The organism is Metabacillus arenae (genome assembly GCF_014773385.1).
GTDB classification, from domain to species: Bacteria; Bacillota; Bacilli; order Bacillales; family Bacillaceae; genus Metabacillus_D; species Metabacillus_D arenae.
Genome location: NZ_JACXAI010000033.1, coordinates 1 through 57,671, shown reverse-complemented (window position 1 = coordinate 57,671; position 57,671 = coordinate 1). Strand labels below are relative to the sequence as shown.

52 protein-coding genes, 1 pseudogene and 1 other annotated feature (1 of these 54 running past the window's edge) are annotated in these 57,671 nt (G+C 37.3%); of the genes and pseudogenes, 37 read left to right on the top strand and 16 right to left on the bottom strand.

What is annotated here, in order from left to right; all coding sequences use genetic code 11:
- Window positions 1-417, top strand: partial view of a superoxide dismutase family protein gene (locus tag IC621_RS20475; RefSeq protein WP_191160916.1) — the 3' portion only. Its footprint begins 156 nt before the window's first position; 417 of the gene's 573 nt are visible here — the last part of the coding sequence; its start codon lies beyond the left edge, outside the window; the stop codon is at window positions 415-417.
- A gap of 207 nt (window positions 418-624) precedes the next feature.
- Here IC621_RS20475 and IC621_RS20470 read toward each other — a convergent pair whose 3' ends face one another.
- Window positions 625-942, bottom strand: a complete 318-nt coding sequence (locus IC621_RS20470; protein WP_191160914.1) for a hypothetical protein — start codon at window positions 940-942, stop codon at window positions 625-627.
- A 648-nt stretch (window positions 943-1,590) separates the two neighbouring features.
- Window positions 1,591-2,760 (bottom strand): MalY/PatB family protein, encoded by a 1,170-nt coding sequence (locus IC621_RS20465; protein WP_191160912.1) that lies wholly within the window; start codon window positions 2,758-2,760, stop codon window positions 1,591-1,593.
- Between the two features lie 77 nt (window positions 2,761-2,837).
- Between IC621_RS20465 and IC621_RS20460 the strand changes: the two genes are divergently transcribed.
- Window positions 2,838-3,098, top strand: coding sequence for a DUF1871 family protein (locus tag IC621_RS20460; protein ID WP_191160910.1), 261 nt, complete (start codon window positions 2,838-2,840; stop codon window positions 3,096-3,098).
- A 116-nt stretch (window positions 3,099-3,214) separates the two neighbouring features.
- Here the strand turns inward: IC621_RS20460 and IC621_RS20455 are convergent, their stop codons facing one another.
- On the bottom strand, window positions 3,215-4,039 hold the full coding sequence (locus IC621_RS20455; protein WP_191160908.1) for an alpha/beta fold hydrolase: 825 nt from the start codon (window positions 4,037-4,039) through the stop codon (window positions 3,215-3,217).
- Window positions 4,040-4,281: 242 nt separating this feature from the next.
- Here IC621_RS20455 and IC621_RS20450 point away from each other — a divergent pair, with 242 nt between their 5' ends.
- The 3 genes from IC621_RS20450 to yugI all read left to right on the top strand — a co-directional run bounded on the left by IC621_RS20450 (window position 4,282) and on the right by yugI (window position 6,607).
- A complete protein-coding gene (locus tag IC621_RS20450) occupies window positions 4,282-4,782 on the top strand; it encodes an Lrp/AsnC family transcriptional regulator (RefSeq protein WP_191160906.1) in 501 nt (166 codons plus the stop codon).
- Complete coding sequence (locus IC621_RS20445; RefSeq protein ID WP_191160904.1) at window positions 4,779-5,942, top strand: aminotransferase; 1,164 nt, start codon at window positions 4,779-4,781, stop codon at window positions 5,940-5,942. Before IC621_RS20450 ends, IC621_RS20445 begins: the two co-directional genes overlap by 4 nt.
- Before the next feature lie 281 nt (window positions 5,943-6,223).
- Entirely contained in the window at window positions 6,224-6,607 is a 384-nt protein-coding gene (yugI, locus tag IC621_RS20440; RefSeq protein WP_191160902.1) for a S1 domain-containing post-transcriptional regulator GSP13, read from the top strand.
- A 238-nt stretch (window positions 6,608-6,845) separates the two neighbouring features.
- On the opposite strand, the gene IC621_RS20435 is transcribed toward yugI, so the two are convergent.
- Window positions 6,846-7,079: a DUF378 domain-containing protein gene (locus IC621_RS20435; protein ID WP_191160900.1), complete on the bottom strand. Its 234-nt coding sequence runs from the start codon at window positions 7,077-7,079 to the stop codon at window positions 6,846-6,848.
- 161 nt (window positions 7,080-7,240) lie between these two features.
- Here IC621_RS20435 and IC621_RS20430 point away from each other — a divergent pair, with 161 nt between their 5' ends.
- A complete protein-coding gene (locus IC621_RS20430; protein ID WP_191160898.1) occupies window positions 7,241-8,404 on the top strand; it encodes an iron-containing alcohol dehydrogenase in 1,164 nt (387 codons plus the stop codon).
- Window positions 8,405-8,718: 314 nt separating this feature from the next.
- On the opposite strand, the gene IC621_RS20425 is transcribed toward IC621_RS20430, so the two are convergent.
- The gene (locus tag IC621_RS20425; RefSeq protein WP_191160896.1) at window positions 8,719-10,287 is read right to left on the bottom strand and encodes a 2-isopropylmalate synthase; all 1,569 of its coding nucleotides are present in this window, start codon (window positions 10,285-10,287) and stop codon (window positions 8,719-8,721) included.
- Between the two features lie 57 nt (window positions 10,288-10,344).
- Window positions 10,345-10,589, bottom strand: a binding site (T-box leader).
- 430 nt (window positions 10,590-11,019) lie between these two features.
- On the opposite strand from IC621_RS20425, the gene IC621_RS20420 reads away from it, so the two are divergent.
- Window positions 11,020-12,372 carry a glucose-6-phosphate isomerase gene (locus IC621_RS20420; RefSeq protein WP_191160894.1) on the top strand — a complete coding sequence of 451 codons (1,353 nt, stop codon included), beginning with the start codon at window positions 11,020-11,022 and terminating at the stop codon, window positions 12,370-12,372.
- A 223-nt stretch (window positions 12,373-12,595) separates the two neighbouring features.
- On the opposite strand, the gene IC621_RS20415 is transcribed toward IC621_RS20420, so the two are convergent.
- Together IC621_RS20415 and IC621_RS20410 are read right to left on the bottom strand one after the other, a co-directional pair.
- Window positions 12,596-13,519, bottom strand: a complete 924-nt coding sequence (locus IC621_RS20415) for a S66 peptidase family protein (RefSeq protein ID WP_191160892.1) — start codon at window positions 13,517-13,519, stop codon at window positions 12,596-12,598.
- Between the two features lie 310 nt (window positions 13,520-13,829).
- On the bottom strand, window positions 13,830-14,015 hold the full coding sequence (locus IC621_RS20410; RefSeq protein WP_191160891.1) for a hypothetical protein: 186 nt from the start codon (window positions 14,013-14,015) through the stop codon (window positions 13,830-13,832).
- Window positions 14,016-14,176: 161 nt separating this feature from the next.
- Here IC621_RS20410 and IC621_RS20405 point away from each other — a divergent pair, with 161 nt between their 5' ends.
- Window positions 14,177-14,581 (top strand): YugN-like family protein, encoded by a 405-nt coding sequence (locus IC621_RS20405; protein ID WP_191160888.1) that lies wholly within the window; start codon window positions 14,177-14,179, stop codon window positions 14,579-14,581.
- A 142-nt stretch (window positions 14,582-14,723) separates the two neighbouring features.
- On the opposite strand, the gene IC621_RS20400 is transcribed toward IC621_RS20405, so the two are convergent.
- Window positions 14,724-15,716, bottom strand: a complete 993-nt coding sequence (locus IC621_RS20400) for a potassium channel family protein (protein ID WP_191160886.1) — start codon at window positions 15,714-15,716, stop codon at window positions 14,724-14,726.
- Window positions 15,713-15,973: an atypical membrane-integrating protein (Mistic protein) gene (locus IC621_RS20395; RefSeq protein WP_191160884.1), complete on the bottom strand. Its 261-nt coding sequence runs from the start codon at window positions 15,971-15,973 to the stop codon at window positions 15,713-15,715. Before IC621_RS20395 ends, IC621_RS20400 begins: the two co-directional genes overlap by 4 nt.
- 413 nt (window positions 15,974-16,386) lie before the next feature.
- On the opposite strand from IC621_RS20395, the gene IC621_RS20390 reads away from it, so the two are divergent.
- The 4 genes from IC621_RS20390 to IC621_RS20375 all read left to right on the top strand — a co-directional run bounded on the left by IC621_RS20390 (window position 16,387) and on the right by IC621_RS20375 (window position 19,609).
- Window positions 16,387-16,611 (top strand): hypothetical protein, encoded by a 225-nt coding sequence (locus tag IC621_RS20390; protein WP_191160882.1) that lies wholly within the window; start codon window positions 16,387-16,389, stop codon window positions 16,609-16,611.
- A 142-nt stretch (window positions 16,612-16,753) separates the two neighbouring features.
- Window positions 16,754-17,095: a CHY zinc finger protein gene (locus tag IC621_RS20385; protein WP_191160881.1), complete on the top strand. Its 342-nt coding sequence runs from the start codon at window positions 16,754-16,756 to the stop codon at window positions 17,093-17,095.
- 115 nt (window positions 17,096-17,210) lie between these two features.
- Window positions 17,211-18,872 carry a glycoside hydrolase family 13 protein gene (locus IC621_RS20380; RefSeq protein WP_191160879.1) on the top strand — a complete coding sequence of 554 codons (1,662 nt, stop codon included), beginning with the start codon at window positions 17,211-17,213 and terminating at the stop codon, window positions 18,870-18,872.
- A 335-nt stretch (window positions 18,873-19,207) separates the two neighbouring features.
- A complete protein-coding gene (locus IC621_RS20375) occupies window positions 19,208-19,609 on the top strand; it encodes a secondary thiamine-phosphate synthase enzyme YjbQ (RefSeq protein ID WP_191160877.1) in 402 nt (133 codons plus the stop codon).
- Window positions 19,610-19,910: 301 nt separating this feature from the next.
- Here the strand turns inward: IC621_RS20375 and IC621_RS20370 are convergent, their stop codons facing one another.
- Window positions 19,911-20,732, bottom strand: a complete 822-nt coding sequence (locus IC621_RS20370; RefSeq protein ID WP_191160875.1) for a protein-glutamine gamma-glutamyltransferase — start codon at window positions 20,730-20,732, stop codon at window positions 19,911-19,913.
- A 424-nt stretch (window positions 20,733-21,156) separates the two neighbouring features.
- On the opposite strand from IC621_RS20370, the gene IC621_RS20365 reads away from it, so the two are divergent.
- The 3 genes from IC621_RS20365 (at window position 21,157) to mgrA (ending at window position 24,076) form a co-directional block, all read left to right on the top strand.
- Complete coding sequence (locus tag IC621_RS20365) at window positions 21,157-21,669, top strand: hypothetical protein (protein WP_191160873.1); 513 nt, start codon at window positions 21,157-21,159, stop codon at window positions 21,667-21,669.
- Window positions 21,670-22,027: 358 nt separating this feature from the next.
- Window positions 22,028-23,035, top strand: coding sequence for a nuclease-related domain-containing protein (locus IC621_RS20360; RefSeq protein ID WP_191160871.1), 1,008 nt, complete (start codon window positions 22,028-22,030; stop codon window positions 23,033-23,035).
- Window positions 23,036-23,080: 45 nt separating this feature from the next.
- Window positions 23,081-24,076 carry an L-glyceraldehyde 3-phosphate reductase gene (gene mgrA / locus IC621_RS20355; RefSeq protein WP_191160869.1) on the top strand — a complete coding sequence of 332 codons (996 nt, stop codon included), beginning with the start codon at window positions 23,081-23,083 and terminating at the stop codon, window positions 24,074-24,076.
- Window positions 24,077-24,566: 490 nt separating this feature from the next.
- On the opposite strand, the gene IC621_RS20350 is transcribed toward mgrA, so the two are convergent.
- Window positions 24,567-25,223 carry an MOSC domain-containing protein gene (locus IC621_RS20350; RefSeq protein WP_191160867.1) on the bottom strand — a complete coding sequence of 219 codons (657 nt, stop codon included), beginning with the start codon at window positions 25,221-25,223 and terminating at the stop codon, window positions 24,567-24,569.
- A gap of 315 nt (window positions 25,224-25,538) precedes the next feature.
- Between IC621_RS20350 and IC621_RS20345 the strand changes: the two genes are divergently transcribed.
- From IC621_RS20345 to IC621_RS27255, 4 genes and pseudogenes are all read left to right on the top strand, one after another.
- Window positions 25,539-26,165, top strand: a complete 627-nt coding sequence (locus IC621_RS20345; protein ID WP_191160865.1) for a LysE family transporter — start codon at window positions 25,539-25,541, stop codon at window positions 26,163-26,165.
- 77 nt (window positions 26,166-26,242) lie between these two features.
- Entirely contained in the window at window positions 26,243-27,001 is a 759-nt protein-coding gene (locus IC621_RS20340) for a YqcI/YcgG family protein (protein ID WP_191160863.1), read from the top strand.
- 100 nt (window positions 27,002-27,101) lie between these two features.
- Window positions 27,102-27,296, top strand: a complete 195-nt coding sequence (locus tag IC621_RS27090) for a DUF2935 domain-containing protein (protein ID WP_318153099.1) — start codon at window positions 27,102-27,104, stop codon at window positions 27,294-27,296.
- Window positions 27,289-27,888, top strand: a pseudogene (locus tag IC621_RS27255) (DUF2935 domain-containing protein). Before IC621_RS27090 ends, IC621_RS27255 begins: the two are co-directional and overlap by 8 nt.
- Before the next feature lie 44 nt (window positions 27,889-27,932).
- Here IC621_RS27255 and IC621_RS20330 read toward each other — a convergent pair.
- Window positions 27,933-28,253 carry a heavy-metal-associated domain-containing protein gene (locus IC621_RS20330; protein WP_224752686.1) on the bottom strand — a complete coding sequence of 107 codons (321 nt, stop codon included), beginning with the start codon at window positions 28,251-28,253 and terminating at the stop codon, window positions 27,933-27,935.
- Between the two features lie 358 nt (window positions 28,254-28,611).
- Here IC621_RS20330 and IC621_RS20325 point away from each other — a divergent pair, with 358 nt between their 5' ends.
- Entirely contained in the window at window positions 28,612-29,043 is a 432-nt protein-coding gene (locus IC621_RS20325) for a DUF2512 family protein (protein WP_191160862.1), read from the top strand.
- 20 nt (window positions 29,044-29,063) lie between these two features.
- Here IC621_RS20325 and IC621_RS20320 read toward each other — a convergent pair whose 3' ends face one another.
- Entirely contained in the window at window positions 29,064-30,413 is a 1,350-nt protein-coding gene (locus tag IC621_RS20320) for a hypothetical protein (protein ID WP_191160860.1), read from the bottom strand.
- Between the two features lie 295 nt (window positions 30,414-30,708).
- Window positions 30,709-31,707 carry a LacI family DNA-binding transcriptional regulator gene (locus IC621_RS20315; protein WP_191160857.1) on the bottom strand — a complete coding sequence of 333 codons (999 nt, stop codon included), beginning with the start codon at window positions 31,705-31,707 and terminating at the stop codon, window positions 30,709-30,711.
- Between the two features lie 316 nt (window positions 31,708-32,023).
- On the opposite strand from IC621_RS20315, the gene allD reads away from it, so the two are divergent.
- The 7 genes from allD (at window position 32,024) to uxaC (IC621_RS20280) (ending at window position 40,563) form a co-directional block, all read left to right on the top strand.
- Window positions 32,024-33,034, top strand: a complete 1,011-nt coding sequence (allD, locus tag IC621_RS20310; protein ID WP_191160855.1) for an ureidoglycolate dehydrogenase — start codon at window positions 32,024-32,026, stop codon at window positions 33,032-33,034.
- A gap of 23 nt (window positions 33,035-33,057) precedes the next feature.
- The gene (locus IC621_RS20305) at window positions 33,058-33,819 is read left to right on the top strand and encodes an SDR family oxidoreductase (RefSeq protein WP_191160853.1); all 762 of its coding nucleotides are present in this window, start codon (window positions 33,058-33,060) and stop codon (window positions 33,817-33,819) included.
- Between the two features lie 73 nt (window positions 33,820-33,892).
- Window positions 33,893-34,918 carry a TRAP transporter substrate-binding protein gene (locus tag IC621_RS20300; RefSeq protein WP_191160851.1) on the top strand — a complete coding sequence of 342 codons (1,026 nt, stop codon included), beginning with the start codon at window positions 33,893-33,895 and terminating at the stop codon, window positions 34,916-34,918.
- Window positions 34,919-34,930: 12 nt separating this feature from the next.
- Window positions 34,931-35,446 (top strand): TRAP transporter small permease, encoded by a 516-nt coding sequence (locus tag IC621_RS20295; protein ID WP_191160849.1) that lies wholly within the window; start codon window positions 34,931-34,933, stop codon window positions 35,444-35,446.
- A gap of 19 nt (window positions 35,447-35,465) precedes the next feature.
- Window positions 35,466-36,764, top strand: coding sequence for a TRAP transporter large permease (locus IC621_RS20290; RefSeq protein WP_191160847.1), 1,299 nt, complete (start codon window positions 35,466-35,468; stop codon window positions 36,762-36,764).
- A gap of 15 nt (window positions 36,765-36,779) precedes the next feature.
- Entirely contained in the window at window positions 36,780-39,137 is a 2,358-nt protein-coding gene (locus IC621_RS20285; protein ID WP_191160845.1) for a glycoside hydrolase family 31 protein, read from the top strand.
- A 10-nt stretch (window positions 39,138-39,147) separates the two neighbouring features.
- The gene (uxaC, locus tag IC621_RS20280; protein WP_191160843.1) at window positions 39,148-40,563 is read left to right on the top strand and encodes a glucuronate isomerase; all 1,416 of its coding nucleotides are present in this window, start codon (window positions 39,148-39,150) and stop codon (window positions 40,561-40,563) included.
- Between the two features lie 255 nt (window positions 40,564-40,818).
- Here the strand turns inward: uxaC (IC621_RS20280) and IC621_RS20275 are convergent, their stop codons facing one another.
- The gene (locus tag IC621_RS20275) at window positions 40,819-42,795 is read right to left on the bottom strand and encodes an LTA synthase family protein (protein WP_191160841.1); all 1,977 of its coding nucleotides are present in this window, start codon (window positions 42,793-42,795) and stop codon (window positions 40,819-40,821) included.
- A 168-nt stretch (window positions 42,796-42,963) separates the two neighbouring features.
- On the opposite strand from IC621_RS20275, the gene IC621_RS20270 reads away from it, so the two are divergent.
- From IC621_RS20270 to IC621_RS20225, 10 genes are all read left to right on the top strand, one after another.
- Window positions 42,964-43,740, top strand: a complete 777-nt coding sequence (locus IC621_RS20270) for a DeoR/GlpR family DNA-binding transcription regulator (protein ID WP_191160839.1) — start codon at window positions 42,964-42,966, stop codon at window positions 43,738-43,740.
- A gap of 100 nt (window positions 43,741-43,840) precedes the next feature.
- The gene (gene kduD / locus IC621_RS20265; protein WP_191160837.1) at window positions 43,841-44,596 is read left to right on the top strand and encodes a 2-dehydro-3-deoxy-D-gluconate 5-dehydrogenase KduD; all 756 of its coding nucleotides are present in this window, start codon (window positions 43,841-43,843) and stop codon (window positions 44,594-44,596) included.
- A 293-nt stretch (window positions 44,597-44,889) separates the two neighbouring features.
- A complete protein-coding gene (kduI, locus tag IC621_RS20260; protein ID WP_191160835.1) occupies window positions 44,890-45,723 on the top strand; it encodes a 5-dehydro-4-deoxy-D-glucuronate isomerase in 834 nt (277 codons plus the stop codon).
- A 647-nt stretch (window positions 45,724-46,370) separates the two neighbouring features.
- Window positions 46,371-47,582: a Gfo/Idh/MocA family protein gene (locus IC621_RS20255; RefSeq protein WP_224752685.1), complete on the top strand. Its 1,212-nt coding sequence runs from the start codon at window positions 46,371-46,373 to the stop codon at window positions 47,580-47,582.
- A 530-nt stretch (window positions 47,583-48,112) separates the two neighbouring features.
- Complete coding sequence (gene uxaC / locus IC621_RS20250) at window positions 48,113-49,537, top strand: glucuronate isomerase (protein WP_191160945.1); 1,425 nt, start codon at window positions 48,113-48,115, stop codon at window positions 49,535-49,537.
- A 313-nt stretch (window positions 49,538-49,850) separates the two neighbouring features.
- Window positions 49,851-50,858 carry a LacI family DNA-binding transcriptional regulator gene (locus IC621_RS20245; RefSeq protein WP_191160832.1) on the top strand — a complete coding sequence of 336 codons (1,008 nt, stop codon included), beginning with the start codon at window positions 49,851-49,853 and terminating at the stop codon, window positions 50,856-50,858.
- 59 nt (window positions 50,859-50,917) lie between these two features.
- Window positions 50,918-52,390 carry a tagaturonate reductase gene (locus IC621_RS20240; protein WP_191160830.1) on the top strand — a complete coding sequence of 491 codons (1,473 nt, stop codon included), beginning with the start codon at window positions 50,918-50,920 and terminating at the stop codon, window positions 52,388-52,390.
- Window positions 52,387-53,877: a UxaA family hydrolase gene (locus IC621_RS20235; RefSeq protein ID WP_191160828.1), complete on the top strand. Its 1,491-nt coding sequence runs from the start codon at window positions 52,387-52,389 to the stop codon at window positions 53,875-53,877. The genes IC621_RS20240 and IC621_RS20235 overlap by 4 nt, the downstream gene beginning before the upstream one ends.
- Window positions 53,878-54,238: 361 nt before the next feature.
- Window positions 54,239-55,579: a multi antimicrobial extrusion protein MatE gene (locus tag IC621_RS20230; RefSeq protein ID WP_191160826.1), complete on the top strand. Its 1,341-nt coding sequence runs from the start codon at window positions 54,239-54,241 to the stop codon at window positions 55,577-55,579.
- A gap of 131 nt (window positions 55,580-55,710) precedes the next feature.
- The gene (locus IC621_RS20225) at window positions 55,711-56,478 is read left to right on the top strand and encodes an NAD-dependent epimerase/dehydratase family protein (protein ID WP_191160824.1); all 768 of its coding nucleotides are present in this window, start codon (window positions 55,711-55,713) and stop codon (window positions 56,476-56,478) included.
- 218 nt (window positions 56,479-56,696) lie between these two features.
- On the opposite strand, the gene hisC is transcribed toward IC621_RS20225, so the two are convergent.
- On the bottom strand, window positions 56,697-57,671 hold a 975-nt coding region (gene hisC, locus IC621_RS20220), incomplete at its 5' end, for a histidinol-phosphate transaminase (RefSeq protein WP_191160822.1).

Below are 57,671 nucleotides of genomic sequence, written 5' to 3'. Positions count from 1 at the left end.
GAAATCGTTTTAGAAGGGATACCTTCTGGAGAACATGCCATTCATATTCATGAAAATCCAACCTGTAATGGTCCTGACTTTAAAACGGCAGGAAATCATTTTAACCCCGACAATAAGCAGCATGGGCTCATGCATCCAGAGGGAGCACATGCTGGGGACATCCCGAATATCGTTACTGATCCAGAAGGAAAAACTGAAGCAGAGCTCGTTGCCTCGCAAGTTACACTGAAAAAGGGTGCAAAAAACTCATTGTTGTTTAAAGAAGGCACGTCTATTGTAATTACCGAAAATAAAGATGATGGGATGACACAACCATCTGGTGATTCAGGTGAAAGAATTGCATGTGGAGAAATCACGGAAAAAGAAGCAATGAAAAAAGAGAAAAAAGAAGTAAAGAAAAAAGAGGAAGAAAAATAATCAGGACCATAACACCAATCATGCAAAAAATCGTCGGGAAATTATTCACCCGACGTTCTCTGTATCAATTCAAAATGTTTAAACTATTTATAGTACTATAGGGTGTAGTGTATTTTTATATAAAAAGAATTCAGCTTTCATCGATAAATTTTTTTAGTCATTGTTAAGCTTTTAGGGACGGAGTTATTACGATCTGTACATCTTCTCTTATATTTCAGCAATCTGATCACAATTTGCTTTAACCTTTTTAAAAGGAATCCCAAAAAACGTATAAAATTGAACGGTTGTTTCGTAACAAGATTCTGTTTTTTTGTTAACACTCAGCACTTTCTGGTTGAGCGACAGCACTCTTTGCACGGAGTTAAAATGCAAGGAATTGATCGTCTCAACTGCATTCCAAGCTTCAAATTCTAGTGCTTCATTGTTAAGTCTGTTTACTCCATTATTGAATTGTTTAGGAATGGATATACCGGCTGTAAATACAATTAAAATACAAATTAGTATGGACATAAAACGATTTTTCAAAGCATCACCTCTTTACTTAGGCTGTTTTTCGCAAAACCTGCTGCTAATAAAACAAAGTCTATCAATTCAAGAATTTAAATATTTCATTAAGGGAAAGATAGGAAGCCAACAGTGAAACTTAATGATTTCCTATCTTTAAAGTTTCTTGTTTGATTAATAGCAACAATCTTTTAGAAAAGAGCTTTTTACAGTCGGAGTAAATAGGCTTTATTAAAGCTATATTAACTTATACCCGTATTGATATTGTTGAAATCTTCCGCGATGATGGATTAAAACGTAAGGTAAACACTCATTTCTAACATGTGTGACTATTATACCATTCTATTTGTTCTTTATAAAATATTTTGAAAATTTTGTTGAGAAAAGATATGTATAAGCTATTCTAATATAAAAAAGCCTGCTATTTGGCAGGCTTTTTTAAGTGGTTTCAAAGTTAAAAAGATTAAAGTATTAACGTATTAAAGTTAGTTATAATTGTCCAGCGCATGCGGACAAGACGTCCTGGTATCGGCATGCATAAGGACGTGACGTCTTTGCCGGCAAGTCGCCATCGGCTCGAGGTCACAAGCCTCTTCTCCCAAAAATGGCAATAAGATGGTGTGCCCTTGGTACTTGTCATATGCTGTTTAAGGTGGATAAAACATTTCCTCAAGATGCTAACGCTTTTTTTAGGCGAAGGAGCCCTTCTTCCAACGTATCTTTAGGACATGCTAGGTTGATGCGGAGAAAACCTTCTCCACCTTCTCCATATTTGTTTCCAGGCTCTAAGGCGATTTTTCCATAAAGTAATAACTTTCGCTTTAGTTCTTGATCAGATAATCCCATTGCTCTGCAATCAAGCCAAACTAAATAAGTTGATTCTGGTTCGATGATTTTTATATTTGGAATTTCTTGATTAATAAATTCTTTCAATCTTATCACATTCTCTTCTAGATAAGCCAGCAGCTCTGTTAACCATGGTTCCCCGTATGTATACGCTGCTTCCATCGCAACAAAGCCAAAGGTGTTCAGTGTAAAAAAACCTTGTCTGTGCTGCTGTTCATTGAACTTCCGTCTGAGCGAATCATTTGGGATGATAATCGCTGATGCTTGAAGACCGGCCAAATTAAATGTTTTACTTGGAGCAATACATGTGATCGAATTGTTTTTAAATTCTTCAGAAAGGGAAGCAAATGGAATATGTTTATGACCAAACAAGATAAGATCAGAGTGAATTTCGTCAGATACAACAACAACGTTGTATTTTAAACATAACTCACCTAATTTTATCAGCTCTTCTCTCGTCCAAACTCTGCCGACTGGGTTATGAGGGTTACATAAAAGTAAGAGCTTTACCTTATCTTCCTTTAAAATGTTTTCTAGACCTTCAAAGTCCATTTCATATTGATGATTGGTTAAGATCAACTGATTGTTCTCTACAATGCGGTCGTTTTCTTTTGCCATCTGAAAAAAAGGAGTGTAAACAGGAGATTGAACAATAACTTTATCTCCTGGCTCTGTATATGCTTGGACGGCCATACTAAGAGCAGTCACAACGCCAGAACTGTAGGTAATATCTTCTTCACTTATTTCCCATCCATGCCTTGTTTTTAGCCACTTGCATATAGACTCTTTTGTTTCAATGGTAGTTGATGTATATCCAAAAATTCCATGATCCAACCTATTTTTCAACGCATCTAAAACTTCTTGCGGGGCTGGAAAATCCATATCCGCTACCCACATTGGCAGTAAATCATCTGTACCAAATATTTCTTTTGTTAAATCCCATTTGACAGAAGCTGTTTGTTTTCGATTAATAACCGTATTAAAATGACTCATTATTTCACCTCGTCGATATTTTCTCTTTGATTTAAACATGGTACACTATTATCGTAACTTATTTGTGGGTGATATTCATGGAAAAGAAACTGGCGAATGAAAAAATAATTGAAATATTAACTCGATGGGATCCCCTTAATTATGGTGAGGGGTTTTATGAAACGGAAGTCATAGACGTCCTTCAGGCCGTACATGTAATGGATAATTCAAAAGGGCTTGCACGGAAAATCCAGGCTATTTACGAGTTCACATCAGAACAAATTATTCCTTTAAATGAATGTGAAAAAATGGCTTTGCGATTACTGCAGGTTAAAAATGAATCCTCCTGTGAAATTTAAAAATGCTTGGCTCTCAAGGATAAGAGAGCCAGTATTTTTTTTATATCCAGGTTCAGTCCATAATCTTCATTATTATCGATGGGACAATCAGGAACCTTTTTCAGTTTTAGGGTTTCCTAAATATGACAAAAATCGAACATTTTCTCAGAAACATACTCAGGACGTTCCTCAGGGATCAAATGGCCTGTCTTTTTAAAGGAGACAAAGCTTGAATTTCTTAAGTCTTTATGAAGCTTTTCTCCAATGTGGACTGGAATAACCTTATCCTCCTCACCCCATATTATTAGGCTGGGGACCTCAATACTATTTAAGTCCTCAGGGGAAAGATCGCCTTCTCTATCCCTGATCATTCGGGTTAAGGCTAAAAAAATCTTATCATCATAAAAAGGCTGAACATAGCCATCCATCATTTCCTGGTCAATTAATGTCCTGTCATGAACAACATTTGAGAGGTTTCGAAGAACTCCGCCCTGTCTGGCTAACCAATGTTTAATGAACAGGTAGAAATAAGGGATGTACGAGCTGAATACTAAGGATGAATGTGCACGTTTCATATAACCCGAGCTGCAAAGCAGAATTACCTTTTTAAATAAGTCGGGCCTGGCTTTTATGGCATACAAAGAAATTTGTCCTCCCATTGAATGTCCCGCTAAATAAGCATTTTTTATGTGAAGCCTATCAACCATTTTAATAACTAAATTTGCCATATTACGATAGGAATACACAAAGGATGTTGATTTTTCTGACTTCCCGAATGGCGGCAGATCAATTGCAATAATTTCAAATTCATCCTTTAGAAGGGGAATGAGCTTGCGATAACAAAAAGTGGATGATAAAAAACCATGAACTAACACAAGTGGAGGTTTACTTGGGTTATAATATCGTTCATAATACACATTGATGCCTTGCACATTCATTGTGAAATGAGAACTGTTATTCATACCTAATCACTCCATCAATGATATTCTGTTTTATCATGTTTGTTAGACTAACATCAATTTTTTTTGTTTATAATTGTTCTATACCCAGATTTATGCCTTTTCAATAGTATTTCCTAAAGAAGTCGACCCACTCATGTCAAATCTATCCTCAGGTATTTGCAAAAAGATTGTAAACATACCTTTTTTGGTTTCATGATATAATTATCTGAAGATTCTATTAAAAAATGGGGGAGGAAAGAAAAATGAAGTTAACTGAAAAAGAAACAGAAATTCTTGAAATTCTTGAAGAAAACAGCCGAATTTCAATTGATTCTATAGCTAAAATGATTGGTTTAGAAACAGAAGAAACAAATGAACTTATTCGAGGTCTTGAAGAAAGAAAGATCATCATGGATTATTCGACAACCATTGATTGGCGTAAGGTAGAAGGACATGAAGGTGTAACCGCAATGATTGATGTAAAGGTAACACCAAAAAGAGGTGTTGGTTTTAACGAAATAGCTGAACGAATTTATCGATATAAGGAAGTGAAATCAGTTTATTTGATGTCTGGTGCCTATGATTTGTCTGTTATAATTGAAGGTCGTTCAATGTCTGCTGTTGCCCAGTTTGTGTCAGAAAAGCTTTCAACTCTTGATTCAGTGTTATCAACAACAACTCACTTTATTTTAAAGAAATACAAGCATGATGGAAGAATTTTTGAAACTGGAGAAGAAGATAAACGCATTGTGGTGTCTCCATGATTGAAACTTCCCGTTACATATCAAACACTGTTCAAGAATTACAACCATCAGGCATCAGAAGATTTTTTGATTTGGCAGCCAATATGGAGGGTGTCATATCTTTAGGCGTCGGAGAACCAGATTTTGTAACGTCGTGGAACGTACGGGAAGCAAGTATTCTTTCATTAGAACAAGGCTTTACCTCCTATACTGCAAATGCTGGTCTAATTGAATTAAGAGAAGAGATCGGAAGCTATTTATCAAGCCGGTTTTCGATTAACTATCATCCAAAACATGAGCTATTCGTTACAGTTGGAGCAAGTCAGGCACTCGATTTGGCATTAAGAGCGATCATCAATCCGGGTGAAGAAGTGATTGTTCCAGAGCCTTGCTTTGTTGCCTATGGCCCTTTGGTCACCCTTTCAGGAGGAAAACCCGTGCCGCTCGCAACGAATGTAAAATCCGATTTTAAACTGACGGTAGAACAGCTTGAGAAAAGCATCACACCTCAGACGAAAGCACTTTTGCTTTGCAGTCCAAGTAATCCAACAGGATCCGTTTATTCAAAAGAAGAATTGCAGGAAATAGCAGCTATAGTAGATAAAAATGATTTGTTGGTTATTTCTGATGAAATTTATGCTGAACTTACCTATGATGATACGTTTACGAGCTTTGCTTCCCTTGAAGGCATGAAAGATAGAACGATATTAATTTCTGGATTTTCAAAAGGGTTTGCGATGACTGGCTGGCGTTTAGGATTTGTTGCGGCAGAATCAAAGTTGTTAGCGTCGATGTTAAAAATTCATCAATATTCAATGATGTGTGCTCCCACAATGGCTCAGTATGCCGCTCTAGAGGCTTTAAGGAACGGATTGGAAGATGTGGAAGCCATGAAAAAAAGCTACCGCAGAAGACGGAATCTCTTTGTCGAATCACTAAACGAAATGGGACTGACATGCCATCATCCTGGTGGTGCCTTTTACGCATTTCCGTCGATTTCAGCAACTGGGATGACTTCTGAACAATTTGCCGAGCAGCTATTACTTCAAGAAAAAGTAGCAGTCGTCCCAGGGCACGTCTTTGGGCCAAGCGGGGAAGGATTTATACGCTGTTCGTACGCATCTTCATTGGAACACTTACAAGAAGCATTAAATAGAATTCAAAGGTTTTTAAAAAAATAAAAAAAAGAGGATGAGGTGCCTGGCACCAAAGTCATCCTCTAAAAAAGGGGGAATACATAAGAAAGCCTTCGTTTTTAAGTTATTCCCCTTCCGAATTACCATAAACCTGTCTGCAAACATTAATTAAGGAATCTTAGCACACTATATCGGAAGCAGCGAAAAATTTCGCTGCTTCTTTTTACATAACGTAATCTATTTTTGAAAAAAGTATTAACATATGATATAATTTTAAATTGCGTATTAGAAACGTTCATATATAATAATTATTTAGGAGTGTTACCATGTCTAATTATGAAGTAGGTAATGTGTATACAGGCAAAGTTACGGGAATTCAACCTTATGGGGCTTTTGTTGCACTAGATGAAGAAACTCAAGGATTAGTTCATATTTCTGAAATTACACACGGATTTGTTAAGGATGTAAGTGAGCACCTTAAAGTGGGCGATGAGGTTCAAGTTCAAGTTCTTACTGTAGACAAAGAAGCTGGAAAATTAAGTCTTTCTATCCGTGCTACTCAGGAAGCACCTGAACAACCTGAAGTAAAAAAGCCGCAGCAGCCTAAAAAGCGTCAAGCTACTGCAACTGTTAAAACTGACTCTGCACCACAAGGCTTCAACACATTAAAGGATAAGCTTGAAGAGTGGATTGAGCAATCTAAACGTTAATAATTCCTAAAAGAATGAGTTTATCGACTCATTCTTTTTCTTTAAATTAGAAAATAAAAGTATTAACTTATAGAGTGTTGTCGTTGTTTAGCTCCAGCGCCTAGCCCTCCTGAGGCCACAAGCCAATCCTTACAAAGAGAAGTTAAACTAACACAGTCCTTTTGTCTTGCGATCAAAATTAGGATATCAACGAAAAAAGACCTGGTATTAGGTACCAGGTCCTTTTAAAAATTAACTACTATCGCCCTTCTGGTCTTGGCTCGTCACGAGCAAACTCTGCTGCCGGCTTGAAAAGCAATCCTAGGTTAATTAAACCTGCAATTCCCACTAAGCTATAGATGATACGGGATAACCAAGAATTTTGTCCGCCAAAAATAGCGGCTACTAAATCAAACCCGAAGAAGCCGATAAGCCCCCAATTGATTGCTCCGATAATAGTAAGAACTAGTGCTATTCGTTGAATTGCGCTCATGTTGATCCTCCTTCAGTATGCTTTGGAAAAAATGGTTCCTCGGTAATAGATTGTGATGCCCAGCTTCTTTTTATTCATGTTTGAATAGAAAAGTTTAAATGAGCGCATTTCTTTACAAGATTTTTTATCTTTTACATAATCTAAGTTAGGAGGCGATAATAATGAACAACTTTACATATTGGAATCCAACAAAATTAATCTTTGGTAAAGATCAATTGGAACAGCTTAAAGTAGAAGTACCCAAATATGGAAAGAACGTTTTGATTGTGTACGGCGGCGGCAGTATCAAGCGAAATGGGCTGTATGATCAAGTAATCGCAATGCTGAAAGAAATAAATGCAGAAGTATTTGAACTTTCTGGGGTTGAACCGAATCCGCGTTTGACAACCGTTAATAAAGGGGTAGAGATTGCCAAAAAGGAAAACATCGATTTTCTCTTAGCTGTCGGCGGAGGAAGTGTCATTGACTGCACGAAAGCAATAGCTGCAGGAGCAAAATATAATGGCGATACATGGGATATTGTAACAAGAAAACATACTGTGACTGAAGCATTACCTTTTGGAACAGTCTTAACTCTTGCGGCAACGGGATCTGAGATGAATTCAGGATCTGTTATTACGAACTGGGAAACAAAAGAAAAGTATGGATGGGGCAGTCCACATACATTCCCTAAGTTCTCAATCTTGGATCCAGTGAACACTTTTACAGTACCGAAGGATCAAACTGTATATGGAATTGTTGATATGATGTCTCACGTGCTTGAGCAATATTTTCACCATACAACAAACACACCCCTGCAGGACCGGATGTGTGAATCAGTTCTTACAACAGTCATGGAGGCAGCCCCAGAATTACTTAAGGACTTAGAAAACTATGAGCTTCGCGAAACCATTCTTTACAACGGGACAATCGCTTTAAATGGTATGCTTCAAATGGGCTACCAAGGCGATTGGGCTACTCATAATATCGAGCATTCTGTTTCTGCTGTCTATGATATTCCTCATGCAGGCGGTTTAGCGATTCTTTTCCCGAATTGGATGAAATTCACTTTAGATGAAAATGTGGATCGGGTTAAACAGCTTGCTATCCGAGTATTTAACGTAAATCCAAACGGTAAATCTGATCGGGAGACAGCCTTGGAAGGGATCGACAAGCTGAGCGAATTCTGGAGCAGTCTAGGTGCACCAAGCCGATTGGCAGATTACAATATTGATGAAGAAAATATAGACCTAATGGCCGAAAAGGCAATGGTAAAAGGAGAATACGGTCGATTTAAAGTATTGAATAAGGAAGATACAATTCAAATCTTAAGAGCATCACTTTAACAAAAAGGGGGCGAAAAAAGCATATTGATGCTTTTTCGCCTTTTTCAAAAAATGAAAATTTTACCCTGCCCCAGAATTTTAATACAGGGGTATTCTAGCTTAATAATAATCGATTTCGCAATTTGTCCGTCCAGCTTCACACCAGATTGCTTCTGCTGCATCAGGCAGTACGTGTGCTGTCTAACAAAACTCCACTACTTTATTTGAAAACGATAAATCAAGCAATTTTTGTTGTACTACTTTTGCACTTTCCTTCATCTTTAATTTCTACATCTTCCAAATAATAGCTGCATCATTAAACATAGGGCTTTTATCTATTTAACTGGAAGTAAATGATCAACTACAATACTATTTATTGCATTGATATACGCTAATGCACTTGCTTTCATAATATCGGTATCTGTTGCTTTGGCCGTATATATCTCCCCTTTATATTCCACTTGAATCTTTACTTTCCCTAATGCTTCTTTACCTCTTGAAACACTGCTAATATTGTATTCAAGCAATTTAATATCTAATTCACTAATTTCTGTAATAGCAGAATATAAAGCATCGATAGGACCAGAACCGACTGCACTGTTTTTCAAAATTTGATCCGCTTTTTTCATTTTCACACTAGCAGACGGAAAAATTGGATTACTAATCACTTGCAGGTCCATTAGTTCAAAAAAGTTATCACTATAATTTGTTATATCTTGATTATGAATATCATGTTCGGTGTAATAGTTCTCAACGATAACATATAAATCATGATTATAAACTTCTTTTTTTGCATCAGCTAATTCAAGAAAGGCTTCAAATATCCCTTCAAATTGTGTTTCAGTTAATTGAGTAAAACCTAATTTCTCAAGTGCATTTTTTACTGCATGACGGCCAGAGCGAGCCGTTAAAACAAGTTCCATATCATCAAGGCCGACTTCAATCGGGCTAATGATTTCGTAAGCATCCCTCGATTTCAACAAACCATCTTGATGAATGCCTGAAGAATGAGCGAAGGCATTATCTCCTGTTATCGCTTTATTTACTTGTACATCAAGCCCCATGAAGCTGCTTATCAACCTAGATGTATTCATAATTTCTCTTGTATTAATATTGGTGTACGCTTGATAGACCTCTGATCGTGTATTTACTGCCATTACTACTTCTTCTAAAGACGCATTACCTGCACGTTCACCGATCCCGTTGATTGTACATTCCACTTTATCTGCACCATTTTTGATAGCAGATAGTGTATTAGCGGTTGCCATACCAAGATCATTATGGCAATGGACGCTTAAAAGTACTTGATCATTCAAGTTTTTCAAGCGATCATTTATTTTAAAGATTAGCTTTCCAAACTCTTCTGGTTCAGCATAACCAACTGTATCAGGTACATTAATAATGGTAGCTCCAGCTTTTACTACAGCTTCAATTGTTGCCCATAAGTATTCAAAATCGGAGCGAGACGCATCTTCTGTTGAATATTGCACATCGGGTAGTAATGTTTTTGCATATTTTACGGCATCAACACCGATATCCAATATTTGACTTTTTGATTTCGCAAATTTCTTTTCCACGTGAATGTCTGAAGTACCTAACACTATATGGATTAAGGGTTTTTCAGCATACTTCACACTATTATAAACAGCATCAATATCAGATTTTACTGCCCTTGCTAATGCAGTGATAATTACGTCATCCGTATTTCCTACTTTCGCAGCAATTTCCTTCACAGCATTAAAATCACCAGCTGATGACGAAGGAAAACCAGCTTCAATCATATCAACTTGCAGCTTTTTTAATTGCTTAGCAGCTTCTAGTTTTTCATAGAGATTCAGCTTAGCTCCTGGAACTTGCTCACCGTCTCTTAAGGTCGTATCGAACACCCAAATTTTTCTCGTCATTTCAGAAACACTCCTTTGTCATATTAATTTATAAAAAAAGCCTCGCCTCTATAAAAATATAGAGACGAGGCATTGCTCGCGGTACCACTCTAATTGATTAATCAATACATGATTAACCCACTCAATTTTCGGCAGCTATCACCACCTATCCTCGTAACGGCAGAAAACCGACATCCCCTACTTAACATGTTCAGGGAGTAGCTCTTGGATGAGTTCAAAGGGGATAACTACCGATTCTCACCAACCACCGGCTCTCTGAAAAAGATTATAAACCTTCTACTATTTCCAATCTTTGCTTGTTTTTATTTAATTATTTGTAATAATAAATCGATAAACTCGAGTTGTCAACAGTAATTTTCAGTAGTGTTGTTTTAATTTTTCATGCCTATTTCCTGCTGCATTAATGATCTTTGTCTCATAGTTATAATGGAAAGTATGACTATTTGCCCAAGATTATTTACCGTCTTCCACCAAACTCTGTGACTGACACACAAATATAAAGTCTAGCTTAAATCTCCCAGCAGGAGGAAGAGTTTGGCGCAAAAAAGTTACATTTGGCTCACTATGAGAGTAATTTGACTTCTTATAAAAAGTTACTCATCTTTTTATAAAAGTCAAATTTAATAAAATAAATTTGATAACGCTTACATTTTTACGTGCAGCTTGATTTAATAATTTAGTTCCGATAAAGTGAAAGGGGTAAGAAATTTTCAGGATTTGGAGGATATCTTTATGACTCATATTCGTTTTGATTATTCGAAGGCATTTTCTTTTTTCAGTGAACATGAAATTACATATTTACGAGATTTTGTAAAAGTGGCCCATCATTCAATTCATGAAAAGACAGGTGCAGGCAGCGACTATCTTGGCTGGGTTGAGCTGCCAACAAATTATGATCGCGAAGAATTTTCCCGTATTCAAAAGTCTGCAGAGAAAATCAAATCGGATTCTGATGTCCTGCTAGTCATTGGAATTGGAGGGTCTTATTTAGGGGCTCGTGCAGCGATTGAGATGTTAAACCATTCTTTCTATAATGCTCTCTCTAAAGATCAACGAAAAACTCCTCAGGTAATTTTCGTTGGAAACAACATTAGCTCTTCTTATATGAAAGATTTGATGGACTTATTAGAAGGGAAAGACTTTTCTATTAACGTCATTTCAAAATCAGGGACAACAACAGAGCCTGCGATTGCTTTCCGTATTTATCGTAAGCTTCTTGAGGAGAAGTATGGCAAAGAAGAAGCAAAAGCACGTATTTATGCAACAACTGATAAAGCGCGTGGAGCTTTAAAAACGTTAGCTACAGAAGAAGGATATGAGTCTTTTATCATTCCAGATGATGTAGGGGGCCGTTTTTCTGTGCTGACAGCTGTTGGTCTGCTTCCAATTGCAGTTTCTGGAGCTAATATTGAAGAGATGATGAACGGTGCTCAAGCAGCACAAGATGACTTTTCTCATTCTGAGCTTGCAGAAAATGCAGCTTATCAATATGCAGCGGTAAGAAATGTCCTTTATAACAAGGGAAAAACAATTGAAATGTTAATTAACTATGAACCGGGATTGCAATATTTTGCAGAATGGTGGAAACAGCTATTTGGTGAAAGTGAAGGAAAAGATCAAAAAGGTATTTACCCTTCATCCGCTAACTTTTCTACTGACTTGCATTCATTAGGTCAATTTGTGCAAGAAGGCCGCCGAGATCTATTTGAGACGGTTATTAACGTAGAGTCTGCTCGTCACGAGCTTACGATTGAAGAAGACGCAAATGATTTAGATGGATTGAATTACATTGCAGGTGAAACAGTGGATTTCGTGAACAAAAAGGCGTTTGAAGGTACGATGTTAGCTCATACAGATGGCGGTGTACCAAACTTAGTGTTGAACATCCCGAAATTGGATGCTTATACATTTGGATATATGGTCTATTTCTTTGAGAAAGCGTGTGCGATGAGCGGTTATTTACTTGGAGTTAATCCATTTGATCAGCCAGGTGTTGAAGCATACAAAGTAAACATGTTTGCCCTTCTCGGAAAGAAAGGTTTTGAGGAAAAGAAAGCTGAATTAGAGAAACGCTTAGAGAAATAAGGTTCTTTTAGGAATCTAACTTCCTTTTATACCTAATATCAATAGAATTGAGTGAAGGTTTGATGTGACCATATTTTGACTGCTTTTTAGTTGAAATTGGTCACATTTATTTTGTTTAAATAAAATGATAATTTGTGGAAAAGTCTTATTTGGTTTGAAACATAGGAGAGAGTATTGGGGTAAAATCCGAAAATACAGCTCGTTTGATTCCTTGAATAGAAGATTATATACTGACTGTTGGTTCGAGGACAGTCAATGTATTATTGACAGTATCCAAATTAACCATTGCTCCAATTGGAATGGCTGCTTTATACAATCCATGTGCAGTTGTCAGGTTCGTCATTAATGGTTTTCCGAGGGGAACGACGAATTCATTTATTAAATCCTCGTATGACTTGCCATATGCGACTGGGCACGCAGTGCATTCCCCCATAATAATACCGATGCAATCATTGAATTTTCCAGCCAGCTTCAATTGGTTCAAGTATCTATAAACTGTATTCGCAGGTTCGTGAGTCTCTTCGAGAACTAGAATTTTCCCCCATGTATCGATTTCGAAGGGCGTTCCAAGCGTACCAACAAACGATGTCAAATTTCCCCCAACTAGTGTACCTGTGACGTTGCCGGGAACCCTGCTTATCTGAGGGATTCCCGGTGGATTTTGAATCGTGCGAGTCGTTGAAAACACAGAAGAAGCGGAAAAAAATTGGTTAAAATTATAAACTGGCGTCTCAAGTCTAAAATCAATAAGCATGAGACTTTGTAAAGAGATTAAATCAACACTTTGATGAAGTACGTTTAACAATACTGTTATATCGCTGTAGCCTGTAACGATTTTTGGATTTCTCCTGATCACATTATAATCAAGGTAAGGAAGAATTCCGGCAACCCCAGTACCACCTCTTGAAGGAAGAATCATTTTAACCTCTTCGTTTTCAAACATCATCATCAAATCGGAGGCCCTTTGTTCGTCTGTGCCCGCAAGAAACCCGTTTTGCGCATATAGATACTGGCCCAATACCACATTTAATCCCGTTGTCCTCAGAACTTTGATTCGTTCATTAATAATAGTTGCATCTAATGGACTACCCAAGGTTACGATTCCGACGGTATCACCTCTTTGTAAAATAGGCGGGCTTATGGCCATATTTATGCATTCCCTTCCGCGAAATGATATGTAGAATAATACTCTCTAGATTATATTGGAAAAACAGTTGGACTATACCCAAAAATAATCCTTGGAAGTATTCGGACTATATCGAAAAAATTGCATTTTGCTAAAAGCAATTAATCGGAAATTGCCACCAATCTTCGGAGATTAAAAAGGCTGAAAGTAAATAAGACAAGGAATTGAGAGCTATAAAGTTAAAAAAAGAAAAGGAGGCTTTCATAAGCCGCCTTTTCTCTTAGTTGCAGATAAGTTTGATCAGTTTGTCATATACCTCGGCTATTGTTTGTTACTTGTTAAATAGAGTCTTCACACCATAATAAATGAGAACAAACGAGAATACTAAAACGGTTACAACTCCGATAACAACTACAAATGGAGATAAGCTTTCTAAAAAGGTGTTTGTCAAAGGAACTTTAATTAGTGCGAAACCAGCTAAAATACTAGCTAAAAACGTCCAAATTATTCTATCCATTTTTACCCCTCCCTTAGTATAAATATATGCCCTTTTTTTAAAAAAGTACGGAGCTAATTTAAATTTTCCTAAATGTAATCCACTCTCCAGGATACAACTGATTCTCGGATGATTTCTTTTCTATTAGGGTAACTTACATAAAAAAGGAGGGTGCTTCAAGTATGATTGAAATTCCATCGAAGCTAGAAGGACAGTCATTTAAATTGTATCATCTAGAAACAGAATTAAAGCCGATAGGGTATGAAATCGGCGGGAATTGGGACTATGACCATGGCTATTTTGATTACAAAATGGATGATGAAGTGGGTTACCAATTTCTGCGGGTACCTTTTAAGGCCGTTGATGGACAGCTTGATTCTGAAAATGCATCGGTGAAATTAGGGAGGCCATTTTTGCTTTCACATGTCTATCAAATTGGTGTTGATGATAACGTTCATGTCGGAAATGGGAGTGCTACCCTTAATCAATTTGCAGAGCCGCAGGATAAAGACGCGACATTTCCTGAGAAATACATTGATATAGGAAAGGCACTTGTAAAAGAACTTGAAGCAGTTTTATTAGATTAATGGTATAAACATATAAATGACCTAAAAAATAAAGGCAATCGGTGATTAACCGACTGCCTCAAGTCACAAATCTAACCTCTCACTTAGGGAAATAGCCGTCTTTGTTTCGAATAGCAACAAAGTATGCTGGTAAACCCTTAGTCTAATGGCATAAGATAACAAGGTGGTCGTTGGTTTCAATTTTGTAAGAGAGCGGCGGATTCATTTTCGTAAGCTCTCCTTTTTTTGTTCCCAATAAAATTTGTTCTTCTTCCATTAATAATTGATGAACCTCTCTAAACGTTTTTCCAATGTAATCAGGAGGTGTGTCAATCACTTTAAAAAAGTTCCCTGAAATCGGATTAAGTTCCTCATAGACCTTGGATAATCCATTTTTTGAAAGAAAGCTGCTCATGATAAACTGGCTGCTTAATTCATATGATTTAATTATTTCATCTGCTCCTGCTCTTGCAGCGTTATTTGATTGCTGTTCTGTCAGAATTTCAATGATACTATAAATGTCAGCATTTAACCCTTTAACAGCCAGTAAAACTAAGACAGACTGCATATCAGCTTCAAGCTCACTTCTGTGTTGATCAGCCGTAATAATGACTGTATCTGCTTCCACTATATTAGCTTTCAATAATGTGTGATCATTAACAGGATTTCCATGAACAAAATGAACATTTTCTATTAATGGTGATTGTTTTAACGTGCGGTCAATGAGAACAATTTGTTTGTGGGGTTTTATTTTCCTAAAACTATGAATGATCTGATGAGCTTTTTCATTCCATCCAATAATAACGACATGTTCCTTTTGCTTATAATTCACTTTACCTTCAAGGTAAGAATGCTGCTTTTGAATGGCAGCTGCTGATAAAGTTGCAAAATAAGCAGTAATAAAACTTGCACCTAAAAAAATTAAGATGATCCCTGCAAGGCGCCCAGGCACAGTGGTTGGCGCAAAATCTCCATATCCTACTGTTGAAATGGTCACCAAAGCCCACCAGATTCCTTCAAAGACTGTTGGAAACTGTTCAGGCTCAATATATGTAATGGCTTCTCCAAACACTAAAATAATGAGCAGAACAAATAGGACGATTCGTACGTAGATGGGCCATTTCAGCCATTCAATTAATAACTTATTCGACTTCATGACTTCTCTTCCTCCTTTTTCCCTTTAGGCAAAAAAGATAATACTTCACGTACAATCGTATTAATTTTTTTCTCAACCTCTTCATGGCCATAATGTTCAATAGCCTTTTCAATGATCTTTATCGTTTCGTTAGTAAACTCAATAAGCGGTTTATCCTCTTCTGCATCGTTATAAAACTGTATAAAGACATCCAATCCTTCATTCATCTTATCAATTGCATCACTCAACGAGCTTTTTTCTTCATCTCTTAATTTCATAGTATCACCTGCTGCCATCATTCTTTGCCTGTAGTCGATTAAACAAAGCATTCTCCATAGTTCAAGCTTTACAAGCCAATCCTCAAAAATAGGCTTTTGTGTTCCTCGTTTAATGTATGAATAGGTGCGCTTTGATTTTCTTTCTTAGTATGTACTTTTTTAGCAATCAGATGATAGTTATTCTTAATTCATTAAAGACTTTTGGAAATTTACCGTGCAGAACGGTGGAGTTGATCCAAGCATGTCCGGAATTAGGTGATTTGCCGGGGTTGATGAATGAACTCCAAAATTGACTGGACCAACCGTTATTTAGAAGACTTTTTTGCTGCAAAACCAGAAAAAAGGTAAATAAAACATATCCCTTTATTAAAACCCATAAACATGAAGTAAACTGGGTGAACGAGGGGATTGAGATGAACTTCTTTGTCAGGTTTTGTATATTGATGGTTGGCGTTTTGTTAGAGATTGCCGGGGGATTAATGCTAGTGTTTGATTTGAATTCTTACAATTACTATAAAGAGCGCTTTACCTTCATTGAATACATTCAAATTATTACAGGTAGTTATGCTTTTTATTTATTGCTGATTGGTTTTATCATCATTGTTGCAGGATTTTATTACCCAGCCTCAAAAAAATAATCGCAATCTCACCATAGCTCTGAAAAGAATAAAAAGGACAGGCCTTCCCTTCGAAAGGTTAAAAAAGGATTTGACTAAAACAATTAAAATAAGGTAATGTCGTTTAATGGAAGAGGTTTCAATTACGCGTCTTTGAAAGGAGATGACCTGTGAAGTGAATGGAATTCAGGTATATGGAGAAACAGTTGATGAACAAACCAGATGTGTCCATTATCATACGGAAAAAGATATTATTGCTATAAAATTTTATTGCTGTAAAACCTATTATCCTTGCTATCAATGTCATGAGCAATCAGCAGGTCATTCAATAAAAGTATGGCCTAAAACTGAATTTAATGAAAAAGCGATTCTTTGTGGAGTTTGCAAACATGAGTTAACGATTAACCAATATTTTCAAAGTCATTCAGTCTGCCCTTATTGCCATTCCTCCTTTAACCCTGGATGTAATCGGCATAAACATCTTTATTTTGAAGCTAAGATGTGAATGTTTGCACAAATTTTATTCATTTACTTGCAGTTTTGAAGTATAATGTTTGGTAGTGCAATACTATTTAAACTAGAACTAATAGATAGCGCTTTCTAGTAAAGGAGTGTTTATATTGAAGAAAGCTTGGTGGAAGGAAGCCGTTGCTTATCAAATATATCCGAGGAGCTTTTTAGATTCAAATGGAGACGGTGTCGGCGATCTAAGGGGAATTATTTATAAATTAGATTACTTAAAGGATCTTGGAATCGATGTCATATGGATTTGTCCGATGTTTAAATCACCAAATGCAGATAACGGATATGATATTAGCGATTATCAAGATATCATGGAAGACTTCGGAACAATGGATGATTTCGATGAATTATTAAGAGAAGTCCATGATCGCGGAATGAAATTAATATTAGATTTAGTGGTGAACCATTCCAGTGATGAACATCCTTGGTTCATTGAGTCCCGCTCTTCCAAAGATAACCCGAAACGGGATTGGTACATTTGGAAGGATGGAAAGGGCGACAAAGAGCCTAACAACTGGGAAAGTATTTTTAGTGGATCTGCATGGGAATATGATGCGAAGACTGATCAGTATTACATGCATGTATTTGCGACAAAACAGCCTGATTTAAACTGGAAAAACAAAGAGATGAGAACGGCTGTTTACGACATGATTAACTGGTGGCTCGATAAAGGGATTGATGGATTCCGTGTTGATGCCATTTCTCACATTAACAAAAAAGAAGGGTTTCCAGATCTTCCAAACCCAAAAGAATTAGATTATGTTCCGTCCTTTGATTATCATATGAATGTAGATGGAATTATGGATTATTTGACCGACCTCAAAGAGCAAACGTTTGCACGTTATGACATAATGACGGTAGGTGAGGCGAACGGAGTAAAGCTTGAGCAAGCGCACGATTGGGTGGGGGAAGAGAACGGAATTTTTAATATGATCTTCCAATTTGAACATTTAGGTCTTTGGGATACAGGGGTAAAAGGAAACATTGACTTGGTTAAATTGAAAAAAATCTTATCAAAATGGCAAAAAGGTCTTGAAGGCAATGGATGGAACGCTTTATTTCTGGAAAATCATGACCAACCGAGATCGGTTTCCACTTGGGGCAATGATAAAGATTACTTAGTAGTAAGTGCAAAAGCGCTGGCAGCCATGTATTTTCTAATGCAAGGAACACCGTTTATTTATCAAGGCCAAGAAATCGGCATGTCAAATGTGCGATTTCCATCAATTGAAGATTATGATGATGTGGCAATGAAAAACTTGTATGAAATTGAAACAGGTAAAGGAAGACCTCACCTTGAGATCATGGAGATAATTTGGGATAAAGGCCGTGACAATTCCCGAACGCCGATGCAATGGAATGCAAACGATCATGGCGGCTTTTCAGACGTTAAGCCATGGTTTGGTGTGAATCCAAATTACTTGGATATTAATGTTGAAAAACAAGTAAGTGATCCCTATTCTGTTTACAATTTTTACAAAAATATGATTCAGCTTCGGAAAAAGAATAAAGTTTTTGTATATGGGAGTTATGATCTCATTTTAGAAGATGACAAGCAGATCTACGCTTATACAAGAACATACGAGAACAAAAAAGCACTTGTTATTTCTAACATCAGCAAAAATGAAGCCTATTATCAATACAGTAAGCTGCCTTTGTCACTAGATAAACTTGTTCTTCAAAATTATGAGGTGCCAACTCATAAGCATAGAACATCATTTACGTTAAAGCCATATGAAACAAGGGTATATTTATTTTAAAGGCTGGTTTCGAAAACCTGTAACAAAGTCTGCAAAGGTATTTAAGAGGTAAGAGGTCGCATGTTGGAGTTTACCGATTATTAGCTTCTTTAAAAACTATTAAAAATGGTATAATTTTCAGCTGCTGACGCTAATTCTAAAAAACAGATTTTTCACGCTCTTAACGGTCAGTAAATCCTTATGTCTTAGGCAGCAGGTGAAGCAATCACTTGCCTGCAAGCGTTGGAAAAAGGAACACATATTAAAAGCGCAAGTCCGTTGCAGTGTTTGTGACCCACAATAACCATCAGTGAGCCACTGATGGAAGATTCACTATAAAAAAAGGAGAACTTTCTATGCTCAAAAAATTTTCAATCTCGACAGATTCACATGATGAAATGCTTGAGATAACAAAGAAGGTACAGCAATTTATTGATGATGCTGGTGTTAAAGAGGGAACAGCTATTGTTTACTCTCACCATACAACAGCAGGGATCACCATTAATGAAAATGCTGATCCTGATGTTAAGAAAGATATGCTTAGAAGGTTTGATGAAATGTACCCATGGAATCATCAAAAAGATCTGCATATGGAAGGAAATACAGCAGCACATATGAAGGCAAGTACAGTAGGTGCATCACAAAATATTATCATTACAGAAGGAAAGCTGCTGTTAGGCACATGGCAAGGAATCTACTTTTGTGAATTTGATGGACCAAGGAACCGAACTTGGTTTGTTAAATTAATTGAAGGATAAGGGAAAAATTCGAATTAATCATTGAGCCACTCTGAAAATGAGTGGCTTTATTTGATAATCCGAATAATTTGACACCTAGATAGATAAATTCATTATGCATGGGCAGGGCAGCAAATTCCATAAAAGTAAACTTTCTTTCAGGAAAATTAATTAACATGGAGGCCAAAAAATGAAATTAGCAGAACATGAGCTTCCTGATTTGAACGAATTGACAATGAGTTAAATGTAACTTTTCAGCAGCCTGCAATTATGGAGCTATCATTTTTTTACACATAAGAAATCTGCCTAGTCATTGATAACTTCAAGAAAGGTAAAGGTGGTCGCCAATTTGTCCTGCTGCATATCTATTTGAAATTTTTTTCTTAGGCCTGGTATTTTGGGATAAGGATCTATAGTTAAAAAGGTAGTTGAAATCTAATCGGGTAACTTGGGGCAGGAGATAGGCAGATTGAGAGGCAGAAGGTCTTCTGTATTTATTTAATGCTTCAATGATTCCTTCTCCGTCCTTTATTCCTATACCATGCGCAAAATGTAAATCTTCACCTAAATAAATAGTATTTTCTCCGCGCCAATGCGGTGTCTCCGGATCAAAATCAGGATTGTTAAAATACAAGCAATCCCCAGGGAGAAAATCATTTCCTCTTGTCGTGAAAATTCCTAAGTCATCGTCAAAGTGCCAATCATACAAAATCATTCCATAAAAAATCCGATCAAACTGAAAACGATCAATATTTTTTAACACGGCTCTGTAAAAACAAATAACAATTGCTGTTGCACACTCAAAACCATAAAGCCGGCCGTTTTGATAAATATCTTCAATAGCATCTGAGGGACGAATACCTCTTTTTATAATAAAGGCTCCTTGGCTATTTAAGGTCCAAAAAAGCGGATTACAATAGGAAGTTGCGAAAGTCTCAAACGTTGCACCGCTTTTCAACAAGGCTCTTGCTGATTCTACCACATCTTCACGAACGGCCAGCTCAAATTCTAGCTGCTCGAAACTGTCATAACTATAAACCTTCGGATATTTAACCATAAAATCGAGAATTTCCTGCTGTTCATTATTAAAAGCTGCTTGTTGCAAAAAATTCATGTTTAATGTGTAATTTCGTATTTTTATCATGCAGCTTCCCTCCAATTCCTGTGATTATAAATTCAGTATATGTTAAGGACTTAGGAATGGGTACGTGAGGGAAATGAGCATCCATCAGGGGAAAAAGGCAGAAACAATAGCGGATTGCGAAAGTAAGACTCTCAGCCAATAGCAGCCCAAAAACAAAAAGAAGAAACTTTAACTTGTCTGTATAAGACAACTAAACCTCCTAATAATGGTAGCCGAGAAGCGATAAAACAAGTTTCCGAGGAATAGAAAATAGTAAGCGGAAAGGTCTTTATTTCACATTGGAGGAAAAACCATTAATTTGTGAAGTACTGATGAAGCCAGCCATTTATCTATAGTCATTATTATAAAAAAGTTGAAAGTTCTGAAACAATCTCCATTTCTTATACGTCAAAGGTATGATTGCTTATACAGGGGGAACTGTGCAATGAAATTAGACTTGAGATCATTTGGAGTAAATCCACTGGCACCCATCATTTATCCATGGCCATTAGCAGTAGTAAGTATTGTGCTTATTTACAGCTTATATTCGATTTCGCAAGGAAACTTGTTCGTTCTGGCCTTCAGCAGTTTTCTTTTTTTATCAAGCCTGCTTTTATGGGCAAACTACCAAATATGCAAGTTTGATTCACTTGTAGAAACAGGAGACGAACTAGTTGAAGAAAAACTTACTCCAAAAGACCTGTTCCATCTTTCAAAAAGAAAACTAGTGAAGAGGTTTTATATAGCTTTTTTCTATAGTATTCTATGGACCATTTTAATTATCTTCACCTTATTAAGCGGATACCTTCTTGACGGAATCGAAAGATATTTTTTAATCGGAATAAGCATCATCATTCTAGGAGTCACCTTAACAAGAGGTTTCCAATTCCGTAATCGATTTAACTTCGTCATGAACGCCCCGCCTGAATTGCTTGAATTTTTGGATGGTGAGGAGTAAAAGTTTTTTAAAGTGGGTTGATTCAACTAAAATCGGCTCATCAACTTTCCATATCCAAATCTATGTGTTTTATAGACCTTTAATTTTAAACCTTCAACAATGGAATCCGAACCTTCTTGGAACCAGTGAGCTTTGTGTGGAGCTATGGGGCTTGATCACAAAATGTTCACATTTATGTGCAATTATTTTGTAAACCCTAGCAATTAATTTAAAAACTATAGCAATAATTTTGTAAACTCTAGCAATTTTTTTTGAAACTCTAGCAATTATATTTACTTTATAAAAAATTACTTTGTAAGAAGGATTTTATCTGGACAGTACAGAATTTATTCTAGAATCTAAATAGAAGGAGTTAAAGATGATAAGAAAAGAACGAAAAATCCCTATATCACTTTTAAAATATGAAGCCTTATTGAGGAGAATTCAGCCCTCCCATCCAAAGAGAGCAAAGATAGAAGAAGAATATGCTAAAAGCAGGGCTGGTTATTATGGTGAACAATCATTAGATTACTATTTAAAAACTCTTCATGATAAAAAATACTATATTTTCCATGACCTCCGTCTTTCGGTTAATTCCTCTTTTTTTCAAATTGATTCCCTTTTAATTTCTCAACAATTTATTCTTGTCATTGAAATGAAGAACATTTCAGGAACTATTTATTTTGATGACAAGTTTAAACAGCTTGTCCGAACGATAAACGGAAAAGAAGAGGGATTCCCAGATCCTATTTTACAAGCAGAACGGCATAAATCAATGCTCTTCGATTGGATAAAATTTCACAAGATACCTTGTCCGCCTATTGAATACCTCATTGTTATTAGCAAACCTTCCACAATTATTAAAACTCCTCCTAGTAATCGTAACTTACCCCATAAAGTCATTCATAATGCGAATCTTCCTTCTATGATAAAAGAGTTTGAGAGAAAAAATGTGTTCGAGAAATTATCTATAAAGGAAATGCGCAAACTTTCGAATTTACTAATCAAAAAAGATTCTCCATATTCTCAGGATATACTCAAAAAATTTAATATTCATGAGTCTGAATTAATTAGAGGAGTGCATTGCCGTCATTGCAATTACTTGCCAATGACTAGAACTTATAGTTCTTGGAAATGTGTGAATTGTTCTTTTTCTTCGAGAAGCGCCTTTATCCCCTCATTAACTGACTTTGCTCTTTTATGCAGTTCTACAATCAAAAATAAAGAAATGCGGGAATTTCTTCAGTTATCCTCAAGGTCTTCAGTTATGAACTTACTAAAATCGTTAAATCTTGAACACCGTGGGACTACAAAGGGAAGGGTATATGACCTTAAGCAGCTGATAGAGAAATTGCAAAATGAAAAAGGTTTCGACATAAACATATAGAATATATTAAAAGGTATGAAATCGTTTCCTGAAGGAGGATAAACATTGAACTATTTAGCAGATTCTAATAGATATGCAGATATGGTTTATAACCGTTGTGGGAATTCTGGACTTAAGCTTCCTGCGATATCACTCGGTCTATGGCATAATTTTGGCGGGGTTGATTCTTTTGAGAATGGAAGGGCTATGCTTAGAAGGGCATTTGATCTTGGAATTACTCATTTTGACTTAGCGAATAATTATGGACCGCCGCCTGGGTCTGCAGAAGTGATGTTTGGAGAAATGCTTAATCAGGATTTTAAGGGATATCGGGATGAAATGGTTATCTCTACAAAAGCAGGATATCATATGTGGGATGGACCATATGGAGAGTGGGGCTCTAAAAAGTATTTAATTTCTAGTCTTGATCAAAGCTTAAAGCGGATGGGACTTGATTATGTTGACATTTTTTACTCCCACAGGTTTGATCCGGATACGCCATTAGAAGAAACAATGGCAGCACTTGATCAGATTGTCAGACAAGGTAAAGCCTTATACATTGGGATTTCAAGCTATGATTCAGAGCAAACAACAAAAGCTGTGGAAATTTTAAATCGTCTTGGGACACCGCTTCTCATCCATCAGCCAAGCTATTCCATGTTAAACCGCTGGATTGAGGAGGATGGACTTCAGGAAGTATTAACCAGAAATGGCGTAGGTTCAATAGCCTTTTGTCCACTGGAGCAGGGATTGCTCACTAATAAATATTTAAAAGAGATTCCAAAAGACTCAAGGGCATCAAAGGAAACAGGGTTCTTGAATAAAGACAGAGTAACAGAAGATGTAATCACTAAAGTAAAACAACTAAATGAACTAGCTGAGAATAGGGGGCAAAATATTACACAAATGGCTTTGGCGTGGGTGCTCAGGGAAGGGCGGGTTACCTCTGCTTTAATTGGTGCCAGCCGAGTGAGCCAAATTGAGGAAAATGTCAAAGCCTTAAATAATTTGAAGTTTACGAATGAGGAGCTAGCTTCTATCGACCGCATTTTAAATTCTTAACTGAAAAAAATCCACTATTTTTGTAGAAAGAACTTACACTTTCAGTAATCTTTATTCTTAGTGTAAGTTCTTTTTATTACGAAATAAATCATATAGGTTTACTATTGGATTTCACTTAATATTAAACCTGCAGCGGCTAGTGAATTTTCAAATGTACTTTCACCTTTTTACTAATTGTTTACATTAGTTCTGCTAAGGTGGATTAATTTCTGTAATGGTGCGATTATCTCGATAAGGGCACAAAAAATTCTGCGAAGGAGCAATTATTCAGATAACGGCGCAAAAAATTCCGTGACGGTGCAAATATTTAAATAACGGCGCAAAAAGTTCCGTGACCACGCAAACTCCTTTGTAAAATAGATCAATTCCCCATCAATCAATAGAAATAAAACATGAAATCTATGCGATGTCCCCTATTCATTGGCCTCCCATATTCACCCGAGGACGGCAAGCTTCTATTAAGGTTCCTGCCTTATCAATCTGTTTAAAATCAATGCCGCTCTTGAAGGTTATATCTATTTATAAGTTGCTCTCTCCATCTTTCCGCTAATGCTTCAATATGTATAATATTTTTTGCTGCGTCTGTATTATCGTTCTGATGGTAATAGACTTGGAGAGAAGCTTGGACAGTTACTGATTTTGGATCTCTTTCGATTAAGGTGATTGGGGAGTTTTCGGTGAGAATTCCCTCTTTTAACACTCTGCATAAAATACCTGTGTATCCCGTTTCAACAATTCTCTTTAGAAGATGGTTTTCTTCGTTGTATTGAGAAAGCGTTTGACAGGGGATGCGTCCTTGTGTTACTTGGATGATGGCATCTCCCACCTGATATGTATCCCCAATATAGACCTCAGACTCTTTCATCCCAGTAGCAGTTAAATTTTCCCCGAACCCTGGTACCTGGAACTGTTTTCCGAATTCTTTTTCCCAAAATGAATAATGTTCGTATGCATAAATGAGGACAGCTCGATCAGGTCCGCCGTGGTGCTTTTTATTTGCAACATCGTCATCATTAAAACCGTTGAAGGAAAGAAAAGCCTCTTTTACTGACTTTTTTTGAACAGCTGTTTCGAAAGGTTCTCCTTTCCATATTAATTTTTTTGGAGTTCCAATATTTAATGAAATCAATTGTATTTGTTCAGCCATCATAATCACCTCAGCAATTAGTGTATCAAATTTTCTTAAATGAATGCTCCTTTTTGTTCCGAATATCACTAAAAAAGTAGTACAAGCGGAAAGTGCTGAATAGAATGTGTACAAGTATCTTACTAGTTAAAAAATACTTTGTTGCGATTTGGAACAAAAAGGTTGAAGAGTAATTATCCCACTTGTTGTGAAAGGACAGATGCAGGACTAAAAGCAATTGGCAATCCTCCGATTACCTTTTCATTTAAACTTTCCGTATTATTTCAAAAGCAACAATTATTAAGAAAAGAGACAATATTAAAAGGGGAGGGTTAGATGAGTATATTTTTTAGTTATATCTTGCTTGGAATTTCACTGGCCGCTCCAATCGGGCCGGTAAATGCTGCTCAAATTGATCGAGGAATTAAAAGTGGGTTTCTTCACGCCTGGTTTATTGGTCTCGGGTCAATTACAGCAGATTTAGTCTATATGATGGTAGTCTATCTAGGAGTCGTCCACATACTTGATTCGCCATTTATTAAGGCATTTCTATGGCTTTTTGGCTTTTTTGTGCTTGTTTATACAGGAATTGAAACATTGATGAACACGAATAAAATTCTAATTGATAACAAAAGAGGACTTGAGTCATTAAAGAAAACCTTCTTAACAGGATTTTTCATGTCGATTTCGAATCCTTTAACCATTTTATTTTGGCTTGGTATTTATGGATCAGTCCTTGCGAAAACGGCCTCTACATATAGTCACCTTCAGCTGTTCTTTTATAGCAGTGCCATCCTTGTTGGACTTTTAGTGTGGGATTTAACGATGGCTGCAGTATCAAGCGGTTTTCGAAAGGTTTTGACTCCTAAGCTATTAATGGGGATATCTGTTTTCTCAGGAGTCACACTTGTTGGGTTCGGTCTTTATTTTGGCTGGGAAGCTGTTAAGCTGTTAATTTTATGATAGGACCCGCTAAATAAGTACAGTCACCTATTTTCCTCCTTTCAATAAATTAATTTGTAAAGGAGGATTTTGTACGTATGCTGCTTTTTGACAAATTTACAATAGAAGAGAACAGTGAGATGCTTGAGAAATGGCAATATGATGCTTTTCTTCATTTTAAAAATAAATTGATGGATGATGATAAAAAGTTCCCTTGTATACCTGCTGTTCAAGGGTATAAATTAAACCATTTTCGATTTGGTTTTGTTAGTGATCCTACAAAGCCATCTGCACATCAAGAGCTAGCTCAATTGTTAACCTTGTTCGGCAGAAAGTCGCATTCATTTGGGAGTTATACATCGCTTGTTATTTTTTTTGAAACGACAGAGAGCTTAATAGGAAACTATGAAATTGAACAATATCGAGAGCTTTTCTGGGGGATTTTAAATCAGCTCAGCAAAATGGATGAGGAGAAATGGCCAGAGCATATTCCTGTCGATCCGAATCATCATATATGGGAATATTGTTTTGGTGGAGAGCAGTATTTTATGTATTGCGCCACACCTGCCCACAAAAACAGAAAAAGCAGAAGCTTTCCTTATTTTATTTTCGCAGTCACGCCCCGCTGGGTGCTGGAAAGGTTCAATTCCTTCCCGCAATCCGCAGCCAAGATTAAAAAATCCATTCGTGAAAGGATAAAAGCTTACGATACAGTTAATGTACATCCTGACTTAAATGGATATCGACAAGAAAACAACTTTGAATGGAAACAGTATTTTCTAAGTGATGATGAGTCGACTCCTTCGAAATGTCCTTTTACTTATATGAAAAATTTATTAAGGGGATCTAGGTATTAAAAGAGTCTGTTCCATTGTTAGCATTTATTTAGCAACAACCCAATAAGATGTTAAAGAAAAGGTGATTGGGGGTTGTCTATTGAACGGGTTAGGAAGTGAAATGAAATTTGAGCTGCAGTTTTGGACTCAAATCCTAGGGGATCACAGCACATTTATTCATGATTCACTGGCGCCTTCCAAAAAGGTATATATTGACAATTCCAGTAGATTCAGGAAAAATTTGAGACTTTTATCGTCGATCAAAGGCAGAGGCGTCAGACCAGGAGCTTATACGGCTTTCTTGAGAGGTGTATGAAACAAGTTCAGAGCTTAGAGAGCTTAAGCTAACGATTGTTAAGCAGCAGCTTATTGGAAAAATTAAAATCTCTTTATCACCAACTTTTATTAGCCATATGGTGAATGAATTAGAAGAGGCAATGCGCCTTTTCTCTTATTATCGCAAAGGTGAGAAACCGCCAGTGGTACACCCTTTACATCATGATCTTTTATGGTTACTAGATGCTGCAGGTCATGCAGGAGCAATCGATGCTAATTTAGATCGGGTCGAAACGAAGTTAAAAGAAAAAGGCCGAAAATTTAGTGAAGATTAGGAGGATTTCTATCTCAAAGCCGTTGAGCTCGTAGGCTTTCTAAGAACGAACATAGAAATATTTCCTGCTTTATCACGATTTCATAATCATGTAGAGCTTGAAATGACGGTCTTTAAAGCTTTTTTGAGAGAGCTTGAAGAAATGGGGCTGACGAAAGAGATCCTTGGAGTCCTAACACCTTTAATGGCAGACCATATGGCAAGAGAAGAATGCTACTATTTAACAAAATTAGCAGAGACTACTGCAGAAGTGAAAATGCCTGATTGTGATCCCGCAAAACCGAGAACACAGGCTTAAATAGATGACAGCCTCAGGTTTTCTTACCTCAGGGCTGTTTGTTTTTATTGGATATGTTTATCAGCTATTGTTAAGCCCTGCTGCTCGATTCTTTGGAGAATTTCATCAAAGGTTATTTGATTTTCGTAAAACTCGATCTTAACCTCCCCGTCTCCCATGTCTACTAACGCTCTTTCCACTCCATTTAGCTGTGTCAATAGAGATTCCACTGTTTGTGCCTCTTTTTGATTTCCTGCATCTTTGATAAATATCGTTTTTGAAATAGTCATCATCATTCTCCTTCTAAGCTTTTTATAATTAATTTGTTTGCTTGTATGTAAAAAATCCAATTTGCAGCAATTCATCTGTATATTTCGGTTAGACATTTTCCTCCTCTTATCAGTACCCAACTCTATCTCATTTCAACCATACATATTTTGAGCAAGTTTGTAAAAAATAGTATTTGAATAAAACTGAAGCTACTGCCAATAGTTCCCCATGTACCTAATCACCAAATCAGCTTTCCGGACTTTTTGATAAACATGCAAATGATTTGATTTTTGGTAACAAGGAAAAAGGAAAATATGGTCTAGGTATTTCCGGGATATAGATGAAGTACATCATGTCCCATTCAATTTGGGATAGGTGTGTATCTAAAGAAAAAGGGTGGCAAGTTTTTTCTTTCCGTTCTAAAGTCTCTTTATTTAGGGAATTAATAAAACAAAATGAAGATAGGAGTCAGCTATGAGAATTTTTTCTGCACTTGGTGTTAAATTTATCATTACATTTGGGCTTTTATCCTTAGTGCTAGGAGTATTTTTTGGGATTAATTTTGCTTATGTATTTGTTTATGCTGTTGCTTTGACAGTATTGTCTTATTTAATCGGCGATTTATTTCTTCTACGAGGATCAAATGCAGTGGTAGCTGCTATAGGTGATTTTGGTCTCTCATTTTTTGTATTATGGGTATTATTATCCTCAACGATTGCAAATGCTCCAGTAATTTCAAGTGCTTTTTCAGGCGCAGTTGCTGTAACAATTGGGGAGGTTGTTTTTCACCGTCTAATTAGAATAAATAATAATGTCCAAGGACTAAACAGGCGGACTCCTATCCAAAATAAAGAACGATATCGTATGGAAAGCGCTGAAGAAATTGATCCGAGGAAAAAAGAATAATGGCGGCAAAATTTTGCCGCCTAACCTAGTTGCAGGATCACCATCGCCATCCCCGTCCCTATGCTGCTGAAAAACAATGCAAAAAGTAAATTCCACCTAGAAACTGCATATGGGTTAACATTTAAAAGGTTGCCAGTTAATGAAACACTAATATTAAACGGCCCAGCCATAACTGTGGATAAACTGGATGAAATGAGGACAATCGCAAGGCTTATCGGGTTGATTTCGGCAACCAAAGGAGTTAATACTCCGCCAAGTATACTCATCGTGACAATAGGATGAAATCCAACCATCGCCAAAAATAGAAATAGAAATTGGATGAATACGAAAAGTAAAAGCGGCAAATGGATGAGCTCTTTAAAAGGCTGCTGGATATAGTCAAGGAAAATAGAATCATTTAAATTACTAGTAAAAAAACCAACTGACAAAAAGAGAACCATATAGCTATTCAGCGATAAGGTCCGCTGCTTCCAAAACGGAATGACATAGTGAATAAAAGATTTGAATCTTCTTATCGAAGCAGCCCAGATAAGGGAATAGGGCACAATCGTTAATCCAACAGTTTGTAAGAGACCAATTCTTGTCACATCGTTTATAAAGATAATAGAAACTGTGAACAGGATTAAATAGATCAAAAGAGTAGTAATCTTAAAAATCGTATGTTTCGTCAATGTAATATATCTTTTATTTACCTCTTTACCAAGTTCAATTTGCTTATACTTAGAAGATACCAGCCAAATTGTCAGAGCTATTATGATGACAAAAATAATTAACAAAGGAAGTAAAGTGAGATACGAGGTTTCGGTGTAATCAACACTTAAAATAACTAATACCTCCATTGGACTTATAAAAAGGGCTAATGTATACCCGCGGAGCATGGCTTCTGAGATAAACCTGTTTTTAAGAGAATTCGCTTTATCGAGAAGGCTTTGTTTCACGACGTTTTCAATCAGAGGAAGTGTGGCAACATTTAAAAATCCCCCTAACAAAAAGGTTGCAAGCGAAGTCCGGTTATACAGCTGGCCTAAATGGTCAATTTTCATTTTCATCAATGAATTTACATTCCGATCATATCTGCCAATAATAATCACACTATTCATAAAAGGAATAACGAAAAACAAAGCAAGCAGTGTAATGTTTGAAGTCATATATAAAGGGACCTCATAAAAAGGCCTGCCTTGAAAAAGGAATAAACCTGTACCTGTTAATAAAAAAATAATGCCAGCTGCTTGAAAGAGCCGGTTTGCACCTTTAAATGAAAGAACACAGGAAAGGACGGCAAGAGTACCTACTATATAATTCAACACATTCCAATCAACAAAAAGCCCTATGAAGTACATACCGATAAGTATAGTATATAACACAATCATGTTTATCCCTCAATTCTTGGGTGGTTATAAAAAACAATGAAAAGTGGATGCGCCTTGCTCAGCCTAGTTCAAGCCATTCGGAAAGGCTGTCTTTGCCTTTTTGGAAGGATTATCTTGTGACCTTTGGCGGGCTGGGCAATGATAACGCTCTTTACCATGTTAAACTTTACTTAATTCTTTCTGATTTCATAAAAAAAGAGGGCAAAGACTTCGGAAGTAGAAGTCAGCCCCTTAAAGCCATAGAGCTAATCTTGTTCTCATTAATAATGAAAATTTCCTTAAGGAAATTTTCTCTTTATTTACCAATTGTTTGAGCACAAGAAATTCTTTCTGTCAGCTCAGGTGTCAATGTTTGGACAGAAGGAATGGATTCCTTATCAACAATAAGCTTCATTAATGATTGTACAATTGTACTTGCTATTTTTTCAACAGGGACTCCCACACTCGTTAAAGGAGTCTCTAAAGTCCCCATTTGAGGAATGTTATCATATCCAAGTACTGAAACCTCTTTCGGGATGAGAATTTTTGCCTCACGCAATGCACGAATGATTCCAGAGCTAATATCATAACTGCTGCCAATAATTGCACTTGGTCTAGTAGAAGATTGCAAAAGCCGGGTAGTGGCTACATATCCATCATACCAGTCTAATCCGCCTGTATTTATAACAGAATGATCATTCATAGGTAGATTAAGCTCTTTGAATGCCAATTTAAATCCATCATATTTTTCCATTTGTCTAGGGTCGGTCGGCGAAAAATCGCCAATATACGTAATTTTTCTATGGCCAAGATTATACAGATAATAAACTGCATCGTAAAGGGCTTGCTGCCAATTTACGTCAATTACTGGAAAAACATCATTTCCTGGGACCCCGTAGGAAACTGTTGGAATAGAGGTTAAGTGATGAAGTTCACTTTTTGTTAGAGTATTATTTTCTTCAAAAACAATCACTCCGTCTACTTGAAAACGCCTAAACATTTCAAGCGACGCTTTAATTGAATTGATAGAAAGAATCATTGAATAAGAGTTTTCCGTTATTTTTTCGTTAATATTCGTTATTAGGGTTGATAAGGCGACTCTTTCAATGCTTGGCCAGATCAAACCTATCGTTTTTGATTGCTTAGAGACAAGCCTTTGAGCTGCAAAGTTAGGTTCATAGCCCATTTCTTTAGCAAGCTTCACTATTTTTATCTTTGTATCCGGTTTTACCAGCGGGCTGTCATTTAATGCCTTAGAAACCGTTGAATAACTGACACCAGCTTCTCTTGCAATATCTTTAATCGTAATATTCATCGAATTCACCTTTAGAAGAAAAAGTTTTGAAAACGTTGTTATCATTATAGAAAAAAACATATGAAACAACAAGGGTCTAGAGGTACATTTAGGAGATAATAGCAAAAAAATTGTAAAAATTCCTCTGAAACCGTTGTCATTTAATCATTGATCATTTAGTATTATAAATAAAATAACAACGTTGTTATTTTGAGCAGCCCTGTATATGAATTTAAATTATAGAGAAACAGTTTCTTTTAGGAACGATTAATTTACTAGGCACAGGTGCTAAAAGTAAGTCTAAATGATAGAAATTTTAATGAGAGGAGAATGAAGAATGTCCGAAGTGAAAATTGCACATGAAGAGCTGAAGGAGCTTGTTATAAAAAAGCTGACGGAAGGTTCACTGGTTGAAAGACACGCAGAGGTAGTTGCAGAAGTATTAATTCATGCTGATTTAAGAGGAGTCAGCTCACATGGGGTTTTAAGAACTGAGCATTATGTAAAAAGATTGACTGAAGGAGGCTTAAACCCTGAGCCATCTTTTAAGGTGAAGGAAACAGGTCCTTGTTCTGCAGTATTTGATGGAGACAACGGAATGGGACATGTGATTGCTAAGGAAGCGATGGAAAAAGCAATTGAAATGGCTGAAGAAAAAGGGATAGGAATGGTTTCTGTCATTAACAGCAGTCATTGCGGGGCATTATCCTACTTTGTTCAGCAAGCGGCAGAAAGCAAGTTGATTGGAATGGCGATGACTCATACTGATAACATCGTTGTACCGTTCGGCGGGGCGAAGCCATACTTCGGGACAAACCCAATTGCTTATGGATTTCCAGCTAAAAAACATAAACCGGTTATTCTCGATATGGCAACAAGCAATGTTGCTTTCGGCAAAATCCTTCATTCCCGCGAGCAAGGAAAGGAAATACCAAGCGATTGGGGGGTAGACTCTGAGGGTCAGCCTACAACAGATCCAAACAATGTTTCTTATTTGCTTCCGTTTGCGGGTCCAAAAGGCTACGGGCTCGGAATGGTTGTCGATATCATGTCAGGAATCTTAACCGGGTCAGCTTTTGGACCGAGTATTGCGAAAATGTATGGTGACTATGATAAAAAGCGGCAATTAGGACACTTTGTTTGTGCGATCAACCCAGCGATGTTTACAGATATTCAAGCATTCTTACAATCTATGGATCAAATGATAGACGAAATTCATGAAGTAGAGCCTGCAAAAGGCTTTAAAAGAGTTTTAGTGCCGGGCGAGCCAGAGCAATTAAAAGAAGAAATCGGTTTGAAAGAAGGAGTTTCTTTACCAAAAAGCATTCATGATTATTTAACTAACTAAACTCATTTGGAGGGGGAAGGATCATGTTCCAATTGGAAGGAAAAACTGCGGTCATTATGGGTGGAACAAGCACACTTGGTTCAGCTATTGCAGAAGGGCTTGCCGAATATGGGGCAAACATTGCGATTGTTGGCAGAAATAAAGAGAAGGCAGAAGAGGTTGTCTCAAGATTGCAGAAATATGGAACAAAAGTTCAAGCTTTTTTTGCAGATGTACAAGAAGAAGATTCCCTTCAATCAGCAGCAGATAAGATCATGGAATGGGCGGGAACAATTGATATCCTGCTCAACGCTCCAGGGAAAAACAGCCAAACGCCGTTTTTAGAGCTAACGATGGACGAATGGGATGATATAATGGGAGTCAATTTAAAAGGAATCGTTTTAAGCTGTCAAATTTTTTCTAAGAAAATGATAGCAGCAAGTACGCCTGGAAGCATTATCAATATTTCATCTGTTTCTGCAAATACCCCATTATCAAAGGTTGTCACTTACTCCGCATCAAAAGCTGGTGTAGATAGTATTACAAAATATCTTGCAAGGGAGCTTGCCCCAAACAATATTAGGGTGAATGCGATTGTTCCAGGATTTTTTCCGGCAGAACAAAATCGAAAAATCCTCGATAAAGAGAGAGTGGAATCGATCATGAAGCAAACACCTATGAATCGTTTTGGTAATGCGGAGGAGCTAAAAGGAGCTGCTATATTTTTAGCATCAAATCAAGCGTCAAGTTTTGTGACAGGAGAATTTTTACATGTAGATGGCGGTTTTTGTGTAACGAAAATTTAAATAAGTTGGAGAGTAATTATTTGAAATTTTGAAAGCGCTTATAAGGAATTAGTCAAGGGGAGGGATCTTACCGATGCAAGCAAAGGGGAGAAATGGATTTATTATTCTATTGTTCATTGCTTTTTTAATCATCGGCTCAAGCTGTTCAACAAGCCCTACGGCTACGCTTGGTACCGATCAAGTAACAGTTTTGCGTTTAGCTCATAATCACGGGGAATCACATCCAGTTCATCAATCTTTAAAGAAGTTTGCTGAATTAGTTGAGGAAAAAACAGATGGGAAAATGAAAGTGGATCTGTATGCAGGTGGAAAGCTCGGTTCAGAGCGTGAAGTGATTGAATTGCTTCAAGCAGGATCCATACAAATTTCGAAAGTAAGTGCAAGTGCATTAGAGCCTTTTGCAAATGTATACTCGATTTTTTCATTGCCATATATTTTTGAAAGTAAAGAACACTATTATGAAGTAATGGATAGCAGCTATGTACAAGAAATTTACCAATCTACGAAAAATAAAAACTTTAAAGGATTAACCTTTTATGATGCTGGATCACGTAACATATACACTCGTAATAAAAAAGTGGAGTCTCCAGACGATTTAGCTGGAATGAAAATTAGAGTTCAGCCAAGTCCTACTACGACAAAAATGATCAGTCTGATGGGCGGGGCCCCAACCCCAATGTCATATGGAGAAGTCTTCACTTCACTCCAATCGGGCGTTGTCGATGGTGCGGAAAATAATGAAATGGCGTTAACAACTGATAACCATGGAGAAGTAGCGAAGGCCTATACGTATACGGAGCATGCATTTGTGCCTGACGTTTTAATCATTAATCATGAGGTTTGGGATAAACTTCCTGATAACTTTCAAACTGCGATAACTGAAGCAAGTATTGAATCAACAGAATACCACAAGGTTTTATGGGAGAAAGAAACAGAGAATGCGAAAGCAAAGGCAAAAGAAAAAGGGGTTTCTTTTTATGAGATTGATAAATCAGCCTTTGAAGAGGCTGTACAGCCGATGCACGAATCATTTAAACAGGATAAAGAATTGCAGAAGGTCTATGAAAATTTTAGAAGCTTAGCAGAAAACGGCAGCTAAGGGGGGAAAACCGTGTATACACTCGAAAAAAGGGTCAATCGAATCATTGAAATGATTACTTGCACATTAATGGTCATCATGGTCATGGTAGCGGCCTACCAGGTTCTTTCAAGGTATATATTCAATGCACCGAGCAGCTTTTCAGAAGAATTTCTCCGGTATTCACTTATTTGGCTTTCCATGCTTGGGGGCGCATATGTGTTTGGGAAGAAAAAACATATTGCCATTACCTTTCTGCAAAACAAGCTTTCAGAGAAATTAAAAAAGGTCACGGTTATAATTGGGGATATCTTAGTAATCGTTTTCTCAATTTTGGTATTGATTATAGGCGGGGCTGCAATTGTCTCAAATACAATGGGACAAATGTCAGCTTCACTTGGGATTCAAATGGGATATATTTATATGATTCTGCCGCTCACAGGCTTTCTTATTTTACTATACAGCATATTGAATTTATATCAGGTGATCATTACGAAAAAACCTGCTGAGGAATTTGAATACAACGAAACAGGTGAAATAAAAGGATAATCAAAGGGGGATAATCCTTATGGTTCTTGAGGCAGCTATATTGTTATCAATTGTTTTTGCGGTTTTATTGGTTCTCGGAATACCAATCTCCATTAGTATTGCAATTTCGTCGTTCGCAACGGCTCTATATATGATGCCATTTGAAGCAGCGGCATTTACGTCTGCACAAAGGATGATTGTAGGATTAGATAGTTTTTCTTTACTTGCTGTTCCATTTTTCATTCTGTCAGGCATTATTATGAACAATGGCGGCATTGCCATTCGCTTAGTGAACTTTGCCAAGGTTCTAAGCGGAAGGATGCCTGGCTCCTTGGCTCATACAAACGTAGTAGGCAACATGCTGTTCGGAACGATTTCAGGTTCCTCTGTCGCTGCAGCAGTAGCCATTGGCGGGGTTATGAATCCTTTGCAGGAAAAGGAAGGGTATGCTAAGTCGTATTCGGCAGCTGTTAACATTGCATCAGCTCCAACTGGGTTGATTATCCCTCCAAGCGGGACACTAATCATTTACTCGCTTGTCAGTGGTGGAACTTCGATCACCGCACTTTTCCTTGCCGGCTATATTCCCGGCATATTATGGGGACTTAGTGTTATGCTTGTCGCTTATTTATTTGCAAAACGATATAACTACTCGATTGCACCTAAAGTTACCTGGAAGATTGCTTTAAAAACATTTTTAGAAGCCTTCCCAAGTTTATTGCTTATCGTCATTGTAATCGGAGGAATTGTTGGAGGTATTTTTACTGCAACAGAGGGCGCGGCTGTAGCCGTCATCTATTCGTTTATCCTTTCTTTCTTTTTTTATAAATCTATAAAAGTAAAAGCAATACCGAGAATATTAAGAGAATCTATTGAAATGACGGCCATCATTATGTTTTTAGTAGCGGCGTCTGCTTTTATGTCATGGATTATGTCCTTTACAGGAATTCCAGAGCTGATAAGCGGCTTTGTTGCAGGTATTTCAGAAAATCCAATTATTATTCTTTTACTAATGAACGTATTGTTAATTGTTGTTGGAACGTTTATGGATATTACACCAGCTGTGCTTATTTTCACGCCGATCTTTTTACCGATTGTAACTGGTTTTGGGATGGATCCTGTTCATTTCGGAATTATGCTTGTGATGAATTTATGTATCGGGAACATTACCCCGCCTGTTGGCAGCGCACTCTTTGCAGGGGCCAGTGTAGGAAAGGTTTCAATCGAGCAGGTTGTTAAACCGCTGTTACCCTACTATGCCGTTATTTTTATCGTGTTGATGCTTGTAACGTTTATTCCGCAGCTTAGCTTATTTATACCTCAGCTGCTCGACTTGTAGAAAGGATGAAAGCGAATGGAAAAGACAAAATTTTGTTTAAAAGAAAAAACACAGCATTCCGTCACTTTTCATTCTCCGGTAACCAACTATTCAATAACTGTCTATGTACTAGAAGACGATCTTTTTCGTGTTTATCTAAGAGAAAAGGAATTGCTTTCAAAAACATGGATGGTAGCGCCGGGAATGGAGGACGTGCCATATGAAGGTAGAGAAAAGACGGATTTCAGTCCTTTTTCTCTACCAACCTATCACATTACCGAAGAGGATCACTCTTGTTCAATTGAAACAGAAAAAATAAAAGTAACGATTGATTTAACAAAGCTTGTTCTCTTTTGGTATTACAAAAAGGATGACAAATGGATTCTCATTGCTAACGATCGGAAAACACAAAGCTACAATATGGATTCCAGGCTTGGAGAGGGTATTTATCATTATATGGAGAGGCACCCAGATGAACAGTATTTTGGTTTGGGAGAAAAAGCCGGCAATGTTAACAAATATGGAAAACGATTTCGGATGGTCAGCTATGATGCGATGGGATATGATGCAGAGTTTACGGATCCATTATATAAGCATGTTCCTTATTATTTAACTAGAAATGTAAATACGAATATTTCCTATGGAATATTTTATGATTCGATGAGCTCCTCAGTTTTCGATATGGGCTTAGAGTTAGATAACTACCACGGCCACTACCGATACTTTCAGTCTGATGAGGGCGACTTGGACTACTACTTTTTTGTCGGACCAACGATCGAGAAGGTTGTAAAAAGAGTATCCTGGTTGACTGGTAAAACGATTTTGCCCCCTAAGTGGAGCCTTGGATACTCAGGATCGACAATGTCTTATACAGATGCACCTAATGCGCAGGACAAACTAGAAGAATTTATGGAAAGAACTGAAAAAGAAGACATATTATGCGATTCCTTTCAGCTGTCATCAGGCTATACAAGTATTGGAGATAAACGATACGTATTTAACTGGAATACCCAAAAGGTCCCTGATCCTCAAGGTCTGATGGAGAACTTTCATAAACATGGCATAAAGGTGTGCGCAAATATCAAACCATGCTTACTCATTGACCATCCTGCGTATCAGGAGCTGCATGCTCGTTCGATGTTCATTCAAAACGGAGCTGGCGGATCTGAAGTAAGTCAATTTTGGGACGACTTAGGAAGCTATCTGGATTTTTCAAATCAAGAAACTTTTACTTGGTGGAAAGACAGAGTGAAAGACTCGCTGTTGAAATATGGCATTGATTCAACTTGGAATGATAATAACGAATTCGAGGTTTGGAATAAAGAGGCCGTCTGCCATGGGTTTGGAACCAAAGCGCCTTTCGAAAGATTTCGTGCTCTCCAGCCTCTGCTCATGATGAAGGCGTCTTATGAAGCTCAAAAGGAATACGATCCTGAAAGCAGGCCATTTTTAATTTCACGCTCAGGCTGCTCGGGAATGCAGAGGTATGTTCAAACATGGTCAGGCGACAATTATACAAGCTGGAAAACGATCAAGTTCAACATCAAAATGGGGATTAGCTTAAGCTTATCGGGCATCTATAATTTTGGGCATGATGTAGGAGGCTTTTCAGGCCCGAGCCCGGAACCTGAATTATTGATTCGCTGGGTTCAAAACGGGATCTTCCATCCGCGTTTTACGATTCATTCATGGAATGATGATGAGACTGTCAACGAACCGTGGATGTACCCGGAATATACGACTATTATCCGCGAATTAATAAAGTTCAGGCATGCATTAACTCCATACTTTTACACTGCCCTTTATCTGGCCCATGCTGAATATGATCCGATTATTAAACCTACTTTTTATCAGTTTGAAAACGATAAGCAGACATTTGAAGAGTGTGATGATTTTATGGTTGGTGAGTGGCTCCTTGTTCCATCGGTCGTGAAAAAGGGTGAAAAACTGCGAAATGTTTATTTACCAGAGCATTCTTATGGCTGGTATGACTTTCATACAGGAAAGCATTACAATGGCGGGCAAACGATCACATTAAATGCCCCATTAGAACAGCCCCCATTACTTGTAAAAGCAGGAGGAATGATTCCACTCAACAAGGCAGAAGTGACAGCGGCTGCAAAAGAGAAGGATCAACGAGAAATCCGGTTATTTCCGCCAAAGGGCCAAGGGGAAGCCGTTTCGATGCTTTATGAGGATGATGGGATTTCAAATCAGTCAAACTCCTTAATCTTTACCTTTAAAATGATTTGTACAACCGAAATGATTGAGCTTGAAGTCATTCAGGAAGGCAGCTATCAACCTTCTTATAGTGAAATGACCTTTGTTTTGCCAAAGGATGAAGCCCGGCAAGTTACCATTAATGGTAAACCAGCAAAAACGCTTACTATTTAGAAAAAGGATGATGACTGTGACATTTATTAAAGATGACTTTTTATTAAAAAATAAATGGTCGAAAATGCTGTACCATGACTACGCGGAGCAGATGCCGATATTTGATTTCCATTGTCATTTAGATCCGAAAGAAATTGCACAAGACAAAACCTTTCTGAATCTAACAGATATTTGGCTAAAAGGAGATCATTATAAATGGAGAGCGATGAGAGCGTTTGGCATAGAGGAGAAGTATATAACCGGCGAGGCTTCTGATTACGAGAAGTTTCTCGCCTGGTCAAAAACATTGCCTTATACAATTGGAAATCCGCTTTATCACTGGTCACATTTAGAATTGAAGCGGTATTTCGGCATCGATGAGCTATTAACCCCGCAAAATGCGGATAGGATTTGGGAGCTCTGCAATGAACAATTGCAGCAGGAGTCATTTTCTGCCCAAGGCTTAATAAAAAAGTTCAATGTCAAAGTTATTTGTACGACAGATGATCCAACAGACAACCTTGAATGGCACGAAAAGCTTGATGAAAAATCGTTTAAAGTAGTCCCAACATTTCGTCCGGATAAACTGCTTGCGATAGGTGAAGAGTCATTTCCTAATTACCTTCTATCTTTAGAACAGGAGACGAACCGAGACATCCAATCATTTGATGAATTCATTCAAGCTATTAGAGACAGAATGGACTATTTTCATAAGAGAGGCTGCAGAGGAGCTGATCATGGATTTTCAACATTTCCTTATGCTCATGCAAACGAAGAAAAAGCAGAAGAGATTTTTTATAAAGCGAAACAAGGTGTTAGTCCGACTTATGAGGAACAAGGAATCTATCAAAGCTATTTATTAACGGTATTGGGAGAATTCTATCATGACCTCGGCTGGGTTATGCAAATGCACATAGGAGCCTTAAGAAATAACAATACGAAAAAGCTTAAACAGATTGGCAGAGATATTGGCTGTGATTCCATCAGAGACTTTGATTTAGCTGAAAGCTTGAATTCCTTTTTTGATGAGCTGGATCAAAGAAACAAGCTGCCTAAAACCATTATCTACAATCTGAATCCATCACATAATGACATTGTGGCAACGACAATCGGGAACTTCCAAGCCCCCGGCATAAAAGGGAAAATGCAATTTGGCTCCGGCTGGTGGTTTAATGACCAAAAGGACGGCATGGAAAAACAATTACTAACTCTCGCCAATCAAGGGCTGCTCAGTACATTTGTCGGAATGCTCACAGATTCAAGAAGCTTTTTATCCTACCCTAGACATGAATACTTTAGAAGAATACTATGTAATCTGTTCGGAACATGGATAAATGAAGGCGAGCTGCCAGAAGATCCAACTCATATTGGCTCAATCATTCAGGATATATGCTATCACAATGCAGCGAACTATTTTCCAATTGAAGAAAGGATCGCAAAAGGATAGTTAGCGGGTCTGATACAATTTTGTAGTAAACAATGAAGAGTGACGGCTAATAAGGAGCAAATAATCGGATGAAAGTGCATAATTTCGGTAAGCGCTCAATTAATTGGCTGATGATGCTATTAGTTTGATAACGGTGCAAATATCGTCTGACGGTGCAATTATTTTAAAAAGGGTGCAAATTACTCGAATAAGCGTTCAATTAATAAATAAAAAAGGGCTGCCTTTCACGTTTTTACTGTGTAGGCAGCCCTATTATTATTCCGTGTTTTCTCCTTTTTGTGCTTTCTCTTCTGTTGGAGAGTTTTTCGGATTCGGATTTATATATTGATAGTCTTTCCGATCGATTGGCTCGTAGTTTTTTGGCTTATAAAAACGTAATAAGTCTTCGTAGATAACTTTGTCCGACAGACTTAATCGTTTTGTCGCGTCGTCTTTTATATTTGTACACATTTTTTCATCGACTGGTTTGCCTGATTCGTTATCGTAGCAAACACCTTTTATATCAGAGAACTTTTCTGATATGACATCACCGTTACGGAAAGGAACGATTTCCTTACGATCTTCTGAGAAAAGATCCTGGCCGAACTCAATATAATCCTTGGTCTCAACACCTAATAAGTGCATCAATGTTGGACGTACATCTATTTGACCGCTATAGGTGTGGTTGACTTCACCTTCCATGCCTGGAACATGAATAAACAATGGCACACGCTGCAAATCAGCGTTTTTAACATCTGTAATATCTTCTCCAAGCACTTTAGACATGGCATCATTATGATTTTCTGAAACTCCGTAATGGTCACCGTATAAAACAACGACTGTGTTGTCATATAGTCCAGAATCCTTAAGATCATTGAAAAATTGCTCCAATGCCTGGTCCATGTAATGAGCTGTTTGGAAATAACGATTAACCACGCCGTCACCAAATTCCCCTTCAGCAAAATCTGTATCATTTTCATGCTTATCAAAAGGAAAATGATTTGAAAGAGAAATGAATTTTGAGTAAAACGGTTGAGGCAGCCCTTCCAGCATCGGCATTGATTCTTCAAAAAATGGCTTATCCTTTAATCCATAATCGACAAGTTCTTCTTTATTGTCCATATTATAATAGGTTGCATCAAAAAAGTGGTCGTACCCAAAAGAACGATAGATTTCTGAACGGTTCCAGAACGTTTTATAGTTTCCATGAAACACCGCTGAAGTGTAGCCTTTTGATTTCAAAATGGCTGGCGCAGACTGAAACGTATTCTCAGCATGAGTCATAAACACAGACCCTTGCGGCAGCGGATACAGAGAGTTTTCCATCATAAATTCAGCATCAGAAGTTTTCCCCTGGCCGGTTTGATGGAAGAAGTTATCAAAGTAAAAAGCTCCTTCATCTTCAACTAATGAATTTAAAAATGGAGTCACTTCTTTCCCATTCACTTTATAATCAATTACAAACGATTGAAGAGATTCCATTGACACGTAAACAACATTCATCCCTTTCGCCTTTCCAAAATATTCTGGATTTGGTTCAGGGTTGTTTGCTTTCACATAGTTTTCAACCTCTGTAATTTCACTGCTGTCGGCAAGTGCCCGCTGAGTTGAAATCTTCGAGTTTTGAATGGTGTCATAAATTGTAAAATTGTAGGTTCCCAGATACTTAACTAAATAGTTTCGATCAAAGCTGCGCGTTAACAATTCAGGACGATCAATTTCTGCTAATCCTAAATTAATCAGGAAAACAAGAACCGCTGATCCTAAAACTCCAGACACTGCGCGAAATCGCAATTTTTCCTGTGGTTTGACTTTTTTCAAAACAATCAAAGTAAGGATAATCATTGTATCTAAAAAGTATAAACTATCAAAAGGTGTTAACAATTCAAAAGCGCTGCCGCCTATTCCACTATTCACTTTGGCCTGCATAATAACAGGGATCGTGATAAAGTCATCAAAAAAACGATAGTAGACAACATTTGCATAAAGAACAAATGACAGCACCAAGTTGATTAGGACGAATGCTATTTTTCGGGCACCGCCCTTCCAAAATAGAGCAAGACCAAAAAATAATAGAGCTGAACTTAATGGGTTAAAAAACAACAAAAAATGCTGCATGAAATTTTGTAGCCCTAAATTAAACTCTATTAAATAAGTCGCATATGTTTTTAACCAAAATAACAAAACAACTAAAAAGAAAAACGAATATTTCCCTTTTAGTTCCTTTTTGAAATCAATATTTTTTAAATTCATTCCACTTCATCCTTTATCTATTTTTCCGGGAATAAAAATCATTATAACAGAGTAGTTTTTCAATTGTGTTACAAACTGAATAAATTAAATTGACTTCATTTGTAATGTTTGTTTTTGTTCGAAATTGTTCTATAATAGGTCATAATAATTAGTATTCGGGAGGGTATCATGCTTTCGGTAGAACGATATGAAAAAATTGTGTATTACCTAGAAAAAAATAAGATTGTAAAGGTCTCAGAACTTAGCAAGCTTTTAGAAGTTACCGAAAAAACAATCAGAGGAGACCTGGAAATACTTGAACAAAGAGGTTTGTTAAATCGAATACATGGAGGCGCAATGCTTGCTGAAGATGAAGATCGGATGCTGCCGATTCAAGAAAGACAGTCTGGACATAGTGAGATCAAAATGGCAATTGCAAAGCAAGCCTTAATGCTCATAAAGCCGAATGACACGATTCTTATGGATGGCGGCAGTACAACGCTCGCACTTGCTGAACTTCTCGGTAATGATCCAGTAACGGTTATTACAAATGATGTAAAGATCGCCTATTCTTTATTGGAAAAAGAAAAGGTTCAATTAATGGTACTAGGAGGAACAAAGATTGGTCAATCAGCCTCCTTAATGGGAGCACAAGCAAGCAGTCTGCTGCAAAGAATCAGAGTCAATCGCTTATTTTTTGGAACAACAGGAGTATCTTTGGAACAGGGATTGACAGTGCTGAACACTATTCACGCCGATTGGAAAAAACAAATTATTGATAATGCAAACCAAGTTACATTACTGGCTGATTCCACAAAGTTCGGTAAGTCAGCACTTATTCAATTTGCTTCTTTAGAGGAAATTAATGAAATTGTGACAGATGATAAATTAGAGCAGCATTTTGAAAAAGAGTTGGTAGCAAGGGGAATCAGGGTTTATTTAGCTTCTAGCAATGAAAGAGGATGACAGCTTATAAATTTAGAGTTGTCATCCTCTTTTTATGTGCTATAATCGAACTATAGTGAACATAAAAGAACATTTACAAACAAAAAGGAGGTTAGAAAAGATGAACAAATTGTTCTCATTGGAAGGTAAAGTTGCATTGCTTACAGGTGCGAGCAGAGGTTTAGGTCAGGGAATGGCTGTTGGCCTTGCAAAGGCAGGTGCCACTGTAATCGGTGCTGGTATGAGTGACATGACTGAAACAAAGCAGCAGGTTGAATCAGTTGGCAGCATTTTTCATGAATTAAAAGTTGACTTGTCAAAACAAGGAGCAGCATATGAACTGGTTAGTGAAGCTTTAGCGCTTGAAAACCGGATTGATATTTTAGTAAATAACGCAGGTATTATTCGCAGGGCAGAAGCGGCCCAGTTTGAGGATGAGGATTGGCTTGATGTCATACAAGTGAATCAACATTCAGTCTTTCAGTTATGCAGGGAAGTTGGCAAGCATATGATTGAAAATGGATCGGGAAAAATCATTAATGTTGCTTCGATGCTATCCTTTCAAGGCGGGTTAAAAGTGCCGGCTTACACGGCAAGCAAACATGCAGTGGCAGGATTAACAAAATCATTTGCCAACGAGTGGGCGAGCAAAGGTGTTAACGTAAACGGAATTGCGCCTGGCTATATGGAGACTGATAATACAGCACCGATTAGAGAAAACGCCGATCGAAATGCTTCCATTACCTCTAGAATCCCGCAAGGCCGCTGGGGAACTCCTGAAGACCTGCAAGGGGCGGTTGTTTTTCTTGCATCAGATGCAGCAAGTTATGTAAACGGACACATTTTATGTGTGGACGGCGGATGGATGAGCTCTTAAGCAAAGGCTGTTCTCTATTAGGTTGCAGCTAGTAGTGACTATAGAGGTAATCAACAGATCTCCGAATGCTTCTAGTTACACATCCTAGAATTAAGATCGCACATTGACCCGGGCAGCTCGCGCATAGAGGAAGAAATTTCGCTCAAAGGGAAGCGAATCTTGCTCAAAGGAAGCCAAGAATCACGCATAGATCTAGGCAAATCGCACATAGAAGAAATTTCGCTCATAGAATTAAGATCGCTCATAGGAAGTTTGCGTAAACAGATTAAAACCAATTAGAGGAGATGAATAAAATGGAAGTAAGACATACAACGAATCCAAATGATGTAAAACAGTACACAACGGAACGTTTAAGAAGTGAATTTTTAATCGATTCTTTATTTGCAGCAGGGGAAATCAACATGGTGTATTCCCACTATGACAGAGTTGTAACAGGAGGAGCGATCCCAATAAATGGTTCCCTTACACTAGAAGATAAGGAAACTCTTAAAACAGAGTATTTCTTAGAAAGACGGGAAGTCGGAATTATAAATATCGGTGCAGAAGGAAAAGTAGTTGTAGATGGGCAGGAATATTCATTAAATAAACGCGACTGCTTGTACGTTGGGCTGGGAAATCAAGAGGTAACATTTGAAAGCAGCAACTCAAGCGATCCAGCAAAGTTTTATTTTGTATCTTCACTAGCTCATAAACAGTACCCTACAAAGAAAATTCCGATCGAAGAAGCGGAACCGAACAGACTTGGATCAGACAGCGAATCCAATAAACGAACAATCTACAAGTACATTCACCAAGACGGCATTCAAAGCTGTCAATTAATGATGGGGATGACTCTATTAGAGCCAAATAATATGTGGAACACAATGCCTGCCCATCTTCATGACCGTAGAATGGAAGTTTACTTATATTTCGATTTAGATCAAGAGGATTCAAGAGTATTCCACTTTATGGGAGAACCAAACGAAACCCGCCATCTTGTCGTGAAGAATGAACAAGCTGTCCTTTCACCGCCATGGTCGATACATTCAGGGGTAGGTACAAACAACTACACATTCATCTGGGCAATGGCTGGTGAAAATTATACCTTTACTGATATGGATAGTGTGAAGATGGAAGAATTAAAATAATAATGGAAAAAAGATGAACATTTCGTATCTTGAATGTTCATCTTTTTTCTTTGCATCAGATTTAGAAAGAAAAACTGTTGAAATTTTCGGGGTTAGTTTTTGGTTAATATTTAATGCCAAGAGGCTTAATCCTGGGTGCTTAATATTAACATTTTTTGTCATTCGCAATGGTCTGACAAATGGTGATTACACATCATGTTTAATAGGTTTCATGCCAGATCTGAAAAGGGTACACATAATGTATTAAGAACGCCTTGTAAAATAATCTGTCGATTCATTGTGCCGGGAATGCAGGTTTGATTGAAGATAGTGTAGAAATAAAGATACAAAGGATTATTTGATGATGGTGTCAGTATTTGAATCCGCCAAAAAACAAATAGTAAAGCCAGAACCAAGAAAAACCCGCTAATAAACCCCCAGTTCGGTCAAAAATTTTGATTTAAGGAAACTAAAATCGCATATGCGGCCAAAAAATGTTCGGAATCAGCCAGTAAAACCCGCGATAGGGAAAGTAAGCGGGTCGGTGCGGCCAGTAAAAAGGTGGTGCGGCAAATAAATAAAAGATTGTAAGAGGCAAAAGCGGTTTTACCAGCTAATAAAAAATTTCATTCTAAAAACCTATTAATAAAAGAAAGAGCAGGTGAAATTTGGTGGTCGAAAAGAAAAAGATCAATGTAGGGTTGATTGGATACAAATTTATGGGGAAAGCACATTCTCATGCTTATCGTGATCTACCGTTTTACTTTGAAAACAGTGCTGTTCCCGTGCTTAAAACGGTAGCAGGGAGGAATCCAGAAGGAGTTAAAAAAGCTTCAGAGCATTATGGATTTCAAGGTTATACAACCAATTGGAAAAACCTTCTTGAAGATGAAGAGATTGACTTAATTGATATCGTTACCCCGAACAATACTCATGTAGAAATGACAATTGCAGCGGCCAGGGCAGGGAAGCATATTCTTTGCGAAAAGCCTCTTGCAATGACGACAGCTGAAGCTTATCGAATTCTAGAGACTGTAAAGGAAAACAATGTTGTTCATATGATCTGCCATAACTATCGCTATACTCCTGCAGTCCAGATGGCCAAGAAACTAATTGAGGAAGGTAAGCTTGGGAAGATCTATCATATAAGAGCTCACTATTTACAAGATTGGATCATGGATCCAAAAATCCCGCTCGTATGGAGACTAAAGAAAGAAGTGACCGGGTATGGGGCCCACGGAGATATAGGAGCTCACATTATTGATTTGGCGCGGTTTTTAATCGGAGAATTTAGCGAAGTTACTGGAATGATGCAAACATTTATTAAAGAAAGACCAATAAGTACTGATAGTGACGGATTGAGTGGAAGTACAGCAAGTGATAAGACTGGCCAGGTCGATGTAGATGATGCCACTGCTTTTCTTGCAAAGTTTAGTAATGGTGCATTTGGCGTATTTGAGGCTACCCGGTTTGCCGGAGGAAACCGTAATGGCAATCGTTTTGAAATTAATGGCGAAAAAGGCTCTATTCGATGGGATATGGAAAATATGAATAACTTAGAAGTCTATTTTGATAATGATCCTAAAGGTCTGCAAGGTTTTAGGACTATTAATTGTACGGAAGAAGTTCATCCGTTTGCAGGTGCATATTGGCCGCCAGGACATATTATTGGGTATGAACATACTTTTATTAACCTATTGAAAACTTTAATAGATGGAATTTCAGAAGGGATCATCCCAACTCCAAATTTTGAAGATGGATTGTTAAACCAAGCTGTTTTAGAAGCAGTAGAAAAATCTGCCGAGAAGGGGACCTGGATCTCTATTAAGGAAGTTCTTGAACAAGCAAAAGCTGAGAGTTGTAAACACTTAAGCAATTAGGCTTGAAAAAACGAATTTTCGCTTGGCCAATCATTCTATGTATTCCTTATTTGAATAATGATCAAGCTTACTTTCAATGTTCATTCAGATCATTGAGGCAAAATGGATAGGAATGCTCTAAGGATAGAAACAAAAAAGGATGAATTCTTCAATCTTTTTGTTCTAGTTTCAGAAATTTTAAGTAGATTAAAGTATTAACGCATTAAAGTTAGTTGTTGTTGTCCAGCTCCAGGCGCCATCGGCTCTTAGGTTATAAGCCAATCCGCCCGAGAAGGTTATAGAACAACCTTCCAGCCGGCTCGTCTTATGCTTGTCGCCGATAAGCGGGCGCCTTGCGCTTTTCGTGAATCCTTTTTTGCTCTTTTAGTCTATTAATAATTGAAACTTTTAGAAAAAATGATTAAAATATAGATAAATGTTCACGTGAACATAATGAAAAGTGTTAAAAAGTTTAATAATCTGTTTTTAAATAGAATAAAATGTTCACGTGAACAAAATTAAATGAGAAGGTGATTAGATTGAAACCATTTATGGGAGAAGACTTTTTATTATCAAATGAAACAGCCTCCGCTTTGTATCATCGCTATGCAAAAGATATGCCGATTATTGATTATCACTGTCATTTAAGTCCACAGGAGATTTTTGAAAATAAGAGATTTAATAATATAACCGAAGCTTGGTTATATGGGGATCACTATAAGTGGCGAGTCATGAGAAGCAACGGAGTCGATGAAGAATATATTACTGGAAACGCAAGCGATTATGAGAAATTTCTAGCATGGGCGAAAACAGTTCCAAAGACGATAGGAAATCCGCTTTATAACTGGACTCACTTAGAGCTTCAACGCTTCTTTGGTGTATATGATGTCTTAAATGAACATACAGCGCCAGCTATTTGGGGAAAAGTAAACGCTTTATTAAATAAAGAAGGATATGCTGCAAGAGATCTTATTAGCAGGTCAAATGTTAAAGTGATTTGCACGACAGATGACCCTGTTGATTCACTTGAATATCATCAGAAAATCAAAAATGTTAAAGATTTTGAGGTCCAGGTTTTTCCTAGCTTCAGGCCTGATAAAGGATTGGAGATTAATAGACAAGGATTCCTTCAATGGGTGGAAAAATTAGGGGCTGCTGCAAACCTGCCGGTTAACAACTACGAAGGGTTTCTAATGGCGCTGAGCTCAAGGGTTGAGTTTTTCCATTCTCATGGAGGCAGGGTTTCCGACCATGCGATTGATACAATGATGTTTGCAGAAGCAACGAAGGAAGAGGCAAGTGAAATTTTTTCAAAAGCACTGAACGGAGAGAAAGTCACATTAGAAGAAGAGAAAAAATATAAGTCCTTTACTTTGAAATTTTTAGGGGGAATGTATTCAAAGTTAGATTGGGCCATGCAATTTCATATTAATGCAATGAGAAATACCAATACAAAAATGTTCCAACAATTAGGACCTGATACAGGCTTTGATAGTATTAACGATGAAGGCATAGCAAAACCCCTTTATCAATTATTGGATTCATTAGAAAAAGTAAATTCACTTCCAAAAACGATTCTTTATTCCTTAAACCCAAATGATAACTACATCATAGCAAGCATGATTGGAAGCTTTCAAGGCGGCGGCATTCCGGGAAAAATTCAGTTTGGTTCAGCTTGGTGGTTCAATGATACAAAGGACGGAATGCAAGAACAAATGAAAGCGTTATCTAATGTTGGATTGCTCAGCCGTTTTATTGGCATGCTTACCGATTCTAGAAGCTTTTTATCTTATCCAAGGCATGAATATTTTAGACGGTTAGTTTGCAATTTAATTGGAGATTGGGTGGAAAATGGAGAAGTCCCAAATGATCTAGAATTTTTAGGAGGCATTGTCCAGGGGATCTCTTATCAAAATGCAAATGAATATTTCAACTTTGAAAAAAAGGTGCGTTCGTTGCAAGATCAAAAAGTTTAAGTAAATGAAAGTATTAATATGTTCCTGCTAGCTGTCGATATCCAGCCCAGCCGGAATGAACGTCCTCGTGCCGACATGGATAAGGGTGTGAAGTCTTTGCCGGCCAAGCGCAATCTGTATCTAGGTCATAAGCCAATTCGCTAGAAAGGTTAAAGAGCAACCTTCCAGACAAGTCGTCTTCCTCTTGTCGCCGAAAGACTCGTACTTTGCGCTTTTCGTTCCTAACAAGGCAGGAAATATCACTTTGGATAGTTTTCCTGTCGCAAAAGTGTGCTATTCTTTATTTACTTGTAGTTAAAGGAAGGGTATGCCAATGGGAGTTACTATAAAAGATATTGCAAAATTAGCAAATGTCTCACATACAACCGTTTCAAGAGCGATGAATAATAGTCCTCATATTAAAGAAGCGACCAAGAGAAAGATATTGGAAATAGCCGAAAAATTAAATTATTCTCCCGATTATCATGCGAGAGGATTGGTTCTGCAAAAATCCTATACAATCGGCTTGTTTTTCACGAGTATAGCAGATGGCACTTCATCGAGCTTTCTAGTTGAAGCGATTAAAGGAGTAAATAGTGTAATCGATGAAAACTTCAATCTGTTTATCCGGGGTATTAGTGATTACGAAGATTATTCCTTTATCACCAATAAACGGTTTGATGGGATCCTGTTAATGAGCCAAAGTGATGAAGATAATACGTTTATTTATCATGTTTTAGACAAGAACATTCCCTTGGTTGTCCTGAATCGGGAATTAGAAGATCGCTCTGTTACCAATATTCTTTCTAATGATAAAGAAGGAGCCTATCAAGCGGTCAACTACTTAATGGATAGTGGTCATCAGCAAATCGCCCTTATCGAAGGAAGAGAAGATTTCCGTTCGGCTCATGAAAGAAAAGCAGGTTTTCTTCATGCATTAATTGACCGGCAAATACAACCGAGGAAAGAATATATGATTAAGGGAAACTATGATATGCAAAGCGGGTACGATGGATTGAAGCAGCTCTTAAAGTTAGAGCGCCCTCCTTCCGCAATCTTTTGCGCTAATGATGATATGGCAATTGGTGCAATGAACGCTGCTTTTGAAGCGGGTCTTTCTGTACCCGATGAGTTATCGATTATTGGATTTGATGATATTGGCTTTTCACAATATACGATTCCGACGTTGACAACTGTAAAAAGACCGATCGAAAAAATCAGTAAAGCAGGGGCGGAAAGAATATTACAATTAATGGATCAGCCTGCAGAACGCGGGGAAAAACAATTCATTAATACCGAACTTATCATTAGAAACTCAGTTAGTAACATAAATAGTAAATAAAAAGGGGAAACCCTCTCTGTCAAAAAATGTTCACGTGTGCATAAAAAGGAGGTTTTTAGATGCAAAAATTAAATAAGCAAACATGGACTGATTACAACAAGTATCCTGAGAAGGTGCTCCAATTTGGAACAGGCAATTTTCTTAGAGCATTTACTGATTGGCAAATTGACAAAATGAACAAGAACGCAGGGTTTAACGGAAGTATAGTCGTGGCACAATCTACAAATAGCGGTACAGTAGAAAAGCTAAACAACCAAGACGGTTTGTTCACTCTTTTTTTACAAGGGATAAAAGGTTCAAAACCAGTCAGAGAACACCATGTTATTAATAGTATAAGCAGGGGCATTAACTTACTCACAGATCAGAAAGAGTTTTTTTCTTTAGCTGAGAAGCCGGAATTGCGTTTTGTTTTCTCAAATACAACAGAGGCTGGGATTGTTTTTAACAAAGAGGATCGTTTAAATGATAACCTGCAGAAAAGTTTTCCAGGGAAATTAACGGACTTTCTTTATCACCGCTTTAAGGCTTTTAAAGGAGATGAGAAGAAAGGACTTATTATCATTCCTTGTGAATTAATTGAGCACAATGGGAGGGAGCTAAAAAAAGTAATCCTTCAATATGCTGATCTATGGAGCCTTGAAGAACCATTCATTCATTGGATTCACAAAGCCAATACATTTTGCTGTACGTTGGTGGACCGGATTGTGCCTGGGTATCCAAAGGATTCTATTAAGGAAATGACCGAAAGCTTGGGGTTTGAGGATGAACTAATCGTTGTAGGAGAGCAGTATCATTTGTTCGTCATTGAAGGGCCGAAATGGATTGAACAAGAATTTCCTGCAGAAAAAGCGGGGCTGAATGTAAAATTTGTTCAAGACATCAGTCCATATCGGATGAGGAAGGTTCGAATTTTAAATGGAGCCCATACGGCCATGACTCCTGTTGCTTACCTGGCAGGAATAGAAACCGTAAGAGAAGCTGTCACAACTGAAGAAACGAAACAATTTGTAGAAGAACTTATTTATAAGGAGATTATTCCGACTTTGGATCTGCCTAAGGAGGAATTGGAGCTATATGGAAAGGACACTTTGGATCGATTTAGCAATCCATTTTTAAAACATTATTTATCAAGCATTGCGCTTAATTCGATTTCAAAATACAAAACTAGAAATTTACCGACTTTATTAGACTATTATGAGAAATATCAGCAATTGCCGCAAAAACTCGTTTTTTCCCTTAGTGCCTTAATCCAATTTTACAAAGGAAAACGCGGGTCAGAAGGAATTGCCCTTGCTGATGATAAAGAGATTTTAACTTTTTTTGAAGAATTGTGGAAAGACTGCGATGGAACAGAAGAAGGATTAGAGAGAGTAGCTGCAAGAGTTCTGGCAAATGAGAAACTTTGGAACCGGGATTTAACAGAGATAGAGGGGCTAACGGAACTTGTCTCAAAGTTTTTAATAAAAATTCATCAAGTCGGTATGAAGGAAGCCGTGCAGGACGTACTTTCAGTAAGGAGGGCTTCCTTGTGAAAAAGTATTTGAAAATTAATGAGCAGGATAATGTGGCAGTTGCATTAACAAATTTAAGTGAAAATGAGCCTGTCTATTTAGATGGAAAAGTAATTTATTTAAAAGAACCGGTTGAAAGAGGGCATAAAATCGCTTTAACCGTAATAGAAAAAGGAAAGCATGTAATGAAATATGGAGCACCGATCGGCCATGCCAAACAGACTATTCAAGCAGGGCAGCATGTTCATGATCATAATATAATAACGAACCTGGAAGGGCTTGAAGACTATCGTTATCAGCAAAAGCTATACCCGAACCCATATTCAAAAGAGCCTGCGACATTTAAGGGATTTAAAAGAAAGGATGGCCAAGCAGGCATTCGAAACGAATTATGGATCGTTCCTACTGTAGGGTGTGTAAACGGAATTGCTGATTTAATTATTCAGGAATTTAAGCAGGAACAAGGAGATATCAGCCCTTTTGATAACATTCTTGTCCTCAAACACAATTATGGCTGTTCCCAGCTTGGGGATGATCACGTCAATACTAAAACTATACTTGCTAATGCTGTAAAGCATCCTAATGCCGGCGGTGTTCTCGTATTAGGCTTGGGCTGTGAAAATAATAACATTTATGAGTTTAGAGATTCATTGGGCGAATACGATAACAAAAGGGTGAAATTCCTTTTATCTCAAGATGTTTCCAATGAGGTAGAGGCAGGCGTAAAACTTTTAAAAGAAATCTATGAAGAAGCAAAACAGGATCAACGGGAAGAAGTCCCGCTTGCTGGGTTAAAGATTGGACTTAAATGCGGTGGATCAGATGGTTTCTCAGGGATCACCGCAAATCCATTACTAGGACAATTTTCTGATTATCTCGTTGCACAAGGAGGTACAACGGTATTAACTGAGGTGCCTGAAATGTTTGGAGCGGAAACGATTCTTATGGAACGAGCAGCAAACCAGGAGGTTTTCTCAAAAACGGTTGATTTGATTAATGACTTTAAACAATATTTTATGGATCATAAACAGCCCGTCTATGAAAATCCTTCACCAGGAAATAAAGCAGGAGGAATTTCTACCTTGGAGGATAAATCCCTTGGCTGCACGCAAAAAGCAGGAACATCTTCCGTGATGGACGTCCTAAAATACGGGGAGAGATTGAAAAAGAAAGGGCTAAATTTGCTCAGTGCACCCGGAAATGATTTAATTGCTTCTTCAGCTTTAGCCGCCGCTGGCTGTCAGCTTGTCCTTTTTACTACAGGAAGAGGAACGCCATTTGGTACATTCGTTCCAACGATGAAGATTTCGACAAACACACCTTTATATCATGCAAAAAAACACTGGATCGACTTTAACGCCGGAACCCTTTTAGAAGACGGTTCATCTGAGGATGTATTAGCGGAATTCATTGAATATGTTAAAGACGTTGCAAGTGGCAAGCTTGTAAACAATGAAAAAAACAATTTCAGAGAACTGGCCATCTTTAAATCAGGAGTGACACTATAAAAATAGCGGGATATACTAACAAGCAATCGATGCTTGAAACGGGTATATCCCCTTATTCATTGTGCCCGTCAAGAAAAGCGTGAAGGATGAAATCGCTGTATTGAAGCCTAATGAAGTCATTATCATTCTGTCTTGTGTTTAAAATCAATTTTTCCTAACAAGCCTACCTGATTAAATAAATCTTGCAGTTATACAAAAAGAATAAAAAACTTACACTTTAGCCTGCTAGTTAAAATATGGATTAAAAAAGCTGCGGGAGCAGCTGGGATTGAATCTGTTTGAATAAATTTAAAGGTTTAATGAGAAAGAAAAGAGAACTTGTAGGAGATAAGGGATAAAAATAAAAAGGTGTTGTAATAAGATGACAATTAAGCAGGAAAATCAATTTAAGATAAAAACATTACTATTTTTCTTTATTCCATTAGGTTTATCCGCAAGTCTTGTAACTTTATCTCACATTATTATTAACAGTACGTTAGCTAGAAGCGACAATTCAGAAGTTATCATCGCTGGTTATGCGATAGCAATGAGTTTATTCGCCGTTACTGAGCGCCTTGGTGTCATACTCCGCCAAACCTGTTCGGCTTTAGTAAGAGATAAAGGGTCAGTAAAATTAATGATGATATTTTCCTTTTATATTATTGCCAGTTTGTTGATTGTGTCTTTGGCAGTTGCATATACCTCTTTTGGAAATTTTATTTTTTCTACGATCTATGGGATTAAAAACGAGTTGGTAAAACAAATAAAAGAAATTTATCAAGTCCTTATTATTGTAACGATATTTTCAGCCTTACGTTGTTTTAGTCAAGGCATTATCATTTATAACAGGCAGACGAAATGGCTGACAATGGGCATGGGTATACGGCTGATTTTCATGTACTTATTGTCCTTATATTTTATTCATACAGGTAATATAACAGGAAGAACAGGGGCTTACATATTTCTTTGCGGGATGATCATTGAATGTATCGTAAGTGTTATCGAAGCACGGCTGCTTGTCCGTAAAATGCCGGTAAGAAAAAAGCCGAACATAAAATCTAAATTTGAAATCTTTCAATTTTACAGTCCGTTAATGTTATCTTCCTTTATTACTGTATCAATTGGACCTGCAATCAATATATTTTTAGGTAAGACAGAAGAAACGGAGCTGGCGATTGCAAGTTACGCCATTGCGTTGAGTGTCATCCAATTAGTCTTAAGTTTTTTTAGTTATATCCATCAAATCGTCATCAATTTTTATGATCAACATGAAGTGAAAGTGAAAAGATTTACTTTTATGATTAGCTTCATCCCTGTTATTATTATTGGAATCCTTTGTTATACGCCATTGGGTGTATATTTTTTAGAGCAAGTAATGGGGATAAAAAATCAATTATTAATTGAAAGTTTAAAAGCTTTGAAAGTATTTATGCTAATGGCATTAGCATTTCCATTTGTCGACTTTTTCAATGGGTTGCTAATGCTCCGCAAGAAGACAAAAGTAACAATTATAAGTCAATCTGCAAATTTAATCATAACCCTGACCATTCTTTTTGTCTGTATAAAAATGACTTCAGGATGGAACGGATCAATAGGTGCCCTTGCCCAATCAGTTGGATTGGCAGGGGAATTAATCGTTTTATACGGAATATTCCAATCAAATAAACAATCCAATCGAAAAACAAACATTTTTACTTATGGAAAAGAAGTGGATAAGGCATAAGGCAGCTTCGTTACTTGTTAGCTAGGCAATCGATACTTTGCCAAGTGCCTTTATTTTCTTATAGAAAACCGAATGATCAGGCTTCCTCAAGGCTATAACTAGTGAAGACATACTGATGGGAGGGTACTATTTTGAAGAAGATTGTAATAATCGGCGGGAATGGAACTGTTGGAAAATTATTAGCAAAAGGACTTTCCGAAGATTATATTGTCGAATTAATGGATAAAAATCCTTCGGATGATCCGAATAATAAACGATTTATTATAGTTGATGCTGCCAATTATCAAAGTCTTCTTAGCACGATTCCAAAAGATACGGATGTGTTGGTGAATTTACTTGCTATAAAAACCTCTAATAATATAACTGATATAAATGAATTTGAAGCAATGACTGACATATACTTTAAAGCTTCGTATTACATTCTCCGTGCCGCTTTAGAGCTGAAAATTCCGAAGGTTATTTTTGCAAGCAGCAATCATGTGACTGATTATTATGAAGAAAATGGCTTTTCAATGCTGGGAAGAGAGATTACAACAAAAGATTATCCTCGTTCCAAAGGACTTTACGGCCTACTAAAGCTTGCATCTGAAAATTTAGGTGATATTTTTACAATGGATGAAAATGTGAATCTATCCGTTGTGAATTTACGAATTGGGACGGTAATTGAGAATGAAACGGAAGCCCTAAGCAAAAAACCACGAACAAACAGAACCATGCTATCTCATACTGACCTTGTGAACATTTTTACTGCCGCAATTGACTCTACCATTCAATTCGGTACTTATTATGCTGTCTCCGATAACTTGGATCACCCTTGGTCCGTAGAATCAGCTATAAGGGAATTAGGATATAAACCAACTGTCAATTCAACTGATGTAAAAGAAAATAAAGGTGAATGAGGAAGATCTAATCATGCGGTCTTCTGCCCCCGAACTCCAGCATAAAAAAATGAAACTCCCAAACCGGTGGATGTTTCATTTTTTATGGTTTTAGAAAACTTTCGTTTATCTTATTGTACCACTTAACATATATTTTCTAAACTACTCCTCCATTATTTTTCGGTCCATTTTAATGAAACTTAATAATATATAATAGATAAGGCAATCTTCGGAAAACTCTATTTTTCTATCATTTCCGGCATCTGAATTAATTGTGACAAATATGCAATAAGATCATCGTTTTGTTTAGAACTGCCTATCGTAACTCTTACACTAGTTGGGCATGCAAACTCACTACCCGGACGAATAATAAATCCTTTAGATAATAGACGATTAGCTAAACTATCTGTGTTTCTTTTCATATCGATAAATATAAAATTAGTTTGAGTTGGAAAATATGAGAGTCCAAATCGCAAACAAAATGAATAGAATTGTTGCAGTTCCTCCCGGTTTTTCTTGTGACAATCTTTAATAAAAGATTGATCTTCAAAAGCTGCAATTGCAGCCACTTGGCCTAAACGGGAAGTATTAAATGTTTCCCTTACTGTTTCTAAAACATTGATTACATCCGTTTTACACATACCGTAACCAATACGAAGTGCTGCTAGACCATAAGCTTTTGAAAAAGTTCGCAAAATCATTAAATTGGGATACTTCTCCATTAAAAATACTGTATTCGGGAAATCTTCAGCATCGACGTATTCGTAATATGCCTCATCACAAACAACAAGTATATCCTTACTAAGGTTATCTAAGAGTTCTATGAGCTCACTTTGACGGACAAACTCACCTGTAGGATTATTAGGATTACATATCCAAACGACAGTTGTACTTTTATCAACTGCATCAATTATTCCTTGAATATTGTGTCGACCATTTATATGAGGAACCTCTCGGACCTCTGCCCCCTCAATAATCGCATTTCGTTTATATTGAGAAAAAGTTAAATCTGACATTACTGTATTTGTATCCGTTCCCATGTAAGCTCTACATATCATTCTTATCAATTCATCAGTTCCGTTTCCAAAAATAAATTGATCTTTAATCAATCCAGTATAATCAGAAAGCATTCCTGTATTAAAGCAAAATGGGGTTTGAATAAAAAAAGTCCCCTTGGTATGATACGAGGTGTCCAAAGCTGCGCAGCACAAGGA

Bases quoted from the DNA above. Each gene is read 5' to 3' on its own strand.
- IC621_RS20315 (WP_191160857.1), bottom strand. From the start codon at position 31,707: ATGAATATTACGATTAAAGATATTGCAAGAGAAGCTGGTGTCAGTTAT.
- IC621_RS20390 (WP_191160882.1), top strand. From the start codon at position 16,387: ATGAACTTCTTTGTCAGGTTTTGTATATTGATGGTTGGCGTTTTGTTA.
- allD (WP_191160855.1), top strand. From the start codon at position 32,024: ATGTCCGAAGTGAAAATTGCACATGAAGAGCTGAAGGAGCTTGTTATA.
- IC621_RS20300 (WP_191160851.1), top strand. From the start codon at position 33,893: ATGCAAGCAAAGGGGAGAAATGGATTTATTATTCTATTGTTCATTGCT.
- IC621_RS20290 (WP_191160847.1), top strand. From the start codon at position 35,466: ATGGTTCTTGAGGCAGCTATATTGTTATCAATTGTTTTTGCGGTTTTA.
- uxaC (WP_191160945.1), top strand. From the start codon at position 48,113: ATGGGAGAAGACTTTTTATTATCAAATGAAACAGCCTCCGCTTTGTAT.
- IC621_RS20375 (WP_191160877.1), top strand. From the start codon at position 19,208: ATGCTCAAAAAATTTTCAATCTCGACAGATTCACATGATGAAATGCTT.
- IC621_RS20245 (WP_191160832.1), top strand. From the start codon at position 49,851: ATGGGAGTTACTATAAAAGATATTGCAAAATTAGCAAATGTCTCACAT.
- IC621_RS20425 (WP_191160896.1), bottom strand. From the start codon at position 10,287: ATGACGAGAAAAATTTGGGTGTTCGATACGACCTTAAGAGACGGTGAG.
- IC621_RS20230 (WP_191160826.1), top strand. From the start codon at position 54,239: ATGACAATTAAGCAGGAAAATCAATTTAAGATAAAAACATTACTATTT.
- IC621_RS20445 (WP_191160904.1), top strand. From the start codon at position 4,779: ATGATTGAAACTTCCCGTTACATATCAAACACTGTTCAAGAATTACAA.
- IC621_RS20370 (WP_191160875.1), bottom strand. From the start codon at position 20,732: ATGATAAAAATACGAAATTACACATTAAACATGAATTTTTTGCAACAA.
- IC621_RS20460 (WP_191160910.1), top strand. From the start codon at position 2,838: ATGGAAAAGAAACTGGCGAATGAAAAAATAATTGAAATATTAACTCGA.
- IC621_RS20270 (WP_191160839.1), top strand. From the start codon at position 42,964: ATGCTTTCGGTAGAACGATATGAAAAAATTGTGTATTACCTAGAAAAA.
- IC621_RS20360 (WP_191160871.1), top strand. From the start codon at position 22,028: ATGATAAGAAAAGAACGAAAAATCCCTATATCACTTTTAAAATATGAA.
- IC621_RS20455 (WP_191160908.1), bottom strand. From the start codon at position 4,039: ATGAATAACAGTTCTCATTTCACAATGAATGTGCAAGGCATCAATGTG.
- IC621_RS27090 (WP_318153099.1), top strand. From the start codon at position 27,102: ATGAAATTTGAGCTGCAGTTTTGGACTCAAATCCTAGGGGATCACAGC.
- IC621_RS20330 (WP_224752686.1), bottom strand. From the start codon at position 28,253: ATGTCTAACCGAAATATACAGATGAATTGCTGCAAATTGGATTTTTTA.
- IC621_RS20435 (WP_191160900.1), bottom strand. From the start codon at position 7,079: ATGAGCGCAATTCAACGAATAGCACTAGTTCTTACTATTATCGGAGCA.
- IC621_RS20450 (WP_191160906.1), top strand. From the start codon at position 4,282: ATGAAGTTAACTGAAAAAGAAACAGAAATTCTTGAAATTCTTGAAGAA.
- kduD (WP_191160837.1), top strand. From the start codon at position 43,841: ATGAACAAATTGTTCTCATTGGAAGGTAAAGTTGCATTGCTTACAGGT.
- IC621_RS20430 (WP_191160898.1), top strand. From the start codon at position 7,241: ATGAACAACTTTACATATTGGAATCCAACAAAATTAATCTTTGGTAAA.
- IC621_RS20365 (WP_191160873.1), top strand. From the start codon at position 21,157: ATGAAATTAGACTTGAGATCATTTGGAGTAAATCCACTGGCACCCATC.
- IC621_RS20320 (WP_191160860.1), bottom strand. From the start codon at position 30,413: ATGATTGTGTTATATACTATACTTATCGGTATGTACTTCATAGGGCTT.
- IC621_RS20385 (WP_191160881.1), top strand. From the start codon at position 16,754: ATGACCTGTGAAGTGAATGGAATTCAGGTATATGGAGAAACAGTTGAT.
- IC621_RS20240 (WP_191160830.1), top strand. From the start codon at position 50,918: ATGCAAAAATTAAATAAGCAAACATGGACTGATTACAACAAGTATCCT.
- uxaC (WP_191160843.1), top strand. From the start codon at position 39,148: ATGACTGTGACATTTATTAAAGATGACTTTTTATTAAAAAATAAATGG.
- IC621_RS20305 (WP_191160853.1), top strand. From the start codon at position 33,058: ATGTTCCAATTGGAAGGAAAAACTGCGGTCATTATGGGTGGAACAAGC.
- IC621_RS20285 (WP_191160845.1), top strand. From the start codon at position 36,780: ATGGAAAAGACAAAATTTTGTTTAAAAGAAAAAACACAGCATTCCGTC.
- yugI (WP_191160902.1), top strand. From the start codon at position 6,224: ATGTCTAATTATGAAGTAGGTAATGTGTATACAGGCAAAGTTACGGGA.
- IC621_RS20400 (WP_191160886.1), bottom strand. From the start codon at position 15,716: ATGAAGTCGAATAAGTTATTAATTGAATGGCTGAAATGGCCCATCTAC.
- IC621_RS20420 (WP_191160894.1), top strand. From the start codon at position 11,020: ATGACTCATATTCGTTTTGATTATTCGAAGGCATTTTCTTTTTTCAGT.
- IC621_RS20345 (WP_191160865.1), top strand. From the start codon at position 25,539: ATGAGTATATTTTTTAGTTATATCTTGCTTGGAATTTCACTGGCCGCT.
- IC621_RS20410 (WP_191160891.1), bottom strand. From the start codon at position 14,015: ATGGATAGAATAATTTGGACGTTTTTAGCTAGTATTTTAGCTGGTTTC.
- kduI (WP_191160835.1), top strand. From the start codon at position 44,890: ATGGAAGTAAGACATACAACGAATCCAAATGATGTAAAACAGTACACA.
- IC621_RS20325 (WP_191160862.1), top strand. From the start codon at position 28,612: ATGAGAATTTTTTCTGCACTTGGTGTTAAATTTATCATTACATTTGGG.
- IC621_RS20465 (WP_191160912.1), bottom strand. From the start codon at position 2,760: ATGAGTCATTTTAATACGGTTATTAATCGAAAACAAACAGCTTCTGTC.
- IC621_RS20395 (WP_191160884.1), bottom strand. From the start codon at position 15,973: ATGAAATTAAGAGATGAAGAAAAAAGCTCGTTGAGTGATGCAATTGAT.
- IC621_RS20350 (WP_191160867.1), bottom strand. From the start codon at position 25,223: ATGGCTGAACAAATACAATTGATTTCATTAAATATTGGAACTCCAAAA.
- IC621_RS20405 (WP_191160888.1), top strand. From the start codon at position 14,177: ATGATTGAAATTCCATCGAAGCTAGAAGGACAGTCATTTAAATTGTAT.
- IC621_RS20415 (WP_191160892.1), bottom strand. From the start codon at position 13,519: ATGGCCATAAGCCCGCCTATTTTACAAAGAGGTGATACCGTCGGAATC.
- IC621_RS20275 (WP_191160841.1), bottom strand. From the start codon at position 42,795: ATGAATTTAAAAAATATTGATTTCAAAAAGGAACTAAAAGGGAAATAT.
- IC621_RS20340 (WP_191160863.1), top strand. From the start codon at position 26,243: ATGCTGCTTTTTGACAAATTTACAATAGAAGAGAACAGTGAGATGCTT.